Below are 57,671 nucleotides of genomic sequence, written 5' to 3'. Positions count from 1 at the left end.
TCGACCAGGGAACGGCGGCATTTGGTGCGGCTGCGCTCTCGCTACCCAGCGGTGCGGAAGTCTTGGTCCAACCGCTGTGGGGTTCCATCGGCTACGCGCTCCCGGCGGCATTTGGCGCGCAAACAGCCTGCCCGGACCGCCGGGTGATCCTGATTATTGGCGATGGCGCAGCGCAGCTCACTATCCAGGAACTGGGCTCTATGCTCAGAGACGGGCAATCACCGGTGATTTTACTGCTTAACAATGACGGCTATACCGTGGAGAGGGCTATTCACGGGGCAAATCAGCGCTATAACGACATCGCCGGATGGAACTGGACGCAGGTGCCGCAGGCGTTAAGTCATGAATGTCAGGCGGAATGCTGGCGAGTGAAGCAGGTGGTCCAACTGGAGGAAGTGCTGGCCCGGCTGTCCCGTCCGCAACGGTTGTCATTAATTGAAGTGGTGCTACCGAAAGCCGATCTTCCTGAGTTATTGCGCACGGTGACCCGTGCGCTGGAATCTCGCAACGGAGGATAGCTACTCCTCGGGACGGCTGGCGATCATCATTGGTTTTCCGGCCAATAAAAGCCAGGCGGGGAGCATAACGACGCAAAGCAGCGGCAGCAAAGTGGTGTCTGGCACCACGACTGCCGCCATAAACAGGCTCAGCCACGCGTCGCGGGTAACGACCAGCACCAGCCCGAGAATCGCGCAGGAGACCGTGATGGCTGCCGGAACGGCTTCAACATGGGCGTGCAGCATCAGACCCAGCGCGACACCCACGAAGACCGCCGGAAAAATTCGCCCGCCGCGAAAACCGCTCGCTGCGGCGACCACCAATGCCGCCAGTTTGATCACGGCAAGCAGCAAATAATCCGTTGTCCCCAGCGTCTGGCTAAACGCCATTTGCTGCATTTCATCCAGTCCCTTAAATAAGGTAAGCGGTCCGCCAATTACACCCAAAATACCGAGAATAAAACCACCAACCCCAAGGATCAGTACCGGGTGTTTAAGCCGATGTATTAAATGATGCAAGCGCGGTAGACACCAGACGGCCACCATGCCCGCGGCAATGGCGATAGCAGCAACGACCGCACCGCTGAGGATATCGATCAGATGCATTTGCGTATAGTGCGCGATGGGCAATGAAAAATGGGGATGAAAGAACAGGCTGGTGGTCAGTGAACCTGCGGCGGCGGCCATTAACGGCGCAAACAGGCGATCCCATAAAGGAACATCGTTCGAGCTATTCAGCGTTTGCGAAAACACCAACGCGGCGGCCACGGGAGTACCAAATAACGCCCCGATGGTGCCGGCAGAGGCGAGAATGGTCCAGTCCAGCTTAGCAATGCGCGGAAAGAGGCGGCTGCCAAGCGCCACTGCGAGGGCGATATTCACGGTCATGATGGGATGTTCCGGCCCTAAACTGACGCCGCCCGCCAGACCGAGGATTAGCGCCGCCAGCAGGCCTGGCAGCGCCGAAACGGCCACCGGCATTCCGATTAACGGTTCACAAGCCGGATCCGGACCAGCGTGGCCCTGGCTGTAGCGGATGACAAGCCCGACCATCAGTCCGGTTAACGTGAGCATACCGATGATCCACAGTGGAGAGTCCTGGGCAATTCCGATGCTAATCGGCAGACGCTCCCATAAAAATTGCTGTAAAACGGAAGCGACTTTCATCACAACGATCAACACCAGGCTGGACGCTATGCCAATGATTATCGCGGGAGTTGATAGCAAGAGCATCGTTCTGGCTCGCGGATGGAGCATTTTCAATTCCTTCAAACAGAGTCATAGATATAGTTTGCACAGCCTGCGCGACCGCATCGCTGCAAATGGTGCTGAAACGATAAAGTAATTGTGTGATCTGGATCGATTTTCTACGGGCATCAGCCTTCAGGCCGTTGTTGTTATGCCCCCATGAATTTACAGTGTGGCAAAGATTTATTCTGACTTTAGCGGAGCAGTGGAAGAATGACAAAATATGCTTTAGTAGGTGATGTTGGCGGCACCAACGCACGTCTTGCTCTGTGCGACATTGCCAGTGGCGAGATTTCGCAGGCAAAAACCTATTCCGGGCTGGATTACCCCAGTCTGGAGGCTGTGGTGCGCGTGTACCTGGATGAGCATAGCGTCAGCGTCGAAGATGGTTGCATTGCCATTGCCTGTCCGATCACCGGCGACTGGGTGGCAATGACCAACCATACCTGGGCATTCTCTATTGCTGAGATGAAAAAAAATCTGGGCTTTAGCCATCTGGAAATTATTAATGATTTCACCGCCGTGTCGATGGCAATCCCTATGCTGAAAAAAGATCATTTGATCCAGTTTGGCGGCGCGGAACCTGTCGAAGGTAAACCGATTGCGGTGTATGGCGCGGGAACTGGCCTCGGCGTGGCGCATCTGGTGCACGTTGATAAACGCTGGGTAAGTCTGCCGGGTGAAGGCGGGCATGTGGATTTTGCGCCTAACAGCGAAGAAGAGGGGATTATCCTTGAGGTTCTGCGTGCGGAAATCGGTCATGTTTCTGCTGAACGTGTGCTCTCAGGACCCGGACTGGTGAACCTGTATCGCGCCATCGTCAAATCAGACGGCCGCCTGCCGGAAAATCTGCAGCCGAAGGATATCACCGCCCGTGCGCTGGAAGATTCCTGTATCGACTGCCGCCGCGCGCTGTCGCTGTTCTGTGTGATCATGGGCCGCTTTGGCGGCGATCTGGCGTTAACGCTGGGCACGTTTGGCGGCGTGTACATCGCTGGCGGGATCGTGCCGCGCTTCCTTGAATTCTTTAAAGCTTCCGGTTTCCGCGGTGGGTTTGAAGATAAAGGACGTTTTAAAGCCTACGTTCAGGATATTCCGGTGTATCTGATTGTGCATGATAATCCGGGTCTGCTTGGCTCCGGCGCACATCTGCGCCAGACGCTGGGGCATATTCTTTAATTCCTCAATCACTCCCCCGCAAAACCGCGTAAATCACGCGGTTTTTTTATGCCTGCCGCCCAGCTTTCCGACCTTCGTCACACTTCCTGATTGCTGGATTATATGTCCAGTAAAAGCATTATTTGTCTGATAACGGTCGCTACTTGCCTCGGACCATAATTTCTCTCGTTAACTATTACGAGGAAATGAATATGAGCAAAAAATTAATTGCTGTCTGTGCGTGTCCGATGGGGCTGGCTCACACCTTTATGGCGGCGCAGGCTCTGGAAGAAGCGGCGGTTGAAGCCGGTTATGAAGTGAAAATCGAAACTCAGGGCGCTGACGGAATTCAAAATCGTCTGACGGCGCAGGATATTGCTGAGGCGACGTTAATCATCCATTCAGTTGCCGTAACTCCGGAAGATAACGAGCGTTTTGAGTCGCGTGATGTCTACGAAATTACGCTACAGGACGCGATAAAAAATGCGGCCGGCATCATTAAAGAGATCGAAGAGATGGTTGCCGCTGAACAACAATAATCATCGACAGGGAACTACGTATGGCCATTAAAAAACGCAGTGCAACCGTTGTGCCTGGCGCATCTGGTGCGGCAGCGGCAATAAAAAATCCACCGGCCTCCCGCAACAGCTTCTGGGGCGAACTTCCGCAACATGTGATGTCGGGTATTTCACGCATGGTGCCGACGTTAATTATGGGCGGGGTAATTCTCGCCTTCTCGCAACTGATCGCTTATAGCTGGCTCGATATTCCTGCTGACACTGGCATCATGGATGCGCTGAACAGCGGAAAATTTACCGGTTTTAATCTCTCATTATTGAAGTTTGCCTGGCTGTCGCAATCTTTTGGCGGCGTGCTGTTTGGTTTTGCTATTCCGATGTTTGCCGCGTTCGTTGCCAACTCCATCGGCGGCAAGCTGGCGTTTCCGGCGGGGTTCATCGGTGGGCTGATGTCTACTCAGCCTACGCAGCTGCTGAATTTTGACCCATCAACGCTGCAATGGGTAACCAGTGCACCCGTACCCTCTACCTTTATTGGCGCGCTAATTATCTCGATTGTTGCCGGGTATCTGGTGAAATGGATGAACCAAAAAATCCAGCTCCCTGATTTCCTGCTGGCGTTCAAGACCACCTTTTTGCTGCCCATTCTCTCTGCCATTTTTGTCATGCTGGCGATGTATTACGTGATCACGCCGTTTGGCGGCTGGATCAACGGCGGCATCCGTACTCTGCTGACTGCAGCAGGAGAGAAAGGCACGCTGATGTATGCGATGGGGATTTCCGCGGCCACAGCGATTGACCTCGGCGGGCCGATTAATAAAGCCGCTGGATTTGTCGCCTTCAGCTTTACCACCGATCACGTTCTGCCGGTCACCGCGCGCTCTATTGCGATTGTTATTCCGCCGATTGGCCTCGGGCTGGCAACGCTGCTTGACCGCCGCTTAACGGGTAAGCGTCTGTTCAGCGCCCAGCTCTACCCGCAGGGAAAAACGGCAATGTTCCTCGCATTTATGGGCATCAGCGAAGGGGCTATCCCGTTTGCGCTGGAAAGCCCCATCACGGCAATTCCCTCCTACATGGTTGGCGCCATTGTCGGATCGACGGCTGCCGTCTGGCTGGGTGCGGTGCAATGGTTCCCTGAGTCGGCGATCTGGGCATGGCCGCTGGTGACCAATCTCGGTGTCTATATGGCAGGGATCCTGTTAGGTGCGGTGATTACCGCGCTGATGGTGGTGTTCCTGCGTCATCTGATGTACCGCAAAGGCAAATTGCTGATCGAAAGCCTCTGATCAAAAGGATTGTAACCATGAGCTTACTTGCCTCGCTGCGTGACTGGCTGACGGCGCAACATCTCGATGCGATGCTGCTGTCATCGCGACAGAATAAACAGCCGCATATGGGGATCTCCAGCAGTTCAGGGTTTGTGTTTATCAGCCATGAAAGCGCGCATATCCTGGTCGATGCCCGTTACTACACCGATGTCGACACGCGTACCCAGGGCTACCAGATCCATCTCCTTGATGGAACACAGACGCTGTATTCACGGGTGAATCACATCATTGCTGACGAAAAGCTGCAGACGGTGGGGTTCGAAGGCGAGCAGGTAAGCTGGGAAACGGCAAAGACATGGGCAGACAAACTGCATGGAAGACTGGTGAGCGCCGTGCCGGACGTGCTTCGGCAGGTGAAAACGGCCCAGGAAATAGCCTGTATCCGTGAAGCCTGTCGGATTGCCGACCTCAGCGCTGAACACATACGGCGTTTTATTAAACCAGGTCTGCGTGAGCGCGAGATTGCCGCCGAACTGGAGTGGTACATGCGTACGCTCGGCGCAGATAAAGCCTCTTTTGACACCATTGTCGCCAGCGGCTGGCGCGGGGCGCTGCCGCACGGCAAAGCCAGCGACAAGCGTGTCGAGGCGGGTGAGTTCATTACGCTGGATTTTGGCGCACAGTATCAGGGGTATTGTTCAGATATGACGCGAACGTTTCGCCTACCCGACGCCAACCAACCTGCAGAAGAAAGCGCGCTATTTTCGATTTATCAGGTTGTACTGGAAGCGCAACTGGCGGCGGTGGCGGCAATCCGACCCGGCGCGCGTTGCAATGAGGTGGACGCCGCAGCCAGGCAAGTTATTACGCAGGCGGGCTATGGTAATGAGTTTGGTCACAATACCGGACACGCTATCGGCATTGAGGTCCATGAAAATCCACGTTTTTCACCCACCGATGCGACGCCTCTGGCGGCGGGAATGCTGCTCACCGTTGAGCCAGGTATTTATCTGCCGGGGCAGGGCGGAGTACGTATTGAGGACGTGGTACTGGTTACGCCAGACGGCGGCGAGGTGCTCTACACCATGGCGAAAACATTGTTACACACGGGAGAGGCGTGATGGACTTATCGCTACTGAAGGCGCTGAGCGAGGCTGATGCGATCGCCTCCTCAGAACAGGAGGTGCGACAGATCTTGCTCGAAGAAGCAGATCGTCTGCACAAAGAAGTGCGCTTCGATGGGTTAGGATCGGTGTTGATCCGCCTGAATGAATCAACCGGTCCGAAGGTAATGATCTGTGCGCATATGGATGAAGTGGGATTTATTGTGCGCAGTATTTCCAGCGAAGGAGCGATCGATGTCTTGCCAGTGGGAAATGTGCGTATGGCGGCCAGACAGTTGCAGCCGGTGCGGATTACCACCCGCGAAGAGAGCAAAATCCCGGGGCTGCTCGACGGAGAGCGCAGTGGTAATGAGGTGAATGCGCTACGGGTGGATATTGGCGCACGGTCTTATGACGAAGTACTTCAGGCCGGCGTGCACCCAGGCGATCGCGTTACCTTTGACACGACTTTTCAGGTTTTGCCGCACCAACGCGTCATGGGCAAAGCCTTTGATGACCGGCTTGGATGTTATTTGCTGGTCGCGCTGCTGCGCGAATGGCATGGCGCCGATCTCCCTTGCGAGGTGTGGCTGGTAGCCAGTTCCAGTGAGGAAGTTGGACTGCGCGGAGGGCAAACGGCCGCGCGTGCAGTTGCCCCCGATGTGGCGATCGTGCTGGACACCGCCTGCTGGGCGAAAAATTTTGATTGTGGCGCGGCCAACCACCGACAGCTCGGCAAAGGCCCGATGCTGGTGTTGAGCGATAAATCGCTGATTGCGCCGCCAAAGCTGACGGCATGGATTGAAAGTGTGGCCGCTGACGCGGGTATACCGTTACAGCTCGATATGTTCAGTAATGGCGGCACCGATGGCGGGGCTGTACACGTCAGCGGAACGGGGATCCCGACGGTTGTTATGGGGCCAGCCACACGGCATGGGCACTGTGCGGCATCGATTGCCGACTGTCGTGACATCATCCAGACGCAGCAGTTGCTGTCGGCGCTTATTTCACATCTTACGTGCGAAACCGTGGCTCATCTGACGGATTTCAGGTGCTGATTTCGCGCTAATCAGGAGTTGTTATGCTAACGATTCAATTTCTTTGCCCGTTACCCAATGGCCTGCATGCGCGTCCAGCATGGGAGCTGAAAGAGCAGTGTAGCCAGTGGCAAAGTGAGGTGATGTTTTTCAACCATCGTCAAAACGCCAAAGCGGATGCGAAAAGCTCGCTGGCGCTGATTGGCACCGGGACGCTGTTTAACGACAGCTGTAGCTTAACCATCACCGGTCATGATGAAGAACAGGCCAGACGGGCGCTGGAGGAGTACATTCAGCAGCGGTTTATCGACAGCGACAGCGTTCAGCCTGGGGCGGCGGAACTGGCGGCGCATCCGTTGCCGCGTTCGCTGATTCGGCTCAACCCGGATTTGCTGTATGGCACCGTGCTGGCAGGCGGCGTGGGGGCAGGTCAGCTCACGCTGTGGCAGAGTGATAATCTGGAGAGCTATCGCGCGATTGCGGCGAGTGCGGAAGACAACGCCAGGCTGGAGCACAGTCTGGCGACGCTGGCGGAGCTGCTCAATCAGCAACTCCGCCAGCGCGATGGTGAGAGTAAAACCATTCTCAGCGCGCATCTGTCTCTGATTCAGGACGATGAGTTCGCCGGGAATATTCGCCGATTAATGCTCGAGCAGCATCTGGGGTTAGGGGCGGCGATTATCACCAATATGGAACAAGTATGCGATAAGCTGTCGGCTTCCGGCAGCGATTATTTGCGCGAACGCGTCAGCGACATCCGTGATATCAGCGAACAATTGTTGCACATTACCTGGCCTGAAAAGCGGCCACGCCATGCGCTGGTGCTGGAAAAACCAACGATTCTGGTTGCTGAAGATCTGACGCCCAGTCAGTTTTTGAGCCTCGATTTGCAGCATCTGTCAGGCATGATCCTTGAGAAAACAGGGCGCACCTCGCATACGCTGATCCTCGCTCGGGCGTCGGCAATTCCGGTGCTTAGCGGCTTGCCGCTGGACGCGATTAGCCGCTATGCCGGGCAACCCGCGGTACTGGATGCCCGATGTGGCGTCCTGGCCATTAATCCAAACGAGGCGGTTCGCGGCTACTACGCGATTGCGCAGAAGCTGGCTGATGAATGCCAGCGTCGGCAAGCCCTTGACGCCGCCCAGCCCGCGTTAACCAAAGATAATCAACGAATTGACGTCGCAGCGAATATTGGCACCGCGCTGGAAGCGCCGGGGGCGTTTGCCAATGGCGCGGAAGGGATTGGGTTGTTTCGCACAGAAATGCTGTTTATGGATCGCGACAGTGCTCCCGACGAGCAGGAACAGTTTGAAGCCTACCAACAGGTGTTGTTGGCTGCGGGCGACAAGCCGGTTATCTTTCGCACGATGGACATTGGCGGCGATAAGAACATCCGTTATCTCAATATTCCGCAAGAAGAAAATCCGTTCCTGGGTTATCGCGCGGTGCGGATTTATCCCGAATTTGCTGGGCTGTTTCGCACGCAGTTGCGCGCCATTTTACGCGCGGCCACCTTCGGTAATGCGCAGTTGATGATCCCGATGGTGCACAGCCTCGACCAGATTTTATGGGTAAAAAGCGAATTGCAAAAAGCGCTGGTGGAGCTGAAAGCGGAGGGTTTACGTCATGCTCCGACAATTTCATTGGGGATTATGGTTGAAGTACCGTCGGTGTGTTACATCATCGACCACTTCTGTGACGAGGTGGATTTCTTCAGCATTGGTTCAAATGACATGACCCAGTATCTGTACGCTGTCGATCGTAATAATCCTCGCGTGTCGCCGCTATATAACCCGATTACGCCCTCGTTCTTGCGGATGTTGCAGCAGATTGTCCTCGTGGCGCACGAACGCGGTAAATGGGTAGGCATTTGCGGTGAACTGGGCGGGGAAAGTCGTTACCTACCGCTGCTGTTGGGCTTAGGGCTTGACGAGTTAAGTATGAGCAGCCCACGGATCCCGGCGGTGAAAAGTCAGCTTCGTCAACTGGACGGCCAGGCGTGTCGCGAACTCGCTATGCAGGCCTGCGAGTGTCGCAGTGCTCAGGAGATAGAAGATTTGCTGAAGCAGTTTGCACCGCAGAAAGACGTGCGCCCGCTACTGGCGCTGGAGAATATTTTTGTTGGCGAGCCTCTTGCCAACAAAGAGCAGGTGATCCAGTTCTTATGTGGTAATCTTGGGGTAAATGGACGCACCGAACATCCGTTTGAGCTGGAGGAAGATGTCTGGCAGCGCGAAGAGATAGTGACTACTGCCGTTGGTTTCGGGGTTGCTATCCCACATACTAAATCCCAGTGGATCAACCATTCCAGTATCAGCATTGCCCGGCTTGCTCAGCCGATAGACTGGCAGTCCGAAATGGGCGATGTTGAGCTGGTGATCATGCTAACGCTGGGGGCTGATGAAGGCATTAACCACGTGAAGGTCTTCTCGCAGCTGGCGCGTAAGCTGGTGAACAAGCAGTTCCGCCAGTCGTTGTTTGCCGCGACCGATGCCGAAAGCATTCTGGCGTTGCTGCAGGCGGAACTGACGTTTTAAACGCCACTGTGAGGAGTGTTTTCCAGCCTACGGTAATGGGATTGCAGGCTGGGCAAAACGGTTTTACAAGAGGAATTATTAATCTGCGGTGTGTTGAATCGGCAGTTTCCCGGCCCTTAACAGTATCATCTCTTGTTTGCAGAGCAGTACTACCGCCTGGCGACCTTTTACGCGTCGGGCGGTGAGCGCTCTTTTTACGGTCCGACGATCCGCACCTGATTCCAGCATCTGAAGACACATCAGGGAAAGTGCACTTCTGTTTTTCATCGAATATTCACTTTGTTGAGTAAGCCTGCACGTTATGCGCGAAAGGGCATTATTTTACAACGATACAAGTGGATATGACTAACTCGTTGGTATTGCCTCAATCAACGTGCTGACTGAAAACGGGTGCCGTACTCGCCCGGCGTCAGGCCAAACTGACGGCGGAACAGGCGGCAAAAATAATCACTGTCCTGATACCCGCAACGCTGTGCGACTTCGCTAATCGACAAATGATATTTCTGTAAGATAATGCGCGCCTTCGCCATTCTCACCCACCGCAAATACTCAACAAATCCCATGGTGCCATGCTGGGTAAATACTTTTGATAAGTGATTCGGTGTGATATTGAAAAAATGCGCTACGTTTTCCCGGTTCAGCGGCTGGGCATAGTTGTCCTGGACCCAATTACATATGCTGTGATAGAGAAATTCAGAGCGCGGGCGCGCTATATCAGGCCGGGTGTTTACCACGCTGCGGCACAGGTGCAGCAGGCTCAGCACCAGCGGCTGAATAATATCCTGGGCCTGTGGTGAGCGGCTTAAATGGGTTAATGCGGTAAGCATCGCCTCGCCTTCACCGCGCTGCGGATGCGGTAACTCAATGCGACGTACGGGACGTAGCAGCGATGCGGTTCGGTTGTCATAAAAAGAGAGGCCCAGCCAGGCCGGTGAAAATACCAGGCTCAAGAGCATCACCGGTTTATCGCTGCCTGGTAAATTCGCCGCTTTCGCCGGGATGAACAACATGTCGCCTTCCGCCAGGCTGTGCTGCTGTTTTTCCAGTTGGTTGCTGTACTCTCCGCGCAACACGATATCCAGGCGGGGCAGGTCAATACATAAACTGCCGGTCGGTAATGTGGCTAGTTGCCTGGCGAACCATACGCGCCCCAGACGCTGCGGGTTTAACACCAGGCCGCTGAACAGATCGGCAAAAAACTGTTGGTCGGCGGGCAGGCCTGGCTCTTTCATTGCTCTTTCTCTGCGCTATAAGTGCATTAACTGTCTGAACTCTTTCACTTTACTCCGACTCACCGGGATTTCAAATTCCAGGTCTTTTAAGCGCAAAATGTAGGTGTTGTTAAACCAGGGTTCGATCTCGCGAATTTTATTCAAATTCACACAGAATGAGCGGTGGCAGCGGAAGAAATGCGCAGCAGGCAGTTTGCTGCAAAACTCGGTGATGTTCATTGGCATCACATACGACTCGCGCCGGGTATAGACGAACGTCATCTTTTCATGGGCTTCAGCGTAGTAGATGTCGTTGATCGGGGTTACGATGATCCGCTCATCTTTGATCAGGTTGATCGTATCGTTTTCACGGGGCGCTGGGCCAGATGGTGAGGTTCCCGCTTGCTGCTGTTGCCAGGCGGCCTCCAGCTTTTGCAGCATGCCGACAATGCGTGATTCCTGATACGGTTTCAAAATATAGTCAAAGGCCTCCAGTTCGAAAGCTTCTACAGCGTGCTCTTTCCATGCGGTAATAAACACAATAAAGGGCTTATGCGCGAACTGGCTGATGTTTTGCGCCAACAGTACACCATCCAGCGAGGGAATATTGATATCCAGAAAAATAGCGTCAACGCGGTTGTGCTGGAGATATTTCAGCACGTCAAGACCGTCGTCAAATGTACCGACAATCTCCATCTGGCTGTGCTCTTTTATCAGCCAGCTTAGTTCCTGTTGGGCCAGGAATTCATCTTCGACAATGATGACTTTCACGACTTCACTCCTGGTTAAAGCAATAATGTGGCCGGTGCGGCTGCGGGCGAGTGCTGATTAGGCACATAAAAGGCAATCTCTGTGCCTGGCTCCAGACGGCGGATCAGTAATCCTTCACCGTAGAGCAGCTTAACGCGATGATGCACATTCAACAGGCCAATTTTATTACCCGGCATTTCATTGGACTCGACCCGTTCAATCACTTTCGGATCGATACCATGACCGGTATCCCGCACGGCAATCCGTACCCGGTTCCCGCACTCTGCAACGCTGATGGTGACCACGCCTTTCCCTTTGCAGGGTTGAATACCATGGACGATGGCGTTCTCAACAAGCGGCTGAATCAGCAGGCTGGGAATATAACAGCTTACCTCTTCATCAATATCATAAATAACCGTCAGCTTGTCGCCAAAACGGGCCTGTTCGATGGCGATGTAATCTTTGATTTGATACAGCTCTTTCTTGATGTCGATCTGCTCATCATCTTTTAATTCAATATTATAGCGAAGATAGCGAGACAAATTAAAAATGAGCTGACGCGCAGTGTCCGGGTTAAGCCGCACCGACGAGGAAATAGCGTTCAGGGCGTTAAACAGGAAATGGGGATTTATTTTACTCTGCAGTGCTCTTAGCTCTGCCTTATTTGCCATTTCGCGTAACTGTTCCGCCCGAGAAACCTCAAGCTGAGTCGAGATAATCTGCGACAGGCCGATGGCCATTTCCTGCAATGAGGAGGTGATCTGGTGAGCGTGACAGTAGTAGATTTTTAGCGTGCCGGTAACAACGCCTTTCTCCCACAGCGGGATCACCAGCATGGAGTGTATTTCCGGTGTCCGATGCGCTTCATCATTGTTTTTTATGATAATTTTACCGTAATTGATCGCCTGTCGCGTGGTAGGGCTGACGAAATCATCGTTATCGCGGTAATTCAGTTCACCCACGCCAACGTAGGCCAGAACGTGCTGAGTATTGGTAATAGCGACGGCATCAGCATGAATATCATGGCGAATAATCTCGCATACCTGGCGGAGCGACTCGCTGTTGACGTGACGGAAAAGCGGCAGGGTTTTGTTGGCGATATCCAGCGCCAGCTTGGCCTGCTTCGCGGCGCTGGCTTCTTTCTCACCTTCCACGCTTTGAACCAGCATAACGATAAAGCCAATACAGACGCTGCCCAGGATCATTGGGATACCGATTTTCGAGACGATATCCAGCCCCAGCGCGGTCGTAGGCGCCCAGGCAACGACGAGGATCATGGTCAGAGATTCGCATAGCATTCCGCCTAAAATACCTGCGCGCCAGTGTTGCGCTTTGGGGATCTTACGGTTGATCCACCCGGCAATGCAGCCTGCCAGAATACTGGTAATAAAGCAGGGTAGGGCGGTGACGCCGCCAATATCAATCAGGTAGCGGTGGGTGCCGGCGATGAGCCCCGTAATGATGCCGACCCACGGACCGAACAGAATTCCCCCTGACATGACCGCGATAATACGTACGTTAACCAGTGAGCCTTCAACCGGTACGCCGGACCAGGTACTGAACAGGGCAAACATCGAGAAAATCGCGGTGACGGCGAGCAACTCTTTCGGGGAGTGAGCTGACTTGTGCAACAGTTCGCGAAACAGGCGGATACGAATCAGGAAAAACAGACAAAACAGCATCAGCGCTGCCCGGTCAAATACCGCCAGCAGCATATTAAATATTTCGTGCACGGGTGACTCTTGCGCAGGGGTTAAACCTCTATGATAGGCAACCTGAGTCTGGATGACCAGCGCCCGCTCAGCCTGCGGCTAATGAGGAAAAACCTTAATATTAAAAGGGGATTGTTGCATTGTTGTTGTATTTACAATACCTGTCTTCTAAGCGCAAAGATCAAGGTAATGTTTTTCACAACAAAATGTTAAATGATGGTAATTTTTAGCTGTGTGTGAAATTGAATATTTCCTCATTTTGTTTGCCTGTTCCTCATTTGTGTCGAAAAAAATATTTTGTATTGCCTCTCGACAGAAGGAAATTATTCAGGCTATTTTCTAAACGTGCCACCATCGTGGCAGCGTCGCTCGGACGGTCCGGGCGCTAACGTTAATCTGAGGATATTATGGCTGACTCCCGCCCTGAACGTCGCTTTACGCGTATTGATCGCCTTCCCCCTTACGTTTTTAACATTACCGCTGAACTGAAGATGGCTGCGCGTCGGCGCGGCGAAGATATTATCGATTTCAGTATGGGGAACCCGGATGGGGCCACACCTCCTCACATTGTTGAAAAACTGTGTACCGTGGCGCAGCGCCCGGACACGCATGGCTATTCCACGTCTCGCGGCATCCCGCGTCTGCGTCGGGCGATTTCCCGCTGGTATCAGGAACGCTATGACGTTGAAATTGATCCCGAATCCGAAGCGATTGTGACTATTGGTTCCAAAGAGGGACTGGCGCACCTGATGCTGGCAACGCTCGATCATGGTGATACGGTTCTCGTACCCAACCCGAGCTATCCGATCCATATTTATGGCGCGGTGATTGCCGGGGCGCAGGTACGGTCAGTGCCGCTGGTGGAAGGTGTCGATTTCTTTAATGAGCTGGAGCGCGCGATCCGTGAAAGCTACCCGAAACCGAAGATGATGATCTTAGGTTTCCCGTCCAACCCGACAGCACAGTGCGTCGAGCTGGAATTTTTCGAAAAAGTCGTCGCGCTGGCTAAACGCTATGACGTGCTGGTGGTTCACGATCTCGCCTATGCCGATATCGTTTACGATGGTTGGAAAGCGCCATCGATTATGCAGGTACCAGGCGCTCGTGATGTCGCGGTTGAATTTTTCACCCTGTCTAAAAGCTACAACATGGCGGGCTGGCGTATCGGTTTTATGGTTGGCAATAAAACGCTGGTCAATGCGCTGGCGCGCATCAAGAGTTATCACGATTACGGGACGTTTACACCGTTGCAGGTTGCGGCAATCGCGGCGCTGGAAGGCGATCAGCAATGCGTACGGGATATTGCCGAGCAGTATAAACGCCGTCGCGATGTGCTGGTTAAAGGGCTGCATGAGGCCGGTTGGATGGTTGAGATGCCAAAGGCCTCAATGTACGTTTGGGCGAAAATTCCTGAGCAATATGCCGCGATGGGGTCACTTGAGTTTGCCAAAAAATTGCTGAACGAAGCAAAAGTATGCGTTTCGCCGGGGATTGGCTTTGGTGATTATGGCGATACACACGTGCGTTTTGCCTTAATTGAAAACCGTGACCGTACCCGCCAGGCGATCCGCGGCATCAAAGCGATGTTCCGCGCAGATGGCTTACTGCCTGCCAGTGCGAAATCGGCTATTGAAAGTACCGACTAACCAATCGTGAGATCCCCAAAAGCAAACAGGAGCCTGATGGCTCCTGTTTTTTTGCTGCGTCTTTTATTTAGATCATCAGGGCGAACGTACCGGCCCAAACGATGACCATAAAAGAAATGCCCATAAAGAAATATTTCACTTTTCATCTCTCCGCGTACCTGGGTACGTCTGAATGAACATATGCTTACCTGACAGAGAGCTGATGCACGCGCAAACGAAATGGAGAATATCCCTCGTTTGCCTGGCGGCATCACCTCAGAATTCTGAGCTTTAGTGCTCCAGACGGCGCTAATGTACGCCTAAAAATGAGGTGAGACAAGAGGCATTTTTCTATTTAATTTTAATAACTTACAAGTGTCGTGATTCGGCGACAGTTTAATTTCTGCCGGTAATAAATTGCTATTGAGCGACGTAATGATTAGTCGGAGAATTCTCATATCACCATAGTATGAATACGGTTAATTTTTCGCGGAATTCAATAATGAAAAGGTTAAAAATGACCAGATTAATGATGTTAGCACTCGTTCTTACGCCAGTGACGTCGATGGCGGCCTCTCCGTTGGCGTTTAATTTCAGCTGCGCAAATATTGGTGGTGTGAATAGTGATGGTAAAGGCAACGTTTGGATTGATGGCTCAAAGGCAACCGTAAAGAGCTTCAATGACAACTACTGGGAAGCCAAAAGCGGGAAAAATACGCTTTCCATCTCCCGTAAAGATGACGGCAACCCGGAAGTTTCATGGACAGGACCTAATCGTAAGCACGGAATTTGTCAGCCTGAAGACAATATTGACTACGCTCCGGGGGAAAAATCGACCTACAGCGGTCCTTCTTTCTCTTGCTCAGCGGTGGCAAAGGGAAGTATTGAAGAGGTTATTTGCCAGAGTCCATCACTCTCCGCGCTGGATGTTAAGTTGAACGGGGTCTACAAACAGGCGTTGGTTAAATCGAAAAATAACCCAACGCTGAAAGCTGAGCAGCGCGGCTGGGTTAAAGGACGAAACGAGTGCTGGAAAGAGCAGGATAAACCAGCCTGTATTGCTCGTAACTACAATGAGCGCATGGCTGAACTACAGAACGAATGGGGCGTTAAGTAATTCAGCCACAGACAAAAAGAAAGGCCGTAAGGCCTTTCTTTTTAGATATATAACGAGGCTTCACCCATGGGGCGGGTTTTGAAGCGACGGTGGATCCAGAGATACTGCTCGGGCGCGCGCATGATCTCTTTTTCGATAATTTTATTCATATAAGCCGCAGCCTGGCTTTCATCTGCTGGGTAACCTTCCATTTGTGGTGTGATAAACAGGCGGTAACCTGAGTTATCTGCTTTTCTCACCATGGTTACGGTCAGCATCGCTGCGCCCGATAGGCGTGACAGCACGTAAGTACCATTGGTGGTTGCCACGTTTTTAACGGCGAAGAAGGGCGCGAACGAGCTTCCTTTACGGCCGTAGTCCTGATCGGGAGCGAACCATACCGCTTCCCCTTTTTTCAGGGCGCCGACAATGCCACGCAGATTATTTCTGCCGATCATGGCTTTGTTGGAACGCATACGACCGCGGGTTTGGATCCACTCCATCAACTTATTGTTGTGCGGGCGATAGGTTGCCATCATCGGCTGGCAAAGCCCCATTACGCGGCCACCTAATTCCAGCGACATAAAATGTACGCCTACAACCATCACGCCACGGCCTTCCATCTGGGCGCGTTTAAGGTTGTCTAACCCTTCTACATCAAACCATTTGCGAACCCGGTGATCCGGCCAGAACCAGGCCATGCCTGTTTCAAGCAGTCCCATACCGAGTGAACGGAAGTTCTCATCGACCAGTTTGTCTCTTTCTTCCTGCGACAGATTGGGGAAACAGAGTTCGAGGTTTTTACGTGCAATAGATTCACGGCGCTTTAAAAATGGGCGAGCCAGTGTTCCTGTACGGGTACCAAGAAAACATAATACGGGATAGGGAAGTTGTACCAGTAACCAGAGCACACCGACGCCAAACCACGTGAGCCAATAGCGCGGATGCAAAAACGCGCGTGAAAATTTACATTGGGGAAACATAAGCACCTGTTGTTGATACGAAATAGATGTATCGCGAAGACGCTGGGTCTGGCGCGTTACACTCTGCACAGATCGTTAGGCCGCCATAAACGACATTGGTTCCTGCAAAGAGTGTAAAACTGAGTCAGGACAAAACCACGAGGGGCATGAATGATCGGACGCACAATGTACACCCGAAGATTAATGTCAGCCAGAAATAATTACTCAAGTTTCGTAAATATTTTTGGGGCGATTAAGAACAAAAAAAGCCTATATATAATCCATTGTTTTTATGATGAATAAATAAAATCCAGGTGAATATATAAATAGTAAGCAGATGAGTGATTTTTGTAACGTAAATGTTGCTTAAATTGCGAACTAATGGGAATTGTCTTAGAATATAAAATCAAGGGAGTGTAAGGACTTACGTAAAGTTTTACGGCAAACAGGAGGTATCGCAATGCTCTATTTTTGGATCTTTCTCGCATTGAGCATTCTGAGCGTCAGTTGCTACATCTGGCAGGTAATGGGCGCGGCGGCGTCAATAAGCGCTTTTATCGGCATGGGCATACTCACGGCTTTAATTTACGTTTTCACTATGCGGTTGACTAATGGTAACGAAATGGTAACCGGATTATTCCTTTTTCTTGCCCCGACATGCGGTTTGATCATTCGCTTTATGGTGGGGGACGGTAGGCAATAACCTGGCACGTTACGATTGGAAATGAATTATCACGGTTAGAGATTTATTTAGCTGAGCGTAGGGAAGTGCCAGCGGTGCTGGCACTTTTTGCGAGACTGGAATCGATTAACGGGCGTCAGCCAACTGGAGTGATGCTTCTTCTTGCTGAGCATTTTTCCGCTGTTGCTCAAGTTCCAGCGCCCCGCGATGAGAGAGGTAGCAGAACAGGATGCAACAGACAATTCCCCCCATCAGCAGATAGAAACCGCCATGCCATCCCATTTTGTCGACCATTACGCCAAACAGGCTGGTACCCAATGATGCGCCAAAAATGTAGCTCATAAATCCGCGTAATCCTACTGCGGAACCCACTGCGAAGCTGGGTACGATTTCCATGGTCTGAACGGAGGCCAGGAACTGAGGAACATAAATCAGGCAGCCAACGATGGCGGCAAAAATAGTCACCATCAACAGCGATTCGCTTTTCCAGTAGCCGATCAGACAGACGAAAATCAGCGCCATACAAATCATTGCCAATGGCATGCGGCGGCCTTTAAACAGTTTATCGGTAAGCCAACCCGCCAGTAATGTGGAAGGAATTGCCGCCCATTCGAAAAACAAAAACGCGACGCTCATTTCCTCTTTCGAGAAATGTTTTTCGGTTAACAGATAAATTGGCAACCAGCTAATCATGCCAAAACGCACCATATAGACAAAGACATCTACCAGTGAAACATACCAGGCATTTTTATTACGCAGGACATAGGTGCAGAAAATCTGGAAGGCGCTCATATTTTCTGGCGCCTGGACAGCGTGTCGGGCATTTAATACAACTTTCTCTTCCGGCATCATTTGTTCCAGAGCCGGTAAACCTTCCTGGCGTGGTGAGCCTTTCCCCAGCATCAGCACGATAACTGCAAACAGTACGGCAACGCCGGCCGGAACAATATAGCTGGCGCTTTGCCAGTGTTCACTTCCCAAAATGGCAAAGGCGGCACCAACGATCGGGGCAACAATACCACCACCGACATTATGTGAGATATTCCAGAACGCGCCAACGCGTCCACGTTCTTTACGCGGGAACCAGTTAGCGATAGTAATAAATGAAGGGCCGACGCCCATCCCCTGGAACAAGCCGTTGAAGACAACCAGCGCGGCAAAAATCCAGAATCCGGTACTGAACCCTAAACCTACGTTGACGATGGCGCACAGAATCAAACCGCATGCCATAAATACTTTGGGGCTGGCTTTGTCTGCCAGGCTGCTCATAATGCCTTTACTGATGCCATAGGCGATAAGCATACAACTGCTGAGTAAACCGATCTGCGTGGCGCTGAGATCCAGATGCTCTTTCAGATATGGAGTTGAGAGCGTGAAGTTATTGCGCACAATATAGTACGCAAGATAGCCCAGGAATACGCTGAGTAATGCCTGAATGCGGTAGCGGCCATAAGTTTCCTGGACTTTCTCTGCCGGGATTTTATTTGCCGCTGGCCCTGCCTTAAATATTGATAACATATCATCACCTAAATTTATATTGATGTGAATATCAGGAATTTTCGTGGTGAAGAGTGAAATAGGCAGGAGAGAAACTCAAGTCGATGAAATGGGTCACTATTGACTCATTTTATAGATGGTGCGGCAGATTTTGACTCTTTTTAAATAATGGCATTTTATTTCTGTTCTTTTGCGCGAAGTTTTATTGCTGGCATGTGCGGATATTAACAAATTCAGACTGTGTTTTCGGGTATTCTTAGCTGATGTAGTCACTTTTCGTATGGTTATTATTGCGAAAAACCTTATTCTTCTCTCCTGTAGGGATAAACGGGTAAGTTTTGTCTCAATATTATTTTTTGCATATGTTGGTATTTATGAACGGGATCACAAACAGACTTTACTGTTGGCGGCGTTTTTGGGCAATCTCGCTCTGTTTCATGTCGCTGTCGGCGAGCTGCCAGGCTTTGGGTAAAGAGCTGGTGATGGCAACAACCTTCTCACCCGGAGCCACGGCCTGGATTATTCAGCGCTGGCAGACGGAGCCGGGGTCGGTGATGATTCGCACGTTAAACCGGACCAGCAGCTCGCTGGAACAACTGCTTGATACCGCGAACGCGGAAAACGTTGATCTCATTTTGACCTCATCGCCCATGCTGTTACAGCATCTTCAGGAGCATCAGAAGCTGGCGCTCTTTGATAATGCGTTGCCGGAAAGCCAGAGGCTGGTGCCTGAGTCTATTCGTTCTACCTCCGTGGCCGTGGCGATATCCGGTTTTGGCCTGCTAATTAACCGTTCTGCGCTGGCGGCGCGACACCTTTCTCCTCCTGCTGACTGGGCGGATTTAACGCAGCCTAAATATCAGAATGCGTTGTTGATGAGTAGCCCGTCTCGTTCCGATACCAACCATTTGATGGTTGAGTCGCTGTTGCAGCAAAAAGGGTGGGAAGAGGGCTGGGCGACGCTGTTAGCGAGCGCCGGTAATCTGGTGACGATTTCATCACGCAGTTTTGGCGTAGCCGACAAAATTAAGAGCGGTCTTGGCGTTGCCGGGCCGGTCATTGATAACTATGCCAACCTGTTGCTCAACGATCCGCATCTGGCTTTTAGCTATTTTCCACGCTCGGCAGTGTCGCCAACCTATGTCGCCGTGCTCAAGAACAGCCAGCACGCCAGTGAAGCGCGTCGTTTTATCCGCTACTTATTAAGTCCGGAAGGACAGCGGATCCTTGCGGATGCGAATACGGGAAAATATCCGGTTACCCAGCTCGCGCCAGATAACCCACGGGCCGCTCAACAGGCGATGTTGATGAACCAGCCTGCGCTTAATTATCGGCTGATCCTTAAGCGGCAGCGGCTGGTGCAGCGAATGTTTGATACCGCCATCAGTTTTCGTCTCGCACAGCTGAAAGATGCCTGGCGGGCGCTATACAGTGCGGAAGCGCGCCTGAAACGCCCGTTACCCGAAATCAGAGCCTTACTGACCAGCGTCCCGATAGATGCCAGGCGTAGTGAAGATGAGGCCTGGCTTGCTCAATTCGATAACAAAAGCTTTGCCGAACAGCAGATGATGGAGTGGCAGCTGTGGTTTCTTAAAAATCAACGTCAGGCGATAGCAAAACTGGAAGAGTTAAAATGAAAGGTGGATCGATACTGCAACGCCTGCGGCAGCTCAACATCAGCAGCAGCCTGCGGGGAGCCTTTCTGACGGGCGCACTACTGACGTTGAGCGTGAGCTGCGTCAGTTTGTACTCATGGCACGAGCAGAGCTCGCAAATACGCTATTCGCTTGATGATTACTTCCCGCGCGTGCATTCCGCTTTTTTGATTGAAGGCAATCTTAACCTGGTTGTGGATCAGCTTAATGAATTCCTGCTGGCCCCCAATACGACGGTGAGGCTGCAACTGCGCAATCAGATAATCTCGCATCTGGATAAAATTGAGGCACTGAGCCGGGGGCTACAACCCGCAGAACAACAGCAGCTGGCGGTGATTTTGCAGGACAGCCGGGCGCTGATGGCGGAACTGGACCGGGTGCTCTACAACATGTTCCTCGTGCGTGAAAAAGTGAGTGAACTCTCCGCACGCATCGACTGGCTACATGATGATTTTAACACCGAGCTGAATTCACTGGTGCAGGATTTCACCTGGCAGCAGGGGACGTTGTTGGATCAAATCGAGGCAAAAAGTGGCGATGCGGCGCTGTATCTCAAACGTGCGCGAGAGGTGCAAAACGAGCAGCAGCAGGTGTACACCCTGGCAAGAATTGAAAACCAGATCGTGGATGATTTACGCGACCGGCTTAATGAACTGAAGTCGGGCAGCGACGACGGGATGCTGGTGGAGAACCATATCCGCTACCTGGAGAATCTGAAGAAAACCGCCGATGAAAACATCCGTACCCTCGATGACTGGCCCAGTACAATCACCCTGCGGCAAACCATTGATGAACTGCTGGAAATCGGGATGATGAAAAATAAAATGCCCGATACGATGCGCGATTATGTCGCTGCGCAAAAGGCGCTCATTGATGCCAACCATGCCAGAGAGGCAACGCTCGGGCGCTTTCGAACACTGCTTGAAGCGCAATTGGGAAGTAGCCATCAGCAAATGCAGATGTTTAACCAGCGGCTGGAACAAATTGTTCGCGTCAGTGGCGGACTTATTCTGTTGGCGACGCTGCTGGCGCTCCTTCTCGCCTGGGGACTTAACCATTATTTCATTCGTTCCCGGCTGGTGAAGCGTTTTACCGCGCTCAACCAGGCCGTGGTGCAAATTGGTCTTGGCCGAACGGATGCCACTATCCCGGTTTATGGGCGCGATGAATTGGGGCGTATCGCGGGCTTGCTGCGCCATACCCTGGGCCAGTTGAATGCGCAAAAAAATCAGCTGGAGCAGGAAGTGGCGGAGCGTAAGGAGATTGAGTCCGATCTCCGGGCGACGCAGGATGAGCTGATCCAGACGGCTAAACTGGCGGTCGTCGGCCAGACTATGACCACTCTGGCACACGAAATTAATCAACCGCTGAATGCGCTGTCGATGTACCTGTTTACGGCTGGAAGGGCAATTGAGCTGGGGCAATCCGCTCAGGCCAGAAGCACGTTAACCAAAGCGGAGGGGTTGATTACCCGCATCGATGCCATTATCCGTTCGCTACGTCAGTTTGCGCGTCGGGCTGAGCCGGGCGCGCCTTTACATCCGGTCGATCTGCGACAAACGTTTGCGGCTGCCTGGGAACTGCTGGCTATGCGCCATAAGCAGCAGGGCACGCTGACGCTTCCTGCTCACAGCGTGTGGGTGGCAGGTGATGAAGTGCGTATTCAGCAGGTACTGGTAAACATACTGGCAAATGCGCTGGATGCCTGTCCGGCTGCCGCGGGAATAGAGGTTCACTGGCAGACCGAGGGCCGCCGATTGTGCGTCTTAGTCTGTGATAACGGCCCCGGCTGGCCAGGCGCGTTGTTGCCATCACTATTAAAGCCGTTTACCACCAGTAAGGATGTGGGTCTCGGTATTGGTTTATCGATTTGTGTATCGTTAATGACGCAAATGAACGGCGAGCTGCGCTTGGCCTCGACGCCGGGGCGGAATGCCTGCGTCGTGCTGGAATTTAATCTGACGGATGTAAACGATGTTGTGTGAAGAATATGCTGTTTTGCTGATTGATGACGATGCTGATGTTCTCGACGCTTACACGCTGTTGCTTGAACAAGAGGGTTATCGTGTATACGCATGCAGTAACCCTTTTGACGCCCGAAATTGGCTCCAGGCCGACTGGCCGGGGATTGTCCTGAGCGACGTGTGTATGCCTGGCTGCAATGGAATCGATCTAATGACATTGTTTCATCAGGATGATAATCAGCTGCCGATCCTGTTGATCACCGGGCATGGCGACGTCCCGATGGCCGTGGAAGCGGTGAAGAAAGGGGCATGGGATTTTCTGCAAAAACCGGTCGACCCCGGCAAACTGCTGTTGTTGGTAGAAGATGCGTTGCGTCAGCGAAAATCTGTGATTGCGCGTCGCCACTATTGTCAGCAAAAGCTGCAGGTTGAGCTGATCGGTTACAGTGACTGGGTCAATCAGTACCGTCAGCGTCTGCAGCAACTGGCGGAAACGGATATCGCCGTCTGGTTTTATGGCGAGGCGGGAACGGGGCGTATGACGGGAGCCCGTTATTTGCATCAGCTTGGGCGCAGCACCGAGGGACCGTTTATCCGCGGTGAGCTGACGCCCGCGAATGCGGGACAAATCAATGATCTTATTGCCCAGGCGCAAGGCGGTACGCTGGTCCTGAGCCATATTGAATGCCTGACGCGCGAACAGCAGCACCAACTTGTGCACCTGCAAAGCCAGGAGAGGCGTCCGTTTCGCTTGATCGGTATTGGCGCCACATCGCTGGTGGAACTGGCGGCAACTAACCAAATTGTGGCCGAACTCTATTACTGTTTCGCGATGACGCAAATCGCTTGTCAGTCGTTGTCGCAGCGTCCCGATGATATTGAGCCACTGTTTCGCCATTATCTGCAGAAAGCCTGTCTGCGCCTGAATCATCCTGTACCTGACGTTGAAGGGGAACTCCTGAAAGGCATGCGGCGCCGCGTGTGGCTAAGTAATGTTCGGGAACTGGCAAACGCCGCTGAGCTTTTTGCCGTTGGGCTACTTCCGCTGGCTGAAACCGCAAATCCGCAGCTGCATATGCCTGAACCGACGCCGCTCGATCGCCGGGTGGAGGAGTACGAACGGCAGATTATTACCGAGGCGTTAAATATTCATCAGGGGCGCATTAATGAAGTGGCGGAGTATTTACAAATCCCGCGTAAAAAACTGTATTTACGCATGAGAAAATACGGGCTGAGCAAAGAACATTATAAGTTTTAGCTGACAGGATTGGGCAGAGGTGACGTCAACGGTATTTCGGTGGTAGCGTTGGCGTTCACCGAAATACGCGACGGAAGTCTGAATTATCTGCTTGTTTTCTTACCACATTAAATCATCAGGGATGACAAAATCAGCATACGGATCGTCTTCGTCCTTCGCTTCCTGGCTCAGCTCGCAATTTAATACGATATAGCTTGCATCGCGCTGGGCAATTTTATCGGCGACGACAGCCGGAATGATAGCATATTCGCTATCGCTACTGCTTTCAGCCGTCAGACGCGCAATGGCCAGGCGGCCCTTGATCAACTGTGATTGGGTCACTTTATCAACATAGACTTTTTTGATCAGATTATTATCAGTGAAGTTGTAACCAATATCGCCACGAGTAATGGTGATTTTGTTCATTTCAATAAGTTGCTTGATCTGTGCTTTATACTCTTTAGACAGCGCAGCCTGCTTTTGCTGCTCGCTGAGCAGCTTATCACGTTCGACCTGTGCTTTTTTATTCTCTTCCACCGCCTCTCTGGCTTCACGAGCCTGAACGCGCGATTTTTTCGCCGTTCTCTGCACTTTTGCCATTTTTTTACTGCTGACCAGACCTGCCTTAAGCATCTGTTCTTGTAGGGTAAGTTTTGTCATCGTCGCTTCTAATCCAATAAAATCGTTGTAGGGATTATAACCTTAACGTTCGGTGGGAAGCCAGAATGCGGAGCTTTTCTCAAGCCCCTAACATTCATCCCGCTGGTCGTTTTATTTGAAGGAAGATAGATAGTCCCCGGGTGCAGTTCCCATAACGCGTTTGAATGCCTGATAGAATCCAGACAATGACTCATACCCGACGCGGCTGTAAATATCCTCTATTTTAATTCCCCTTCTGAGCATGTTTAATGACACATAAATTCTTAGCTTGCTTAATACCAGATTCGGTGTATAGCTTGTCGTTTTTAATATGCGGCGAATGAATGTTGAGCGAGACATGTAAGTGAAGCGAGCCATATCGTCCAGTGTCCATGAATGCTCAGGATTGTCTATTATAGCAATAATTAATTTTGCTAACGGTTCATCATTAGCGGTATTCAGTATATTTATATCAATGTCATATAAGGAGGTAGATTCACTAACCACATAGTACAAAATAGCGTCAGTTAAGTGAGCAATAATGCAATTATTTTCATCGGCAGAAGCATTAACTTCTGTCATTAATAACTCAAATAGAGAGTGTATTTTGTTACTGACGTCATCTTTTTTCTTAATAAGGTATATATCCGGTAGTAAGGCAAACAGCAATTGGCTGGCGATAGAGTTAGGTTGGATGAAACCACACAGCAGATCGGTGGAGTTAGAAAAGGAATCTTCAATTTTAACCATTTGTCTGCGGGGTAAGTCATCAATATTTGTATCTGGTGAGGAGGTGAGAAAAAATGGGAAGTTATTAAAAAAAAAGAGAATATCTCCTTGTTCCAGCATAATGCGCGGTTGTTGGTTTAACAAATCCAGCCAACATTCTCCACCCAGAACGATATGAAAGCTCGGTTCTCCGTAGGAGTATGTTGATGCTTTCCATTCACTACAATATCTGCCGAGATGGAAGACGGATGTTTTTGCTTCACCTCTTTTAAGTAGCCAGCCTGAAGTATTCATATATTCCCCAATATTGTCAGTAATGGAATGATTTTGAAACGATGTTGTATAGATAGTTTCGCAAAGTAACTATAAGATTTGTTAATAAAATTATGCATTGCAGGAGAGGGTAGTGTTTCTGGTATTTACTAAAGATATTATGTTGCTACAGGCTATTTATCACCTTATCAAAACAGACGTTATTGTCCATATTCAGCATGCTGAAGACTTTTGCAATATAGAAGAGCGTAAAGTAAAAGTGATAATTGATACGTTTAACAACAACATTTTCTATACCAGTATAGATTATCAACTGGAGAGGATTCAACCAGCTAAGGTTTTCATACTTTCGCCATTCAAAATCAAAAGATGCTTCGGAGATACCCCTGTTGTTTTTATCAATCGAAACGTTTCGCTGCATGCTTTTATTACTTTGCTGAATTGCGATGAAAATTGTGATATTTCTCCAGAACTATCCTTTTCTCGTCGCCAGCATCAAATTCTTACCTACATTTTGCAGCAAAAATCATGTTACTCAATTGCTCAGGAAATGCATATCTCATTAAAGACCTACTATTGTCATAAGTATAATATAATGTTGTTGCTGAAACTCAGGAAAATGAGTGATTTAGTACGACATCAAATATCCTGTTATCTGTAGTAACCAGATACAGGATGTCGTGTTTCGAGATTAGGATTAAATTGTTAAAGTGCAGAATTGGCAAGTATTGTATAGCACAGGTTTCCACGCCTGTATCTTTTAAAATAATAGTTTAATCCTATTCTTAAAAATAAACACTACATACAATAATAAAGCAAGTTATTATTGTATGTAGCATAATATTTATATTTATAACATTACTCCACAGAGACCTCTTTAATAGCAGGGTTTTTATTCAGCAAAGAAATCACCTGAAACACATCGATTTCTTTTGTGCACTCTAAATTTGCCGTAAGCACATAACATTCAACCGTATCTTTAGCCAGTGAACGCACTTGTATGCGATAACCCTGGTCAGTAATCCAGGCCAGAACAGATTGTGCTGCACCGTCTGCAATACGTATCCGTAGTTGCAAGTGATGATTTAAAAAGCGGTAGGTAAGTTGACGGAAGAACTCCAGCACGATGAGTGCCATAATCGTACCCACGATGCCGACTTCGTACATTCCGCTGCCGATGACCAGACCTATTGCTGCAGTGACCCACACATCCGCGGCTGTCGTTAAACCTCTAATGGTTTGTTTTTGTACCAAAATATTTCCCGCGCCCAGAAAACCAACACCTGTGACAACCTGGGCTGCGATTCTGCTGGGGTCTAATCCAATATGTTCATGCCCAATAACATCATAGAAACCGTATTTAGAAACAATCATGAACATGGCACTGCCGATACCAATCAGTATATGAGTCCGTACTCCTGCTTCTTTGGCACGTATTTGACGTTCCAGACCAATTATACCACCTAAGAAACTGGCTAATATGAGTCGTAAAAGAAACTCTTCAGTCATAATGATTCTCTCTGTACTACAGTTATAACGGAAGTCATACATGCAGAAATAATTAAAATATGGTTACCTTAACCGTATTATTTAATTAATGACGATGTTCTGGCATTAATTCTTTATTTGGAACCAGAAATAACCATGATGAAATAACAAACGGCATGGTTAAGGTCGGCAGGCCAAAAGGCATTAAAAGCACATTCATTGCTGCCTGAATAAAAACCGTAAAGATAATTCCTGAAACAGTGTAAATAAAGACTTGCCAGCCAGGGTGATTGAAGACTGTGCCCAGTGCTACTGACGTGAGAACGGCGCTAAAGGCATACAATCCTGCCGCAATGTCGTGAGGATTGGCTCCCAGATAACAAGCAAGGAGTGTCGCAATAAAAGAACCAATGATGGCGTAACAGGCACATACGACAGATTCTACCGCCAGACCAGCAATGAAGAACAAACTAGCAAAGATCCCTGGGAATAAAAAAACTTGCGAGATCCCATGTAGTGTACCGTCTATAAAAAAGCTAATTGAGTAATGGTTTTGAGACGCTGCTATGTAATGTTGTGACAATTCAGGGGCAGGAAGGCCTGAGCCATAGATATTATGAAAAGCATAGCTGGCAAGTAGAATTACCCAGGTTGTCAGCACGAATGGGGCCGTTAGCGCAGCGACTTTCCATGTTTTTAGTATATCGGCAATGCATACCGTAGCAATAACTGATACAACACTACCAACGACCAGGCATAGCCACATTATTGGCGTCGCAGTTATAAATACAGGAATAGCGATGCCGACCAGACAGCCATTATAACTATAGAGACCATCCCGCCAACTTTTAACATCATGGGCTATTGCCCCTGTTATCGAAGCCAGGACAGTTCCGATTATACACCCCCATGCCGCTAAAGGGTTGTTGTTGTTATAAGCAGCAATAAATATAGCAATAAAAAAAAGTAATCCTGTGATGGGATTATTTTGGAACATTACCTGAGCACAACCACGTAATGATATATCAATAATTTTGAGTGAATAATGCTTATCCGCATTGTTCTTCCAGAATAACGAGATGGGGTGTGTTGTCATCATTATTTACCAGTAGAGATTGTAAAGGATATCATTTTTTCCAGATAAACGGTGGCGGTAATTCTGCATTCAGAACGATTTTTCTTACCATAGCCCAAACCTTGCGAAGATGTTCTTTTACAATGGCACTGTCATTAGCGAGTATCTTAAATACCAGACCAGATTCTGCTGGTAGTGTTGACATACCATAGCAACAATCCTTGCCATAATAGGGAGGGAAAGCTGTCAGAATGGATGATATGTTTTCTATTGGAGTTAATATAAAAATGGTGCCGAGAACCTGAAAATCTCCCATAACTCCGATATCTGTCATTGGATGCTCTCTGGGTTTTAGCGCAATTTGCTCCTTAAAAACAACGTGTCCGGACTCATCTTTTGCAGTTACAGTTGATGAATAATAGTCAAAACCGTTCAGCTCATTTTCATGGTGATAACGACGGCCAGGTATAATGATTTCTGAATAAATAAGGGTTGCGCTTCTTTTATAATCAATCACGGTATCATTAATAAATCTTGCGTTGCGGTGCAGAATTAAAGGGTCGGGTAGATATTCCAGATAAGCATTTTCGTTCAGCTGGATAATTTGAAGCTGAGCCCCATAATTTTTATCCATGGAATGCACTTTGGTGGCTGATTGGGTACTGACGCTGGCGAAAGCATTTTCACCCACATTAATAGATAACACCATGCGATCCCCTTGTAGCACACAGCCTGAAGTTGAGATCACGGTCACGCAGGGAAGAACGGGCAGCGCTTCGTCATGATACAAGGCCTTTTGTGCAAACAACGGTGTTCGTTTTTCCATACGATGAAGAATGCTTTTTCTCCCGGAACGGGTAAAGCTGAGATATAAAAAACCATCCTTCCCGATCGCTCCGCTGGGCATTTGCTCGGGCTGCTGACGATATTCTACAGGGATCTGCTTCTCCCAACACATCCGGGCCTTTTCCACCAGATTATTCAAATTCTGTGGGTGAGTCATCCAGCTTTCCTTTAATCGTGTGGCCAAATAAAAAATCACGCTCAATCATGTCGACAAGCTGCTCAATACCTTCACCCGTTTTACAGTTAGTTAAAACATAAGGGCGACTATTTCTGACATGACGGGTATCCGATTCCATTACCTCTAGACTGGCACCGACATATGGTGCTAAATCAATTTTATTGATGACCAAAATATCCGCCTGTACCAGGCCTGGACCATTTTTACGTGGGATTTTTTCCCCTTCAGCCACGTCAATGACATAAATATAAAAGTCGGCCAATGCGGGGCTGAAAGTGAGGGTGAGATTATCACCACCGCTTTCTATCATTATTAAATCGCTATTTGGAAATTTGTCTTCCATTTCTTCAACGGCAGCAATATTCATACTGGGATCTTCACGTACAGCTGTATGTGGGCATGCTCCTGTTTCAACGCCAATGATTTTTTCTTCTTCTAATATTCCTTTTAATGTTCTTTTGACCTGCTTTGCATCTTCTGTTGTAACAACGTCATTGGTTACGATCAAGGGTTTATATCCCCGATGAATAAGAACAGGAGTAATAACTTCAATAATAGCCGTTTTTCCTGAACCTACGGGACCGCCAATACCTATCCGGGTAATTTTCTTCATTACAAACCTCAGTTAATTCATAAATAGACGTACATGGGCATCGACGTGGATAGCCGCCAGAATATCGACTACCGGAGAAAATGAAGACATTTCTTCCGGACGGGTGTTAAGCGCCATTTCAGCATAATCAGGAAAAAGTAGCGTGGCTTCAGCCATGATTTTTTGGCTATCCAGATGCGTAATCCTCATCAATCTTTGCGCCGCACTCAGAATAGTCATCGCTACACCATAAAAATGCATGACCAGCATAACTTCTTCATTAAGCTTTAAATGATGCATCAACAAGGCATGAGAGACAGGATAAGTGCCATTAACTCGGCCCTGACGAATTTGCTCAAGCCACCAGTTAAATACCCGATCATGGTAAATAGCCGCTGCAAGCTCAGTTAGTTTTTTACCCATTCTTTGGGTCATCAACCGGGATTCTGGCGATAGTTTTCTACTGATCACATCATTATCAATAGAGATAAGCTCACTTAACTTGTTATTGTGGCAGGCACGCATGCTTTGTATTTGCGCGACTGCATCACATTTTGCAGATTGCAATAGTGCTGTACAGACATATTGTTTGAGGGTCTTGTGGTCATAGACAATTCCGCATGAAATAGCAGACTCAACCCCGCAGGAAAAAGTAAATGCCCCGACAGGAAGGACTGAATCTCCAAACTGCAGTATTCGTGCAATGTTCAGTAATCTATGTGAACTATCTGGCATGTTCGGCAACCCTATTACGTTAGTGATCAATGTGTACATGTGTATGCGCTTCTTCAGTACCGCCAAACAGAAGTCTGGATTCAGATGGGGTTAAGAGTGGAATGACTTTTTCACCTTCAGTGAAGTAATACTGACCCTCGGTGTAACCATGAGATTTCATTACTGAAGCCAACATCTTGTCGGCCACTACAATGGGAATAAAAACGCAGTATCCTTTTATGACGGCCTTCCAGTGCTGATTCCCTAGAGCATGACCTAATTCAAAAGCACGGGTGAGAAGGTCGGTAATTTTCTCTACGCCAAATAATCCAAGGTCAACAATCATCACGCGTCGGAGCTGTATTTTTACAGTAAGTAAATAACGGTTATTTTTGTCATATAAAAGAATGTCGCCATCATTAAGACGGAGATGACGGTCCAGAGATAAACCGATATCGTAGCCGAATTGACTTTTTTTACGGCAACGACTTTTTTGTGCTTCCCATTGCTCGAGTACCAGCACATCATGTTTAATACCCTCAGCAGAGAGGTCAAGCTCGCCACGAGAATTGATATTCCCGAGAGTTTTTTCAATTAAGTACATAGCTATTTTCCTATTAACCAAAGAAATATTTTTGATTCATTACCGCAGTTTGAATGGGTTGGCAGGTTGCATGCACACCATCAACTTTGACGGCGAATGTCTCTGGGTTGACGTCAATTTTTGGGGTCGCATTATTTCTTATAAGGTCGTGTTTACTGATACTTCGACAGTTTTGGACTGCGACAACCTGTCTTTCAAGGCCCGCTTTTTCTTTAACGTCATCATCAAAGGCTGCCTGTGATACGAAGGTAAGGCAGGTATCCTGTAGGGTTTTTCCCATTGCACCAAACATAGGGCGATAAAATACTGGCTGAGGAGTAGGCAGCGAAGCGTTAGGGTCACCCATTAAAGACCAGTTAATCATTCCCCCTTTAATAATGAGTTTTGGTTTGGCCCCAAAAAATTGTGGTTCCCAGAGTACCAGATCAGCCATTTTACCCACTTCAACAGAACCGATAATATGGCTGACGCCTTGCGTAATGGCCGGGTTAATCGTAATTTTTGCGACGTATCGGAGAACGCGGAAATTGTCATTATTTGGACTATCTTCCGGTAATTTTCCGCGAGCTACTTTCATGGCATGCGCGGTTTGAACCAGGCGAAGCCAGTTCTCGCCCACGCGTCCCATAGCTTGGGAATCGCTGGAGAACATCGATATTACACCCATATCATGCAGGATATTTTCTGCTGCAATGGTCTCAGGACGAACACGGCTTTCTGCAAATGAAACATCGGCAGCCACGTTAGGATTGAGGTTGTGGCACACCATAATCATATCGAACAGTTCTGCCTGGCTGTTGATCCCAAAAGGTAGCGTTGGATTGGTGGAACTTGGCAGAACATTTGGTTGGCTGGCGACCTTAATAATATCCGGGGCATGACCACCGCCAGCGCCTTCTGTATGAAAAGTGTGAATTGTCCTTCCTTCAAAGGCGGCAATCGTATTCTCGACATATCCTGCTTCGTTGAGACTGTCAGTGTGTACAGAGACCTGAATATCCATAGCATCGGCGGTGCGAAGCGCATGTCGAAGCGCATTTGGTGTAGCGCCCCAGTCTTCATGTACTTTTAGCCCAACAGCACCGGCAATGATTTGCTCTTCGAGAGGCGCTTTATTGTATGCATTGCCTTTGCCCAGGAGACCAATATTGACCGGAATTCCTTCCCATGCGCGTAACATAGCGCGCATATTCTTAGGACCGGCAGTCACTGTGGTTCCATTCGTACCATCAGTGGGTCCTATACCTCCACCGAAGAAGGTGGTAACGCCGTTAGATAATGCCGCATAAGCTTGCTGAGGTGAGATGAGATGAATGTGGGAGTCGATGCCTGCCGCAGTCAGAATTAAATGCTCGCCTGAAATAGCATCCGTGCTAAGTCCAACCGTCATCCCCGGCGTTACACCAGACATAATTGCGGGATTACCACTTTTACCAATACCCGAGATCAGCCCATCCTTGATGCCTACATCCGCTTTAACTACACCAAGTTTTGCATCAACTATCGTGACATTTGTAATAACCAGATCGAGGACACCCAGGTCACGTGAATACTGATTATTCGCGCCCATTCCATCACGTAGAGATTTTCCTCCGCCATAGACTGATTCGTCACCATAACCACGTAAATCTTGTTCGATTTCAATATATAAATCAGTTTCGCCTAAACGAATTTTATCACCGGTCGTAGGACCAAACAGACTGGAATATTCCTTTCTGGATATAGTTGGCATAAGAGCTCCTTAGCTGGGATTGTTTGGCATTTTGAAGCCGGCTTGCCGGGCATTATCAATAAGTGATTTCAGTTTTATTGGATCATTTATGACGTCAGCGAGCTGTTGACCGGTCATATCGACAAGATTATTAAAGCCAAAAATATCGTTATTACCACTATAGGGGATGAGTTCTACCTCTATTTCATCACCCGGTTCAAAACGTATTGCGGTCGTGGCCGTAATATTTAAACGTTTACCCAGTGCACTTTCACGATCAAACTCTAGTTCTTTGTTAACCTCAAAAAAATGAAAATGTGAGCCTACCTGAACAGGGCGATCTCCCGTATTCTTGACACGTACTTTTGTTACAGGTTTCTCTGTATTAAATGAAACAGGAGTATCGTTTAAAACGTAGCCACCATAGGGTACAGGTATTGCGTTTTTATCTTCAGGCATAGTTCGTTTCTCCTGCCATTAACGAATAGGATCGTGCACAGTTATCAGTCTGCTGCCATCGGTAAAAATAGCTTCAACCTGTATTTGTGGGATAAGAGCTGCGACACCTTCCATGACATCATCTTTACTCAGAATATCTCTTGATTTATTCATAACGGTTTCCAGATCATTTCCTTCTCTGGCACTCTCCATGGCTGTTGACGCAATAATAGCAACGGCTTCTGGATAATTTAGTTTTATTCCTTTTTCTTTTCTGCTTTGAGCCACACTGGCAAGTGAATAAATCATTATTTTCTCTATTTCTCTGGGGCTAAGTTTCATTAATTACTCCTTACCTGAAGGGGCATATGCATCTTCGCCAAATGCTGAATAATCAGGAGATTGGCGCGCGTCATTGATTGAAATCCGCACCGGGGTAACTTTGTTAATTATCCATAAAATGAGCAGAGTAAAGATAAAAGACCATATGCTGGTAATCAGTACTGCGGCGAGTTGTTTCGCCACCTGTAATATTCCACCACCTTCCAGCAATCCTGATGGCCCTTTGCTGTTCCAGGCCTGAGAAGCAAAAACACCGAGTAAAATAGAACCAGTAATGCCACCCATACCATGTACGCCAAAAACGTCCAGTGCATCGTCGACATATTTTTTAACGAGCAGTGCGCAGTAATAGCAGATAAAACCAGCAATAATGCCAATAAATGCGGCAGATTCAATTGAAACATATCCTGCTGCAGGTGTTATGGTGGCTAGACCTGCGACGGCCCCGGTCAGGAAACCTACGAACTTAGGTTTGCTGGTGTGCATTTTCTCAATTAATAGCCATGTTGCTCCCGCAAAAGCAGCAGCAATATCGGTGGTGACAAAAGCGGAAACGGTAATAGTGTTAACCTGCAATTCTGATCCAGCGTTAAAACCATACCAGCCAAACCAGAGCAATCCTGCACCCAGAGCGATATAAGGAATGTTATGGCTACCATCGGGTTGAATCACTCGTCGCCCAACGTATAAAGCGGAAGCCAGTGCCGCGAATCCGGCTGTTGCATGGACGACAATACCACCGGCAAAATCAACCACACCCCATTTAGCCATTACGCCTTGTGGGCTCCAGACCATATGCACAAACGGACAGTAAACGAATAATGTCCATAGAGTAATAAATATCAGATATGCCTTGAATTTTACTCTACCAACAAAAGCGCCAGTAATCAGGGCTGGGGTGATAATAGCGAACATCATTTGGTAAACAAAATGGACCAGAAGGGGGATCCCTGCATTATTACCGGTAAACAGCGTGTTGGCATTGATATTATGTAAAAAAGCATAGTGAAGTGGATCGCCGATAATACCATTAAGACTAGGGCCGAAGGCTAAAGAATAACCGACAGAAAACCACAGTATTGCTACCCAGCTCATCGATACAAAACTTTGGAACATAATGGTGAGTATGCCTTTACGCTGGACTAAACCACCGTAAAAAAAAGCAAGCCCCGGTGTCATTAACATGACCAGACTAGTGCACAACAGCATAAATGCTGTATTAGCTGGATCCAGTATCTGAAACTGTACAGGTAATATTCCCATATACCCTGTGCCCCTTGCTTAAGGTTTAGAAAGATGATGTGCTTTAGCTATTCTGAGTACGAAGGGCTAATCACTACTTGTTGTTTTGACAGATAATTATCTATCTTTGAATGAATACAATTTTAATTGCGGGTTATGTTTGCAATATTCAATAACTTGTGGAATGCTGGTAAGATCTGTTTCATTCAAAGAGACAGAGTCTCCTCCTTTATAAACCGTTTCTTCATTAAGCATCCACCATGCGACAGGAAGCATTGCTTTGGGATTCAGATTGATAAACTCCTGACAGGTCATTTTGTCAGGACTGTTTTCTGCCGAATGCGCCAATGGGATACTTAACATTAATAATGATAATAGAGGAGTTAATGTGATGAGTACGCGTTTCATATATAACCTCGCGGTGTATTGAATCAGATTTATTTACTGAAGCGGGAACTGCTGGGGACAGCCCTCGCTTCAGGGATATCAATAAATAAAGTTATTGGTGTTGGCTTTACTACAGATCCTTTTTGATTTTGTCCCACTCACTGTCGGCTTTTTTCTTAAAATTGGCTTTTTTATCCTGCATACATGCCTGAACTAGCGCAGGAGTAACAGTTTCAACGCCTTTAACATCCAGTACCGCATCTTCCGGTTTGTCTTTCTTATTCAGGGCCTCAGCAAAGCCAACTACGGTGGGTTGGAAGGTGGCGTCTGTGGCAAGAAAATCTTCACATGTCCACTGGCTGACTGGTTTGTGACTATCAGCCGCCTGACTTAGCGCAGGGATAATGAGTAGAGAGCCAATGACAATGCTTAATGTTTTATTCATCTAAGGTACCTCTTGTTGTATCAATTAATATCGACGGGTGGAAAGTCTCATTGCGACTATTAATATATATCCTGGAACCGCATAAATGTCATATTTTGAATAAAACCGATTTTTTTATATGCCCAGTATTTTCTTTTTATTTTAAAGGGTTGCGCTTTGTTTAGGATGAAGTTATCAGACTATATTATTAACGATGTGTTATTTATTAATGATATTTAGCATAAATTAATGTTGTCAGTAGAAATCTGGCTAACAGGAGAAGCAAATGTTAAATGTGACACGAGATATTTTATCTAAGCTTGACGATGACGTGCTGGTTAAACAGCGGAGATTTCTTAAGTTTCTGGCATGCCTGATGTTCTTAGGTGGTATACTTTTTATTCTTTTTCCGTATGTATCCGGAGGTGTACTGAGTATTATTGTCGGCGTAATTTTGATGTGTAGCGGTGTGGCATTGGCGATAGGTATGTTTAAGAACAGAGTGCATAACTTTTGGCCCGTTGTTTCTGGGGTAGTCATCAGTATTGCATATTTTTTGATGGGCTATTTTTTCATTACGGCACCCGAGTTGGGAATTTTTGCTATTGCAACCTTTTTAGCATGTCTGTTTTGTCTGGGAGGCGTTATTCGACTGACCACATTTTTTAAGTGGCGTAAAGATAAAAAAGTATGGTTGCAAGGGGTGATCGGTATTTTGGATCTTTTTATTGCATGGTGTTTTATTACTGCTGCACCGCAGGCATCGATTTATATGGTGTCAATGGTAACGGGTATTGAACTAATGTTGAGTGGGATTAGCTGTGTATTTATTGCCAATCAGTTTCGTAAGCCATAGCATTACAGCCTCAGATAATGTTATCACCAGGCCCCGGTAACGGGGTCATTAAGATATAAAAAAACTGCCCTTGCGGGCAGTAAAAATGGAAGCATAGCTAAATGTGTTCTCAGGGGGCAGTATGTGCTGATGCCTATATAATCATAAATAATCTCGTGATATATTTCAAAAACTATCGTAATTACATTTTATAAATATATCCTAATCATTATTCCTGGCTCCTGTGGTTGTGGCTATTTTAGCGAATAAACGATGTATAACAATAAAGAATACGGGAACAAAAAATATCGCCAGGATGGTTGCTGCTATCATCCCGCCCATAACTCCTGTTCCTACCGCATTTTGCGCACCCGAGCCCGCACCATGGCTGATAACCAATGGAAGCACGCCAAGAATGAATGCCAGAGAGGTCATCAGGATCGGCCTTAGGCGCATACGTGCTGCATCCAATGTTGCTTCGATATCGCTTTTCCCCTGTTTTTGCATAATCTCAACGGCAAATTCCACAATCAAAATTGCATTTTTGGCGGATAACCCAATCGTGGTCAAAAGACCTACCTGAAAATAAACATCATTGGTTAATCCGCGTAGCCAGGTCGCTAGCAAGGCTCCAACAATACCAAGTGGAACAACCAGCATTACGGCAAATGGAATTGACCAGCTTTCATAGAGTGCAGCCAGACACAGAAAAACAACAATGATTGAAATAAAGTACAGCATAGGGGCCTGGTCGGTGGATAAGCGCTCCTGATAAGACATTCCTGTCCAGTCATATCCAATACCAGCAGGTAGCTTTTCGATGAGCGAGACCATAAATGCCATGGCATCACCGGTACTTTTACCTGGCGCGGCTTCGCCAAGAATCTCCATCGAAGGAGAACCGTTATAGCGTTCAAGACGCGGTGATCCATAGGTCCATTCTGTATAGGCAAAAGCGCTAAACGGAACCATATCACCTGATGCGTTACGAACATACCAACTATTAATATTTTCCGGCAACATGCGGTAGGGGATGGCGGCCTGCACAAAGACCTTTTTGACGCGTCCGTTATCCAGAAAGTCGTTGACGTAGCTGCTACCAAAAGCGGTTGAGATCGTTTGATTAATATCGCTAAGAGAGACTCCCATCGATTCTGCTTTTGCTGCATTGACCTGTACCCTGAACATGGGGGTATCCTCCAGTCCATTGGGGCGAACGCCGACTACCTGTTCGGGATGCTGTTTTGCCATTCCGAGGAGCTGATTTCTTGCCTGAGTGAGTTTTTGATGACCCAGACTGGCTTTATCAATAAGTTCCAGATCAAACCCTGAGGCCGTTCCTAGTTCGGGTACGGCGGGTAGATTGAAAGGATAGACGATAGCCTGATTGATTGTACTTAGTGCTTTAGCCGCACGTTGAATAATTGCATTAATACCGTCAGTACTGGCTGTGCGCTCAGACCAGGGCTTCAGGCTGACAAAAGCCAGACCGTTGTTCTGACCTTGTCCACTGAATCCAAAACCGCTAACCGTAAAGACAGATTCCACATTCTTTTTTTCCTGTTCCAGGTAGTAGCGGTTTATATCTGCAAGTACCTGATTGGTTTTTACCAGCGTCGCGCCAGGCGGCAACTGGGCCATGGTTAGCAAAACGCCCTGATCTTCCTCAGGTAAAAACGAGGTCGGAATGCGCAGAAAAAGCACTATCATGGTAATAATAATCAGCAAATACAGAAAGATATATCGAGACGTTACTCGCACTATTTTGCGTGTACTGTCGCTGTAATGTTGAGTAAAACGCTCAAAATACTGGTTAAACAACGCGAAAAAACGTGGTGGAGAGTGGGGGGAATCTGGATGAACCGGCTTGATCAATGTGGCGCACAGTGCGGGTGTTAATGACAATGCGGTTAATAAGGAAAGCGCCATGGCGGCAACAATAGTCACTGAGAAATGCCGGTATATTTCTCCGGTGGAACCACCCAGTAACGCCATTGGTATGAATACAGCCGAGAGGACAAGAACAATTCCCACCAGTGCCCCCTGAATTTGCAACATCGATTTATGTGTGGCTTCTTTTGGCGAAAGGTGTTCTTCGGCCATCACACGTTCAACATTTTCGACAACCACAATAGCATCATCAACAAGCAGGCCAATAGCCAGAACAAGGCCAAACATGGTCAGAGTATTGATGGTAAAGCCGGCTACAGCGAGCACTGCAAATGTGCCTAATATCACAACAGGGACTGCAATTGTTGGAATAAGTGTTGCCCGAAAATTTTGTAAGAATAGATACATAACGATGAAAACTAAAACAATGGCTTCAACCAGCGTTTTAACTACTTCTTGTATCGATATCTGAATAAAAGGGGTTGTGTCATAGGGATAAACTGTTTTGAGCCCAGAGGGAAACCAGGGTGAAAGTCGGGATATTTCCTCTTTTACTAATTTGGCGGTATCAAGGGCATTCGCGCCAGTCGCTAATTTAATCGCAATTCCTGCTGCGGGGTTCCCATTATACTTCGCAACCGTGCCGTAACTTTCAGCGCCCAGCTCAATATGGGCAACGTCGTTCAGGGTGACTCGTGATCCATCCTGTTGAACTTTCAGAAGAATATTTCCAAACTCCTCAGCATTTTGCAGTCGGGTCTGAACGATAATGGAGGCATTCAGTTGCTGATTCTTCGCCTGAGGCGCACCACCTAATTGCCCTCCGGATATTTGGTTATTTTGTACTTTGACTTTTTGAATGATGTCCTGAGGGACAAGCTGGTATTGATTCAGTTTTACTGGATCGAGCCAAATACGCATGGCATGCTGTGAACCAAATAACTGAATGCTACCCACTCCTGCGATTCTACTGAGAGGATCTTTGATATTTGACGCGACATAATCGGCAATATCGTATTGGTTAAGCGAACCATCATCTGAAATAAATGCGGCAACAAGTAAAATGTTGCTACTTGCTTTATCAACACTGATACCTTGTTGTTGTACTTGCTGTGGAAGTGACGGCATCGCCAACTGGAGCTTATTTTGTACCTGGACCTGAGCGATATCTGGATTGGTTCCCGATTCGAACGTGAGGGTCATGACCGCATTACCGGAGGCATCGCTGGTAGAGGACATATACATTAATCCATCCAGGCCATTCATATTCTGTTCAATAATCTGCGTCACCGAGTTTTGCACGGTCTGTGCATCCGCGCCTGGGTAAGTCGCGGTGATGGTTATCGCAGGTGGAGCAATGCTGGGGTATTGGGCGATGGGCAATTGAGTGATGGCAATAATGCCGCTTAACATCATGATAATAGCAAGAACCCAGGCGAAGACTGGGCGCTCAATAAAAAAATTCGCCATAGGGAAGACTCCTGTTACCCGGCCTTACTGAGGTAAAGGGGGATTTGATTCAAGAGGGGAGGGAAGGGCGTGAGCTTTAATGCCTGGACGAATATGCTGGAGACCAGAGACAATTACTCTGTCGCCAGGGCGTAATCCTGACGTCACCAGCCATTTATCTCCTATCGCTTTTGCGGCCGTGATTTCACGCAACTGGACGATGTTCTCGGCATCGAGAATGAGCGTTGTCGCTTTGCCGCTGGCGTTGCGGGTGACCGCTTCTTGCGGAACCAACAATACATGGTGCTGGATGCCTTCATTAAGTACAGCAGTAACATACATGCCGGGTAAAAGAGTATTATCAGGATTTGGGAATATAGCTCTGAGCGTAACTGATCCCGTTGTTTCATCTACTGTGAGGTCAGAGAATTGCAACTTACCCGTGTGGGCATACCGCTTACCGTTATCAAACTCCAGTAAGGCCGTCACCTGCCCTTGGCTTTGTTCAATTACGCCTTGTTCCATGTCAGTTTTTAGCTTAAGAAAATCATTAGCGGACTGGGTAACATCGACATAAACCGGATCAAGTCGTTGAATCGTGACCAGTGCTTGTGCCTGGTTGGCGGTGACTAACGCGCCGATGGTGACTGCGGGTTTTCCGCTTAACCCGCTCAGTGGTGAAGTGACGCTGGCATAGTTCAGGTTGATTCTGGCACTTTGTACTGCCGCTTTTGCCACTACGAGGTTTGCCTGCGCTTCCTTTGCGTTAGCTTGAGCCGTGTCATAGTCCTGTTGGCTGACATAATTTGATTTTAGTAATGTTCTATAACGATCTAACGTTAAACGGCTGTTATCCGCAGCGGATTGAGCCTTCGCCAGATTACCCTTCGCTCGATCCAGTTCTGCCAGCAAGGGGGCAGAATCAATCTGAAACAACTGCTCTCCTGCATTGACCTTACTGCCTTCTTTAAACTGACGACTGAGTATGATTCCACCAACTTGAGGGCGTATCTCGGCAATTTCGAAAGGAACAATGCGCCCTGGTAATTTGCTGGTGATATTTATTGATTCAGCCTGCAGAGTAATAACACCCACATCCGGTACTGCGGGTTGTGGAAGCGTATTTTTACTGTCGTCACATCCGCCGATGAAGAGAAGATTAAGCAGGCCAATTACCGCGAATTTTCGTTTTATCTGCATCATATCGCTCACATAAATTTCACGAGAGTTTGCGGTTTATTGACACCAATAGGCAATAAACGACGCAACTAAGAAGCCGATATAAACGGCGAGCAAGGAAAACAGTACATGAACGACAATTTCTGTACTGGCCCAGATATAATCTTCGTTTTGCAAATGTGAAAAAACCTCCTCTGAAAAGGTTGAAAAGGTCGACAGACCACCACATAACCCAGTTGTGATCATCAGTTTAACTGCCGGTGAGAATGATGTAAGTCGTGTAAAAAATACCGTAGCAAAGCCAATAATGAACCCAGCAATTATGTTTGAGATGAGAGTACCTGGCGGCAATAAAGGAAAAAAAGCATTTAATCGCTGAGAGATACCCCAACGTAAAGCACTTCCTATACCGCCACCAATCATAATGGCAACTAATGATGTTAGCATATATTCTCAATTTCCTAATTAGAGTAAAAATATTACTCATTTGCATGCTAAAAGTAAGGTGATATTTTTAGAGTGACAAGATCGCTTATTCGCCTAAGCTTTAGCTTAAGCATAATGTTGAATTTTTGAATACGCAGCGTCTGCTCAGAGATGTTAAGTGATTGGGTGATGTCATTCATGTTTTGCTGATTGATGATCGAATTAACAAGTTTCAGCTGATTATGCGAAAGTGCCACATTCGGTTTCTGATATGAAATTTTTTCATCTATGATGAGTGAGAGCAAGTTCACAAGTGGCTCTTTTCTATTTACAAACAGTAAAGGCGATGCGCTTTTCAATTTACTAATTTGAAAAGGGGCAAGGATGATGATTCTTTGCACAGCAATGTGATTAAGCAGTCTGACCGTAACTTCATCTATAATATTATTGTGATAAGTATCAATAACTACTCTTACAGTGTGACCGATGTCATTAAAATTAATATCTGAAAGTTGATTGATCTTGATGATTTTTTCCTTTTCCTGTAGGTGAATAATACCCTGGAAAAGGAAAAAATCCTTTGTGATGATGAAAATCATAACAATGCTCCTTTGGTGCATATATCTAGTTATAATGTTTGTAAAAATAGGGTTTTACATTAGCGATTGAGGTTGAAGATGCAGGAGATAGTTATTCCATACTATGTTTATTTAATGTTATAAACATAATCTATTTTTCTGATTAATCCAGATGTAAATCTATATAATAATCCTAAGTAAAATTCTCAGTGCTATGAAATAATTGGTTTTTATATTTTGGTATAAGAAAATTCCTGGCGAAAATACCAATTAGATATTGGTATGAAATATTATGTTTTATGTTATCCAGGATTAATTTATATAAAGCTAACTTGTAGAATATCTTCTGGAACATTAGGATAAATATGTCACTTGTATTGGTGACGAACTTGAGACTCCTATACAGACTTTTGCTGGCGATAACTTCGCCAGCTTTTTTTATTTATATTCAACAAGATAAAAGGTGAGCGATATATGCGGTAATGCCTGGGAACGTAGATTTCCAGGCATTGAAGAGTATGGACAGAAGAAAATTATCGAATGTTAAGGAGACAGTGTTTTCTCTACTTCTAGTGGTGGATCGTACCATCCCCAACCGGGATACATCATACCATTCCAGTCGGCTGGCCAAACTGGCCCAATACCGTAGTCAAAACCTGGTGCCGGCATAATACGCGTTTCTTCTTGCCACACCTGATAACCAACAATATTCATTGTAACAAAAGGATAGATGGAATTACCAACCCGGCCAGTACGACTCCCCGTCAGGTTGCCCAGTACGGTAACATAGTGATTGCGAAAGTTAACCGGATCGAGAAACATTAAGCTTTTGGCCAGTATCCGTCCCTGATATTGTGCCCCAATTTCTGGCTGCGCATTATAATTAAGCGGCAGTACAGCTATTTCGAGCAACGTTTCTTGAGGCTGATTAACGACATTAATAACGAGGCCTCCTAGTCGAACCTGTTGTCCAACATAGAGGCCAGGGGTTTGCTTCAGTTTTAGAAAATCTTTTTGCAAGTCTGGTTGATTATTACCTTTAATCGATGCAGGAATAGTGCTACAACCAGAGAGAAAAAGTGTAATCGCGGTGAGCGCGATATATGATAATTTCCCAGAGGTATAAACCTTTAACATATCACCTCCTTAAATAGATTAAATGTAGGTTAAATAGAACAGGCTTATAATAAAATTACACGACTCTCCCTTATCAGGAGAATCGAGTTTTCAGGTAGGAATAATTTATAAATGACTTATTTGTATCATGGCATTTAGTTGTAAATGTCCGCATTGATAGTTTTGTGTTCAGCATGTCCTTCAGTTGATGTAATTACGTAGTATTTGCCACCTTTTTCATCTACTTTTTTGCTGAGCCCATCGTCAGTCATTGTGAATCCATCTTCAGTTACGCTAATCTCTCCTATTTTGGTATATTTGCTTGCCTGTTCTGGTGTAATTTGCTCTGCGGCATATGCTGAAAATGCGATTACCGAACCTAACAATACAATGATACTAATTTTTTTCATAAGTTGATTCTCTTATAGAGTAATGGTGAACATTAATTATGTTAGATAACTTATTTTTTTATTCAATGTAAAAGTGAGCTTATTACCGATGCCACGTTTCTAGAGGTGATTAATTAGTTGATCTAAATATGTTTTTTGATGAATTGTTGTTTAATATAATAATCCTAACGCTGGATTCCAGTTACGATCTGCAAAGAATATCGATTGTTTTCTCTATGAACTAATTATACCCGCAGGGGCAATTAAGATTTCAGCTGATTACTGAGGCTTTCCCGTTAGCGGTCCTGGACAGGAACAATAATTACGTTATTTGGATGAAAAGAACAATATTCTATAAATTATTAAATCGCAAAATATAGATCTGAAATTATTGATAGGATAGGTTTTTGTTCTGTGTCGCGTAATCAAATAGAGGTATTCTTTCTGATATTAAACCTAAAAATACCCATCCTTCTTTTTAAAAATTTTAAAGTGCAGCTATGTCACGCCGATAACCATGACGAAAATATGGATAAGGGAGGTAAGTGGCATGTGGTGGGTTTATCGAATGCCGATGAAAATGAAGTTAATAATCGCGCTGCAACCACTATTATTGGCGTTATGTTGGTTTGCTGGTTCAGGAATATGGACGCGCATCGAAACAGAACGACAGATGGAGAATATTGCCCAACTGACAGCCCTCGCACGCAGTGCCGGAAATGTGGTGCATGAACTGCAAAAAGAGCGTGGAATGAGTGTCGGATTTCTTGGGGCCGAAGGGAAGACGTTCAAAGATGAACTAAATGCGCAACGGGCGTTAACCGATCGCGAGATCGAGATATTTGTGCGTTCGCTGTCCGATACTGCCTTACAGGCAGGGGATGTGACCAACTCTGTCGCCGCGTTTAAGAAAAATATTCTGTCGCTGGCGACAATTCGGGAAAAGGTGACGCAATTGGGTCTGCCAGCCTCTGAGGTGGTTAAGTTTTATACTAGCGTTATTGCTGATGTACTGCATTTTGTTGGCCGGTTGGGGACGTTGACGGATTCCGGCGAGATGGCGAATTCATTTGCAGCCTACTACAACTTGCTGAATTTGAAGGAGCAAGCGGGCATTGAGCGAGCGCTGCTGTCAAATATCTTTTCCTCTGGTCATTTCGCCGACGGACAATTACATCAGCTTAGCGATGTGGTCAGTAAACAGAATGTCTGGCTGGCACAATCATTGCGCCTGAGTTCACCTGAACAGGCCGCCATGCTGAAAAGTCGCTTACAATCCACCGAAGCTACACAAGCGCTTTCATTACGCGAAGCCGCGTTTAGCCATGCGGCGAACGGTGGATTTGACGTCGATCCTACTGTCTGGTTTAAGGTACAAACCCAGCGTATTGAAGTGATGCGACAGATAGAAAATGTGGCGGCGAATCTTCTATGGGAGAGTGCGATAAAACTCGCGCAGGATGCACGTAAGAACTGGCAGATATATATGGCCGTGAGCCTGCTGGCGCTACTGGCATCATTGGCGTTCGCCGGGGCCATCGCACTCAATATGCACCGTCAGTTCAGCGACACGCTAAGCAAGATTGCGGGTATGAACGGCGATCTGACTCAACGTCTGGCGACGCCAGGGAAAGACGAGCTTTCTTCACTCAATCGCGCCTATAACACGATGCTGGAAAATATTCAGCACATCGTACAGGAGATAAAACAAGGCTCTCTGGTGCTGTACGATGCCAGCAGCAGTATCACGGCGGGAAATCAGGATCTGGCCCAGCGCACCGATGAACAGGCCGCATCGATTGTAGAAGCCGTGGCCAGTATGGAACAGCTCTCGACGACGATTACGCAAACGGCGGACAATGCCCGCGAAGCGGAGCTCCTGACAATAAGATTGGAAAAAGAGGTTCGCCAGGCAAGTAACGTCGCCAGCGCGGCAAACCAGAGTATGGGAGAGATTCGCTCCTCCAGTGAGAAAATCTCAAATATCGTTACTTCAATTGATGATATTTCCTTTCAGACGAATTTGCTGGCGCTGAATGCAGCTGTTGAAGCGGCACGCGCCGGAGAGATGGGCAGGGGGTTTGCGGTAGTTGCCAGTGAAGTGCGTAACCTTTCACAGCGCTGTGCTAAAGAAGCGAATCAGATCCGTGAGCTGGTGGCGCAGAATATGGTAAAAATCAGCGAGGGCGTTGAGCGGGTTACAGCGTCAGCTACCGCGCTAAAAGCGGCGGCGGATAATACCACCAGTATGAAGCAATATATCGGCGATATCGCCCGGGTGGCGACGGAACAATCGCTGGGTGTTTCCCAGATAAACCAGGCGTTGAGACCCATGGAGCAGGTCACGCAGCAAAACGCGGCGTTGGTTTCTCAGGCCGCGAATGACAGCCAGCGGCTGGATAATCTCTCCGTAACCATGAGGGATCTGGTTAATCGTTTTGTTGTCTGACATAAAACCGCTATCCCGATCCGGCAAAGGTGTCGGATCGGGAGGGCTCATTACCTCAGGATGAGCCTTATTCTATTAACGTAGCGCCAAAACCACCCTTCGCCGGGCATACAACGTTATCGCAGACAAGTGAAAATCGACATTTGCTGTCCGTAACGTTCGGGATTTGAGTTCTTTCATGGTGATACCACGAATATGACCTTCATCTATCAGTTTCTTAATCTCCGCTGTGCTGAGTAAAAGCTGGCGCTTTAATATCGATAGCGCACTGATCTGAAAAGCACAGGTAAGCCTGATGCTGACGGCGAAGTGCTGGTCAATGTTGATGCTGGCCTGCCATTGCTCCTGAACACAAAAATCAGGCTTACCCGCAAGCTCAGCGTTGTTTCGGCTCAGAGTGGCTTTATCATGAGAATAATAGTGAACCGTACTGGCATCGTTCGTGATAAACCGATGGTACAGCTCTCGATTAATTTTGCTGATGTGAAACCGTGAGAACAGCGAGATATTCCACGTATATTCACAATGCGTGCATTTATAAATGCTCCAGATATCGAGCACTTTTTTTTGTGAATTAACCCTGAAGGCACCGGAAGGTGCAAACTCGCGTTTTATATTGCATGCGGGACAGCGTTTGGTAATACGCTGGTACCCGGCAGGAGTGACAGTCCATGTGACTTTCATACCGTACCTTTTTTAACCCAAATAAATTCGGATCCGTATTGAACGAACCATCGTTTTTATATGAGAAAAATATTTGTTAGATATTTTTCAGTGGGTTAAGAAAAGATTTCTAACACGGTGACCCTGTCCGCCAGCCAATGAATTCCGTGAGATTAGCAGTGTGATAACAATTAAGTATATGAGTTGAGTCAATATTCGTTATGTTGCCGGGCTTTCGGTAGTCGTCTGTCGCTGGTAAAGTGAGCAGCAAATACCGAATGTGGCCAGAAGGGAATGCCGTGTGAGCGGACGTATTGATTATCAGGCTGAAAAGTACAGCTTTACAGAGGCTGCTGAAAGTTCTCGTCTTACCGGCCAATGGGCTGACGTCATTGCGGAATGTCGGGAAATGAAGGCCGGCCCGGAAGAGCGTTTGCGTATTGCCTTACTGAACGTGGACTATGTGACCAGCTTTGAGCTGCCTTTTCGGTTGTTATTACTTCGCACCCCGCAATTGATTGCCAGCGTGCGTGACGCGCTACAGCTTAGCCAGAAAAACGTCATCTTCAATGGTAAACGCTTTGGGTGTGTATATACCCTGAAAGCGAGCCTTGACGGTATACCGGATGAATTTCAGTACCGGCTGTCGCATCGTATCCGGCGCATAGATCCAGAAGGGTTGACCGAAGCCCCTTACCAGCAGATCGCAAAAGCGGTGAAATCTCCACGGGAACGCCTGAAGATGGCGCTCGAATCAGGACTGGATGTCACGGCGTTGGACGGACTTTTCTGGTTTGGCAGCCAGCGTATAGCGGCTGACGTACTGAGGTTGCGAAAATCAGGGATGCGGGTAGCGACGGGCCAGACATTGGTGTCTGATAATCTCACTGCAACAGTGAGAAATGTTCCGTTTTATCGCCTGGCACAGGGTTAAGCTGAAGAGACATTTTTCTGCCGTTTTGGGTCACAAGATAAAGGGTTTTTAGCAGAGGATATGAGCGTTCAGAGTGTCCCCTGCAGGAATCGAACCTGCAACTAGCCCTTAGGAGGGGCTCGTTATATCCATTTAACTAAGGGGACAAAGCGGCACGAGTATAGCGTTTTTTACCCTCAACGGTAAGTCTCAAGCCGCCTGACTGCTCAAACAGTCACCATTCAAGCCTGTTTTTTCTGGTTTTTCTGCTTTTGCTCGTCGCGTTTGGCTTGCTGCCTGGCTTCTTCCTTGCGTTTGTTGCTCATATCATTGCGAATCTGCGCGTGGCTCATCAGCGCAAAGATAAACGTACCGCCGCAGATATTTCCGGCGAGTGTCGGTAACGCAAAGGGCCAGAAGAAATCACCCCAGTGCAGCGTACCATTAAAGACCAGATAGAGAATTTCCACTGAGCCGACGACGATATGTGTAGTATCGCCTAGCGCAATTAGCCAGGTCATCAGAATAATGACCACAATCTTCGCCGCACCGGCCGCAGGAAACATCCAGACCATTGTGGCAATCAGCCAGCCAGAAATAATCGCGTTAGAAAACATCTCTGTTGGGCTGTTTTTCATCACGTCCATGCCGATTTTGACAAAGGCGTCGCGGGTCTGTTCATCAAAAATCGGCATATATTCAAAGGCCCATGCCGCAATGCCGGTACCGATAATATTGCCCAGTAAAACCACTCCCCACAGGCGCATTAACAGGCCAAAATTGCCGAGGGTGGGGTTTTGCATAACCGGTAGTACGGCAGTGACGGTATTTTCGGTAAAAAGCTGCTGGCGGGCCATGATGACGATGATAAACCCGAAGGTATAACCAAGATTCTCGAGTAAAAAACCTCCAGGCACGCCTTCTAATTGCACGTGAAAAATCCCTTTTGCCAGTAACGAGGCACCCATCGATAGCCCGGCAGCGATGGCCGACCACAGCAGCGCCATCGCATCACGTTCCATCTCTTTCTCCCCATCCTGGCGGATATGTTCATGGATCGCCATCGCCCGGGAGGGGAGTCTGTCCTCATCGACCTCTATCTTTTTACCTTCTAGCTTTTCATCACTTTCGACCTGGATTTCGTCGCTGTGCCGATCGATTTTTTCTTTCTCAATATCATTCATAGCCGAATCCTGAATAAGCATGTATTGCTAAAGCGTAGCGGTTTTTATCCGAAAATCAGCGGGACAAAGTCTGAGATAGCAAAAATGGTAACGTTTGTTTTTATCGGGTTAGCTAAAATAGAACCGCCGCGTAGTGTGCATTACCAGGCTATGATCAAATCAGTAAGACCGGGTATATAGACATCGTTTGACGTGCTGTTACAATCGCTCACATCTTAACAGGCGGATACGTCATCGTTCCGTCATGGATGGCAATCAGCGATAGCCATATTACACAGGGAGACACTTATGAAGCTTCGCCTGTCGGCGCTTGCGCTGGGAACCACACTTTTGGTGGGGTGTGCGAGCTCCGGTACTGAACAGCAGGGGCGTTCGGATCCATTTGAAGGGTTCAACCGCACTATGTACAACTTTAACTTTAATGTTTTAGATCCCTATATTGTTCGACCGGTAGCAGTAGCCTGGCGTGATTATGTCCCGCAGCCGGCGCGTAATGGTTTAAGCAACTTTACGGGCAACCTTGAAGAGCCGGCCGTCATGGTCAACTATTTCCTGCAAGGCGATCCTTATCAGGGGATGGTGCATTTTACCCGTTTCTTCCTGAACACCTTGTTGGGTATGGGCGGCTTTATCGATGTGGCGGGTATGGCGAATCCGAAGCTACAGCGCGTTGAACCACACCGCTTTGGCAGTACGTTAGGCCACTATGACGTGGGTTACGGACCGTATATGCAGCTTCCGTTCTACGGTAGCTTCACGTTGCGCGATGATGGTGGCGATATGGTGGATACGCTGTATCCGGTATTGTCCTGGCTGACCTGGCCGTTGTCGATAGGTAAATGGACCGTTGAAGGGATTGAAACCCGCGCACAGCTGCTTGATTCCGACGGTCTGCTGCGTCAGTCTTCCGACCCTTACATCATGGTACGTGAAGCCTACTTCCAGCGTCATGACTTCATCGCGAACGGCGGGAAACTTAAACCAGAAGAAAACCCGAACGCGAAAGCCATTCAGGATGATTTAAAAGATATCGATTCCGAGTAAGGAATTGGTGCAAATAAAAAGGTGAGCTAAAAAAGCTCACCTTTTTTACGTCGGAAGAAAATCAGAATGCGTAGTTGAAGTTGGTACCGAACAGCCAGGCTTTACCTTCAGAGTCGAAAGTATACGGGCCTTCTTTGACGGTCACTTTCTGTCCGTGCATATAAGAAACACCAACATCAATAGATGCGTCATCATTGAATGCGTAAGTCGTACCCGCACTCAGCCACAGGCGGTCCTGGTCTGGAATGGAGATGGAACGCTTGCTCGCAGGAACTGGGCTGTCGTCATAGGCGATACCCGTACGGAAGGTCCAGCTTTTATCCATATAGTAGGTTGTGCCCAGCGCGATGCGGTAAGAATCCTTGAAGCCTTCTTCTTTATAGAACAGTGTCTGGCCGTTGGTGCCGGTGGCTTTCAGCTCCTGGAACTGGCTCCAACTGGTGTAAGCCATGCTGTAGTGAATAGCCCATTGCGGAGCGATGCGGTTATAGCCCGACAGTTCCCACATTTCCGGCAGGTTCAGCGTCAAAGAACCTGGGACGGTGGCATTGGTTGTTCCCCATGGGAACGCGGTGCCTGCGCCAGGTAACCCATTGACCTGGGTGCGAATACCGCTTTTGTAATCGCCATCGAAGTCGATTTTAACTTCAGAGCGGTACGTCAAGCCGTAACGGTTATTTTTATCCAGCTCGTACAAAATACCGGCGTTCCAGCCGTAGCCCCATTCGTCACCCTTCAGGCTGGCAATTTTGTTGCTGACTTTCGGTAATCCCGCAGTCATTTCACCGGAATAACGTTCAATTTTTGCATCGGCGTAGACGGCATTAAAACCAACACCAAAGCTCCAGCTGTCATTCAGGCGGTAGGCACCGCTCAGGTTAAGGTTGACTGTTTTAAGGTCAGTCTTCCCACCGTATTCACCGACGATATAGCTGTCATTAAACTCGGTCGCCAGACCATAGTTAGAGGTGACAGATGCCCCCCAACCAAACTGTTCGTTGATAGGCATCACGAAGTGAGCGTTGGGAACCCACGCCGTCGGGGCGATGTTATCTGCGTCGGTGCTACGTCCGGTGAATGGCGATTTACCGGAAATATTAACGTCTGGATCGATATACACTGCACCCGCAGAAAAAGTGGGGCGATCAAACATCATAATCAGTGCCGGGTTACGACTGGCGTTACCTGCATCATCTGCAATAGCGCCTTCACCCGAATATGCCCGGCCAAGGCCAGAGGAAGAAAATTCGTTTAACTGAAAGCCTGCAGACCAGGCCTGTGTGGAGATAATTGCCACTGCGACTGCGAGAGCAGACTTTGTAAACAGGGTTTTCTGGCTCATGACCATAACCTCATAGATTTATTTTTATACAAACAATGTTACATACCGTAACAGGAGCGCGAAGTGTAGGGTCTGAGGTACGACATAGAAATCAGACCAGTGCCGAGAGTATAGGTCTGACCAGCTGAAATGTTGCAAGTATGTTTATAAATATTTTCAATTCTGATCTCGGAAACGCGATCCAGCTGGCAAAATTGCGGGTATGCGCACTCACCTGTTTGGGTGATTTTTGTTTTAGATCATTTTTAAGTGTGATTTCGGTCACTTATCGCATTTCATACAATTAACGACTGGAGAGGCGAAAGAGGGGAGCGTAAAATATCCCCATCGTTTATCTGGCACCTCAGGTGCGAATACAGAGGAAATCTACAATGAGTAAATGCAGTGCTGATGAAACCCCGGTTTGCTGCTGTATGGATGTTGGCACCATCATGGACAACTCCGATTGCACCGCGTCATACAGCCGTGTGTTCGCGAATCGCGCAGAGGCAGAAGAAACGCTGGCCGCTCTGACTGAAAAGGCGCGTGGCGTGGAATCTGAGCCTTGCCAAATCACCTCTACTTTTACTGAGGAGTCAGATGGTGTGCGTCTGGACATTGACTTTGTTTTTGCTTGTGAAGCAGAAACGCTGATTTTCCAGCTGGGCCTGCGTTAATCCCTTCTATTTATGCCCTTGCTACCTGGTGGCAAGGGCATTTTCGTAACAGTCAGTGATTATTCACTGTGTCTTAGCTCCCACTTTCTTTTCTCTCCGCTTGGCTAAATGTAAAAAATTGGTTAAGACTGTGATCAGGTCAGACCACTTATTTTTATTTTTTACAGGGGAGTGTTATGAGTCAGGCTTTACCGCTGGTTACCCGCCAGGGCGATCGCATCGCCATTGTAAGCGGATTGCGTACGCCATTTGCCCGTCAGGCAACCGCATTTCATGGCATTCCCGCCGTAGATCTGGGGAAAATGGTTGTTGGCGAACTGCTGGCGCGTAGCGAAATACCCGCTGATGTGATCGAGCAACTGGTCTTTGGCCAGGTTGTACAAATGCCTGAAGCCCCCAATATTGCTCGTGAAATCGTGCTGGGAACCGGTATGAATGTGCACACGGATGCCTACAGCGTAAGCCGAGCCTGCGCCACCAGCTTCCAGGCAGTGGCGAATGTCGCGGAAAGCCTGATGGCGGGAACGATTCGCGCCGGAATTGCCGGCGGGGCGGACTCGTCGTCAGTCCTGCCGATTGGCGTCAGCAAAAAGCTGGCGCGTGTGCTGGTGGATGTCAATAAAGCCCGCACGACAGGGCAACGCCTGAAACTGTTTTCCCGGCTGCGTTTACGTGACCTGATGCCTGTGCCGCCAGCCGTCGCTGAATATTCCACCGGCTTGCGCATGGGGGATACGGCCGAGCAGATGGCGAAAACCTATGGCATTACTCGCGAGCAGCAGGATGCCCTGGCGCATCGTTCGCACCAACGTGCCGCTCAGGCATGGGCTGAAGGAAAGCTCGCCGATGAGGTGATGACCACCTACGCGCCACCGTTTAAAGATCCTCTTTCCGAAGATAACAACATTCGCGGCAACTCTACGCTGGCCGATTACGCCAAACTGCGTCCGGCATTTGACCGAAAGCACGGTACCGTGACTGCGGCGAACAGTACCCCGCTGACGGACGGCGCAGCCGCCGTGATATTGATGACAGAGTCGCGTGCGAAAGAGCTGGGGCTGGTGCCGCTGGGGTATTTACGCAGCTATGCTTTCACCGCAATTGATGTCTGGCAGGACATGCTGCTGGGGCCGGCGTGGTCAACGCCGCTTGCGCTGGAGCGAGCTGGACTGACGATGGCGGATTTAACCTTGATCGATATGCATGAAGCCTTTGCCGCACAAACGCTGGCGAATCTTCAGTTGCTGGGCAGCGAACGTTTTGCCCGCGAAGTGTTGGGGAGGGCACATGCCACTGGCGAGGTTGATGACAGTAAATTTAACGTGCTGGGCGGATCGATTGCCTATGGACACCCCTTCGCCGCTACTGGTGCGCGAATGATTACGCAAACCCTCAATGAATTACGCCGCCGTGGCGGCGGTTTTGGCTTAGTGACCGCCTGTGCGGCAGGTGGTCTGGGTGCGGCAATGGTTCTGGAGGCGGAATAATGGAAATGACATCGGCTTTTACGCTTAATGTGCGTTTGGATAACGTCGCTGTTGTCACCATTGATGTGCCCGGAGAGAAAATGAATACCCTGAAAGCGGAGTTTGCTTCTCAGGTTCGGGCCATCCTGAAACAAATTCGCGACAACAAAGCGCTGCGCGGTGTGGTGTTCATTTCAGCGAAACCCGATAACTTCATCGCCGGAGCTGATATCAACATGATTGGTAGCTGTCGCAGCGCGCAGGAAGCCGAAACGCTGGCCCGCCAGGGCCAGCAGATTATGGCAGAAATTCACGCGTTACCGATCCCGGTTATCGCCGCTATTCACGGCGCTTGTCTGGGCGGTGGCCTGGAGATGGCGTTGGCCTGCCATAACCGTATTTGTACGGATGATGCTAAAACCGTACTGGGTTTGCCGGAAGTCCAGCTTGGCCTGTTGCCCGGCTCCGGCGGCACGCAACGCTTACCACGCCTTATTGGCGTCAGTACTGCGCTGGATATGATCCTCACAGGGAAACAATTGCGCGCAAAACAGGCACTTAAAGTGGGTCTGGTGGATGAGGTCGTGCCGCAGTCTATTTTACTGGAAGCTGCCGTTGAACTGGCTAAAAAAGACAGTTCTTCACACCGGGGCCTGCCCGTACGTGAGCGGGTGTTAGCGGGACCGCTGGGACGAGCACTGCTATTCCGTATGGCCAGTAAAAAGACGGCGCAAAAAACGCAGGGAAATTATCCCGCGACGGAACGTATTCTTGAGGTCATTGAAACCGGCCTTGCGCAAGGAAGCAGTAGCGGTTATGACGCAGAAGCCCGCGCATTTGGGGAGCTGGCGATGACCCCCCAGTCTCAGGCGCTGCGGCACATCTTTTTTGCCAATACAGACGTGAAAAAGGATCCTGGTAGTGATGCAAAGGCGGGGCCGCTAAGCAGCGTCGGTATTCTGGGTGGCGGTCTGATGGGCGGTGGTATCGCCTATGTGACGGCCTGTAAAGGTGTCTTGCCAGTCCGTATCAAAGATATTAATGCTAAGGGAATCAACCACGCGCTGAAGTACAGTTGGGATCAGCTTGAAACGAAGGTTCGTCGCCGTCATATCAAAGCCAGCGAGCGCGATAAACAGCTGGCGTTAATCTCGGGATCTACCGATTATCGTGGTTTTGCGCATCGCGATCTGGTTATTGAAGCCGTGTTCGAAGATCTGGCGTTAAAACAACAGATGGTGGCAGAAGTTGAACAAAATTGCGCACCTCACACTATTTTTGCTTCCAACACCTCATCTTTACCGATTAGTGATATTGCGGCTAAGGCTGCCAGACCTGAACAAGTGATTGGTTTGCACTTTTTTAGCCCGGTTGAAAAAATGCCGCTGGTTGAGGTCATTCCGCATGCTACGACCTCTGAGCAAACTATTGCAACAACCGTCAAGTTGGCGAAAAAACAGGGTAAAACACCGATAGTCGTCAGAGATAAGGCCGGGTTTTACGTTAACCGCATTTTAGCGCCTTACATCAATGAAGCTATACGCCTGTTAACCGAAGGCGAGCGGGTTGAAGCCATTGACGCCGCGCTGGTTAAGTTTGGTTTTCCGGTTGGGCCAATCCAACTTTTGGATGAGGTCGGAATTGATACGGGCACTAAAATTATACCTGTGCTTGAGGCCGCGTATGGAGAACGTTTTAGCGCGCCTGCAAATGTTGTTGCTTCAATTTTGAATGACGATCGCAAAGGTAGAAAAAATGGTCGTGGTTTCTATCTTTATGGGGCGAAAGGGCGTAAAAGCAAAAAACAGGTCGACCCTGCAATTTATACGCTTATTGGCGCTCAGGGCCAGGCCCGACTCCCCGCCACGCAAATTGCTGAGCGGTGCGTCATGTTAATGCTCAATGAAGCAGCACGCTGCTTCGACGAGAAAGTCGTCCGCAGCGCGCGTGATGGCGACATCGGTGCTGTATTTGGTATTGGTTTTCCGCCATTCCTCGGCGGCCCGTTCCGGTATATGGATTCGCTCGGCGCGGGTGAAGTAGTTGCGGCTCTGCAACGGCTATCAACACAATATGGCTCGCGGTTTACACCGTGTGAGCAATTATTGCTGATGGCGGAACGTGGTGAAAGATTCTGGAATAGTAGGGAAACTGACCTGAATTCATGAGGTCAAAGGTAGGATGAATCCGCACTGAATGTATGGCCCATGCTCAAAATGTAAACAGAGATTGACTATACTTACGCCGTTGAGGTAAAAAACAGCGTTTCATTCGGTGAATGGATAAGGCACAATGCCGGCCACCATATCGTTACCACGGTCAATAGGGGCTGTGACTAACTGGTGTTGGTGATTCTGGTTAACAAAAGCGGTGCAATATGCAAGTTTTTATCATGCGTCACGGCGACGCGGCCCTCGATGCCGCCAGTGATTCGGTTCGTCCTTTAACCTCTTGTGGTTGTGACGAATCTCGCCTGATGGCGAACTGGCTGAAAGGTCAAAAAGTGGATATCGAACGCGTTCTGGTGAGCCCGTTCCTGCGAGCCGAACAAACGCTGGATGTGGTGGGGGAATGCATGAACCTGCCAACCGGCGTGGATGTTTTGCCGGAGCTGACTCCCTGCGGCGATGTCGGTCTGGTCAGCGCCTATTTACAGGCTCTGGCCAATGAAGGTATCGCCACGGCGCTGGTGATCTCTCACTTGCCTTTAGTGGGGTATCTGGTGTCTGAGCTTTGCCCAGGCGAAACTCCGCCGATGTTTACCACGTCTGCGATTGCCAGCGTAACGCTTGATGAAAGCGGAAAAGGGGTTTTCAACTGGCAGATGAGCCCGTGTAACCTCAAAATGGCGAAAGCGATATAAGTAGGCCGGATAAGGCACAACCACCATCCGGAAAATAAAAGAGCCGCAAACGCGGCTCTTTCTGTTTTTCTGCATCAGGGAAGTTCTGGCGGCAGCCACTCTTCCACTTCAATCAGCACCAGCAGCGCGGCGTCGCCCCCATACTCTTTCGGCGCCTGATGAAAGGCCATCACGTGCGGATGCTGTGCCAGCCAGAGAGGCGTTTGCTGTTTAAGAATATGCTTTCCGTGGCCATGCATAACGCAGGCGCAAAATACGTGCTCACGACGACAGGCGGCGATTAGCGCGCCTAATTCCTGTTTGGCCTGTTGCTGGGTCAGTCCGTGCAAATCGAGAAATAGCTCCGGGGAGTAGTCGCCACGACGCATTTTCTTCAGTTCGAAATGGCTGACGTCAGCACGCAGATATCTCACCGGGCCGTCCGTGTTCAGCAACGGCTGAAATTCGTCAGAAAAATAGTGGCTGGCATCAGCCTGTTCCTGCAACAGCCTTTTAACCGGGACCTCGGTGATTTTTTTACGTAGCGGTCGGTGAACAATAGTGTCTTGCTTAATTTTACGCGTGCCGGTCATCAGCTGGCGAAACAGCGTCTGATCCTCCTCGCTGAGCGATGTTTTCTTTTTCATTCGAGAGTCTCATCTTTTATTTTCCGTTAGTTTAACCCGACTCGACGGGCATCCGATCGCTTAAAACGCAATTTTCGCGTTCAGGCTCGGTGTGAATGCTGATTTATCGCCGTCTTCGTGGCAAACTAGCCGCCGAAATTAATACGAGCATGCCCTGGAGGAATACGTGGATAAAATTTTCGTCGATGAAGCAGTGAGTGAACTGCATACCATTCAGGACATGTTGCGTTGGGCGGTCAGCCGTTTTAGCGCGGCGAACATCTGGTATGGCCATGGCACGGATAACCCATGGGACGAGGCCGTACAGCTGGTGCTGCCGTCGCTCTATTTACCGCTGGATATACCTGAAGATATGCGCACTGCGCGTCTGACCTCCAGCGAGCGCCATCGTATTGTTGAACGCGTGATTCGCCGCGTCAACGAGCGTATCCCGGTTGCTTATCTGACCAATAAAGCCTGGTTCTGCGGGCATGAGTTTTATGTTGATGAACGCGTGCTGGTTCCACGCTCACCGATTGGCGAACTGATCAATAATCGTTTTGCGGGCCTCATCAATGAGCAGCCGCAGCATATCCTTGATATGTGTACCGGCAGCGGCTGCATCGCTATTGCCTGCGCGTATGCTTTCCCGGAAGCCGAAGTGGATGCGGTGGATATTTCCACTGACGCGCTGGCGGTGACCGAACACAATATTGAGGAACATGGTCTGATCCATCACGTGACGCCGATCCGCTCCGATCTGTTCCGCGATCTGCTGAAAGTGCAGTATGACCTGATTGTGACCAACCCGCCGTATGTCGATGCGGAAGATATGTCCGATCTGCCAAACGAATATCGTCATGAACCTGAGCTGGGTCTGGCGTCAGGTAGCGATGGGCTGAAACTGACTCGCCGCATTCTGGGGAACGCTCCAGATTACCTGGCAGATAACGGTATTCTGATTTGTGAAGTCGGAAACAGCATGGTACATCTGATAGAGCAATACCCGGATGTACCGTTCACCTGGCTGGAGTTTGACAACGGCGGTGACGGTGTATTCATGCTGACCAAAGAACAGTTAGTTGCTGCTCGCGAGCATTTCAGCATTTATAAAGACTAAATACACGCGCACAAACACAACACTCATAACGGAGCCGTGATGGCAGGAAACACAATTGG

The 57,671-nt window shown here is 48.5% G+C and carries 55 protein-coding genes and 1 tRNA gene (2 of these 56 running past the window's edge); 24 read left to right on the top strand and 32 right to left on the bottom strand.

Annotated features, from left to right (window positions below):
• Nucleotides 1-518: the 3' end of a thiamine pyrophosphate-binding protein gene (locus FDW92_RS06810; protein WP_042306969.1), read on the top strand. The gene continues 1,135 nt to the left of window position 1, outside the view; the window shows 518 of its 1,653 coding nt (coding positions 1,136-1,653); its start codon lies beyond the left edge, outside the window; it ends in the stop codon at nucleotides 516-518.
• On the opposite strand, the gene FDW92_RS06805 is transcribed toward FDW92_RS06810, so the two are convergent.
• The gene (locus FDW92_RS06805) at nucleotides 519-1,754 is read right to left on the bottom strand and encodes an ion channel protein (protein ID WP_042306970.1); all 1,236 of its coding nucleotides are present in this window, start codon (nucleotides 1,752-1,754) and stop codon (nucleotides 519-521) included.
• 204 nt (nucleotides 1,755-1,958) lie between these two features.
• Here FDW92_RS06805 and glk point away from each other — a divergent pair, with 204 nt between their 5' ends.
• The 6 genes from glk (at nucleotide 1,959) to ptsP (ending at nucleotide 9,372) form a co-directional block, all read left to right on the top strand.
• The gene (gene glk, locus FDW92_RS06800) at nucleotides 1,959-2,924 is read left to right on the top strand and encodes a glucokinase (RefSeq protein ID WP_042306971.1); all 966 of its coding nucleotides are present in this window, start codon (nucleotides 1,959-1,961) and stop codon (nucleotides 2,922-2,924) included.
• 191 nt (nucleotides 2,925-3,115) lie between these two features.
• A complete protein-coding gene (locus FDW92_RS06795; protein WP_003028254.1) occupies nucleotides 3,116-3,442 on the top strand; it encodes a fructose PTS transporter subunit IIB in 327 nt (108 codons plus the stop codon).
• A gap of 20 nt (nucleotides 3,443-3,462) precedes the next feature.
• Nucleotides 3,463-4,710, top strand: a complete 1,248-nt coding sequence (locus FDW92_RS06790) for a PTS fructose transporter subunit IIC (protein ID WP_042306972.1) — start codon at nucleotides 3,463-3,465, stop codon at nucleotides 4,708-4,710.
• A 17-nt stretch (nucleotides 4,711-4,727) separates the two neighbouring features.
• Nucleotides 4,728-5,813, top strand: a complete 1,086-nt coding sequence (gene ypdF / locus FDW92_RS06785) for an aminopeptidase (RefSeq protein ID WP_042306973.1) — start codon at nucleotides 4,728-4,730, stop codon at nucleotides 5,811-5,813.
• Nucleotides 5,813-6,853 carry an aminopeptidase gene (gene ypdE / locus FDW92_RS06780; protein WP_042306974.1) on the top strand — a complete coding sequence of 347 codons (1,041 nt, stop codon included), beginning with the start codon at nucleotides 5,813-5,815 and terminating at the stop codon, nucleotides 6,851-6,853. Before ypdF ends, ypdE begins: the two co-directional genes overlap by 1 nt.
• A gap of 23 nt (nucleotides 6,854-6,876) precedes the next feature.
• Nucleotides 6,877-9,372, top strand: a complete 2,496-nt coding sequence (ptsP, locus tag FDW92_RS06775) for a phosphoenolpyruvate--protein phosphotransferase (RefSeq protein WP_042306976.1) — start codon at nucleotides 6,877-6,879, stop codon at nucleotides 9,370-9,372.
• 368 nt (nucleotides 9,373-9,740) lie between these two features.
• Here ptsP and FDW92_RS06765 read toward each other — a convergent pair whose 3' ends face one another.
• From FDW92_RS06765 to FDW92_RS06755, 3 genes are read right to left on the bottom strand one after another with little or no spacing between them, the layout of a single operon-like run.
• On the bottom strand, nucleotides 9,741-10,604 hold the full coding sequence (locus tag FDW92_RS06765; RefSeq protein ID WP_042306981.1) for a helix-turn-helix domain-containing protein: 864 nt from the start codon (nucleotides 10,602-10,604) through the stop codon (nucleotides 9,741-9,743).
• A 15-nt stretch (nucleotides 10,605-10,619) separates the two neighbouring features.
• Nucleotides 10,620-11,354 carry a LytTR family DNA-binding domain-containing protein gene (locus FDW92_RS06760; RefSeq protein ID WP_042306983.1) on the bottom strand — a complete coding sequence of 245 codons (735 nt, stop codon included), beginning with the start codon at nucleotides 11,352-11,354 and terminating at the stop codon, nucleotides 10,620-10,622.
• A 14-nt stretch (nucleotides 11,355-11,368) separates the two neighbouring features.
• The gene (locus tag FDW92_RS06755; protein WP_071888159.1) at nucleotides 11,369-13,066 is read right to left on the bottom strand and encodes a sensor histidine kinase; all 1,698 of its coding nucleotides are present in this window, start codon (nucleotides 13,064-13,066) and stop codon (nucleotides 11,369-11,371) included.
• A gap of 386 nt (nucleotides 13,067-13,452) precedes the next feature.
• On the opposite strand from FDW92_RS06755, the gene alaC reads away from it, so the two are divergent.
• Nucleotides 13,453-14,691, top strand: coding sequence for an alanine transaminase (gene alaC, locus FDW92_RS06750; RefSeq protein ID WP_042306985.1), 1,239 nt, complete (start codon nucleotides 13,453-13,455; stop codon nucleotides 14,689-14,691).
• A 67-nt stretch (nucleotides 14,692-14,758) separates the two neighbouring features.
• Here alaC and ypdK read toward each other — a convergent pair whose 3' ends face one another.
• Nucleotides 14,759-14,830, bottom strand: coding sequence for a membrane protein YpdK (gene ypdK, locus FDW92_RS06745; protein ID WP_010723117.1), 72 nt, complete (start codon nucleotides 14,828-14,830; stop codon nucleotides 14,759-14,761).
• 342 nt (nucleotides 14,831-15,172) lie between these two features.
• Here ypdK and FDW92_RS06740 point away from each other — a divergent pair, with 342 nt between their 5' ends.
• A complete protein-coding gene (locus tag FDW92_RS06740) occupies nucleotides 15,173-15,787 on the top strand; it encodes a lysozyme inhibitor LprI family protein (RefSeq protein WP_042306987.1) in 615 nt (204 codons plus the stop codon).
• Between the two features lie 41 nt (nucleotides 15,788-15,828).
• On the opposite strand, the gene lpxP is transcribed toward FDW92_RS06740, so the two are convergent.
• Nucleotides 15,829-16,749, bottom strand: coding sequence for a kdo(2)-lipid IV(A) palmitoleoyltransferase (gene lpxP / locus FDW92_RS06735; RefSeq protein ID WP_042306988.1), 921 nt, complete (start codon nucleotides 16,747-16,749; stop codon nucleotides 15,829-15,831).
• Nucleotides 16,750-17,188: 439 nt separating this feature from the next.
• On the opposite strand from lpxP, the gene FDW92_RS06730 reads away from it, so the two are divergent.
• Nucleotides 17,189-17,431, top strand: a complete 243-nt coding sequence (locus FDW92_RS06730; protein ID WP_042306990.1) for a DUF2545 family protein — start codon at nucleotides 17,189-17,191, stop codon at nucleotides 17,429-17,431.
• 105 nt (nucleotides 17,432-17,536) lie between these two features.
• Here FDW92_RS06730 and pgtP read toward each other — a convergent pair whose 3' ends face one another.
• On the bottom strand, nucleotides 17,537-18,928 hold the full coding sequence (gene pgtP / locus FDW92_RS06725; RefSeq protein WP_042306992.1) for a phosphoglycerate transporter PgtP: 1,392 nt from the start codon (nucleotides 18,926-18,928) through the stop codon (nucleotides 17,537-17,539).
• Nucleotides 18,929-19,350: 422 nt separating this feature from the next.
• Between pgtP and pgtC the strand changes: the two genes are divergently transcribed.
• The 3 genes from pgtC to pgtA are packed head-to-tail and all read left to right on the top strand — an operon-like array spanning nucleotide 19,351 to nucleotide 23,784.
• The gene (pgtC, locus tag FDW92_RS06720; RefSeq protein ID WP_137350012.1) at nucleotides 19,351-20,544 is read left to right on the top strand and encodes a phosphoglycerate transport regulator PgtC; all 1,194 of its coding nucleotides are present in this window, start codon (nucleotides 19,351-19,353) and stop codon (nucleotides 20,542-20,544) included.
• A gap of 11 nt (nucleotides 20,545-20,555) precedes the next feature.
• A complete protein-coding gene (gene pgtB, locus FDW92_RS06715) occupies nucleotides 20,556-22,547 on the top strand; it encodes a two-component system sensor histidine kinase PgtB (protein ID WP_169742005.1) in 1,992 nt (663 codons plus the stop codon).
• A complete protein-coding gene (gene pgtA / locus FDW92_RS06710) occupies nucleotides 22,537-23,784 on the top strand; it encodes a two-component system response regulator PgtA (RefSeq protein ID WP_042306996.1) in 1,248 nt (415 codons plus the stop codon). Before pgtB ends, pgtA begins: the two co-directional genes overlap by 11 nt.
• 99 nt (nucleotides 23,785-23,883) lie before the next feature.
• On the opposite strand, the gene FDW92_RS06705 is transcribed toward pgtA, so the two are convergent.
• Nucleotides 23,884-24,423, bottom strand: coding sequence for a DUF2058 domain-containing protein (locus tag FDW92_RS06705; protein ID WP_042306998.1), 540 nt, complete (start codon nucleotides 24,421-24,423; stop codon nucleotides 23,884-23,886).
• A 111-nt stretch (nucleotides 24,424-24,534) separates the two neighbouring features.
• On the bottom strand, nucleotides 24,535-25,425 hold the full coding sequence (locus FDW92_RS06700) for an AraC family transcriptional regulator (RefSeq protein WP_072014718.1): 891 nt from the start codon (nucleotides 25,423-25,425) through the stop codon (nucleotides 24,535-24,537).
• Nucleotides 25,426-25,537: 112 nt separating this feature from the next.
• Here FDW92_RS06700 and FDW92_RS06695 point away from each other — a divergent pair, with 112 nt between their 5' ends.
• Entirely contained in the window at nucleotides 25,538-26,065 is a 528-nt protein-coding gene (locus FDW92_RS06695; protein ID WP_042307000.1) for a helix-turn-helix transcriptional regulator, read from the top strand.
• A gap of 197 nt (nucleotides 26,066-26,262) precedes the next feature.
• On the opposite strand, the gene FDW92_RS06690 is transcribed toward FDW92_RS06695, so the two are convergent.
• The 12 genes from FDW92_RS06690 to hdeA all read right to left on the bottom strand — a co-directional run bounded on the left by FDW92_RS06690 (nucleotide 26,263) and on the right by hdeA (nucleotide 35,466).
• Nucleotides 26,263-26,913, bottom strand: a complete 651-nt coding sequence (locus tag FDW92_RS06690; protein ID WP_042307003.1) for an MgtC/SapB family protein — start codon at nucleotides 26,911-26,913, stop codon at nucleotides 26,263-26,265.
• A gap of 85 nt (nucleotides 26,914-26,998) precedes the next feature.
• Nucleotides 26,999-27,988, bottom strand: a complete 990-nt coding sequence (gene yut, locus FDW92_RS06685; protein ID WP_042307004.1) for an urea transporter — start codon at nucleotides 27,986-27,988, stop codon at nucleotides 26,999-27,001.
• Nucleotides 27,989-28,019: 31 nt separating this feature from the next.
• Nucleotides 28,020-28,970, bottom strand: coding sequence for an urease accessory protein UreD (locus tag FDW92_RS06680; RefSeq protein WP_052511166.1), 951 nt, complete (start codon nucleotides 28,968-28,970; stop codon nucleotides 28,020-28,022).
• Nucleotides 28,945-29,604: an urease accessory protein UreG gene (gene ureG, locus FDW92_RS06675; RefSeq protein ID WP_042307006.1), complete on the bottom strand. Its 660-nt coding sequence runs from the start codon at nucleotides 29,602-29,604 to the stop codon at nucleotides 28,945-28,947. Before ureG ends, FDW92_RS06680 begins: the two co-directional genes overlap by 26 nt.
• A 12-nt stretch (nucleotides 29,605-29,616) precedes the next feature.
• Nucleotides 29,617-30,318, bottom strand: a complete 702-nt coding sequence (locus FDW92_RS06670; protein WP_042307211.1) for an urease accessory protein UreF — start codon at nucleotides 30,316-30,318, stop codon at nucleotides 29,617-29,619.
• 19 nt (nucleotides 30,319-30,337) lie between these two features.
• Nucleotides 30,338-30,901, bottom strand: a complete 564-nt coding sequence (ureE, locus tag FDW92_RS06665; protein ID WP_042307008.1) for an urease accessory protein UreE — start codon at nucleotides 30,899-30,901, stop codon at nucleotides 30,338-30,340.
• Nucleotides 30,902-30,914: 13 nt separating this feature from the next.
• Nucleotides 30,915-32,633, bottom strand: a complete 1,719-nt coding sequence (locus tag FDW92_RS06660) for an urease subunit alpha (protein ID WP_042307010.1) — start codon at nucleotides 32,631-32,633, stop codon at nucleotides 30,915-30,917.
• Between the two features lie 9 nt (nucleotides 32,634-32,642).
• A complete protein-coding gene (locus FDW92_RS06655; RefSeq protein WP_042307012.1) occupies nucleotides 32,643-33,071 on the bottom strand; it encodes an urease subunit beta in 429 nt (142 codons plus the stop codon).
• A gap of 18 nt (nucleotides 33,072-33,089) precedes the next feature.
• Complete coding sequence (locus FDW92_RS06650) at nucleotides 33,090-33,392, bottom strand: urease subunit gamma (RefSeq protein ID WP_042307014.1); 303 nt, start codon at nucleotides 33,390-33,392, stop codon at nucleotides 33,090-33,092.
• Nucleotides 33,393-33,395: 3 nt separating this feature from the next.
• Nucleotides 33,396-34,655, bottom strand: a complete 1,260-nt coding sequence (locus FDW92_RS06645; protein ID WP_137400588.1) for an ammonium transporter — start codon at nucleotides 34,653-34,655, stop codon at nucleotides 33,396-33,398.
• A 96-nt stretch (nucleotides 34,656-34,751) separates the two neighbouring features.
• Nucleotides 34,752-35,042 (bottom strand): acid-activated periplasmic chaperone HdeB, encoded by a 291-nt coding sequence (gene hdeB, locus FDW92_RS06640; RefSeq protein WP_042307018.1) that lies wholly within the window; start codon nucleotides 35,040-35,042, stop codon nucleotides 34,752-34,754.
• Between the two features lie 109 nt (nucleotides 35,043-35,151).
• Nucleotides 35,152-35,466 carry an acid-activated periplasmic chaperone HdeA gene (gene hdeA / locus FDW92_RS06635; protein ID WP_042307020.1) on the bottom strand — a complete coding sequence of 105 codons (315 nt, stop codon included), beginning with the start codon at nucleotides 35,464-35,466 and terminating at the stop codon, nucleotides 35,152-35,154.
• Between the two features lie 265 nt (nucleotides 35,467-35,731).
• Here hdeA and FDW92_RS06630 point away from each other — a divergent pair, with 265 nt between their 5' ends.
• Nucleotides 35,732-36,301 (top strand): HdeD family acid-resistance protein, encoded by a 570-nt coding sequence (locus tag FDW92_RS06630; protein WP_042307022.1) that lies wholly within the window; start codon nucleotides 35,732-35,734, stop codon nucleotides 36,299-36,301.
• A 201-nt stretch (nucleotides 36,302-36,502) separates the two neighbouring features.
• Here FDW92_RS06630 and FDW92_RS06625 read toward each other — a convergent pair whose 3' ends face one another.
• The 6 genes from FDW92_RS06625 to FDW92_RS06600 all read right to left on the bottom strand — a co-directional run bounded on the left by FDW92_RS06625 (nucleotide 36,503) and on the right by FDW92_RS06600 (nucleotide 43,328).
• On the bottom strand, nucleotides 36,503-39,640 hold the full coding sequence (locus tag FDW92_RS06625) for an efflux RND transporter permease subunit (protein WP_042307024.1): 3,138 nt from the start codon (nucleotides 39,638-39,640) through the stop codon (nucleotides 36,503-36,505).
• Between the two features lie 24 nt (nucleotides 39,641-39,664).
• Nucleotides 39,665-40,822 carry an efflux RND transporter periplasmic adaptor subunit gene (locus tag FDW92_RS06620; protein ID WP_318782912.1) on the bottom strand — a complete coding sequence of 386 codons (1,158 nt, stop codon included), beginning with the start codon at nucleotides 40,820-40,822 and terminating at the stop codon, nucleotides 39,665-39,667.
• A gap of 33 nt (nucleotides 40,823-40,855) precedes the next feature.
• Entirely contained in the window at nucleotides 40,856-41,245 is a 390-nt protein-coding gene (gene crcB, locus FDW92_RS06615; RefSeq protein WP_072014719.1) for a fluoride efflux transporter CrcB, read from the bottom strand.
• Between the two features lie 47 nt (nucleotides 41,246-41,292).
• Entirely contained in the window at nucleotides 41,293-41,823 is a 531-nt protein-coding gene (locus FDW92_RS06610; protein WP_042307025.1) for a LuxR C-terminal-related transcriptional regulator, read from the bottom strand.
• 522 nt (nucleotides 41,824-42,345) lie between these two features.
• On the bottom strand, nucleotides 42,346-42,939 hold the full coding sequence (locus tag FDW92_RS06605; RefSeq protein ID WP_042307027.1) for a Slp family lipoprotein: 594 nt from the start codon (nucleotides 42,937-42,939) through the stop codon (nucleotides 42,346-42,348).
• Nucleotides 42,940-43,073: 134 nt separating this feature from the next.
• Nucleotides 43,074-43,328, bottom strand: coding sequence for a DUF1471 domain-containing protein (locus tag FDW92_RS06600; protein WP_042307030.1), 255 nt, complete (start codon nucleotides 43,326-43,328; stop codon nucleotides 43,074-43,076).
• Between the two features lie 529 nt (nucleotides 43,329-43,857).
• Between FDW92_RS06600 and FDW92_RS06595 the strand changes: the two genes are divergently transcribed.
• Nucleotides 43,858-45,756, top strand: coding sequence for a methyl-accepting chemotaxis protein (locus FDW92_RS06595; protein WP_042307032.1), 1,899 nt, complete (start codon nucleotides 43,858-43,860; stop codon nucleotides 45,754-45,756).
• Nucleotides 45,757-45,831: 75 nt separating this feature from the next.
• Here the strand turns inward: FDW92_RS06595 and FDW92_RS06590 are convergent, their stop codons facing one another.
• Nucleotides 45,832-46,440, bottom strand: coding sequence for a DUF1062 domain-containing protein (locus tag FDW92_RS06590; RefSeq protein ID WP_042307034.1), 609 nt, complete (start codon nucleotides 46,438-46,440; stop codon nucleotides 45,832-45,834).
• Between the two features lie 280 nt (nucleotides 46,441-46,720).
• Here FDW92_RS06590 and FDW92_RS06585 point away from each other — a divergent pair, with 280 nt between their 5' ends.
• A complete protein-coding gene (locus tag FDW92_RS06585; protein WP_042307036.1) occupies nucleotides 46,721-47,353 on the top strand; it encodes a hypothetical protein in 633 nt (210 codons plus the stop codon).
• Nucleotides 47,354-47,427: 74 nt separating this feature from the next.
• Here the strand turns inward: FDW92_RS06585 and FDW92_RS06580 are convergent.
• Both FDW92_RS06580 and FDW92_RS06575 read right to left on the bottom strand, forming a co-directional pair.
• A tRNA-Arg gene (locus FDW92_RS06580) sits at nucleotides 47,428-47,499 on the bottom strand.
• 75 nt (nucleotides 47,500-47,574) lie between these two features.
• Complete coding sequence (locus tag FDW92_RS06575) at nucleotides 47,575-48,507, bottom strand: formate/nitrite transporter family protein (RefSeq protein WP_167371263.1); 933 nt, start codon at nucleotides 48,505-48,507, stop codon at nucleotides 47,575-47,577.
• Between the two features lie 297 nt (nucleotides 48,508-48,804).
• Between FDW92_RS06575 and mlaA the strand changes: the two genes are divergently transcribed.
• Nucleotides 48,805-49,560 (top strand): phospholipid-binding lipoprotein MlaA, encoded by a 756-nt coding sequence (gene mlaA / locus FDW92_RS06570; protein ID WP_042307040.1) that lies wholly within the window; start codon nucleotides 48,805-48,807, stop codon nucleotides 49,558-49,560.
• A 61-nt stretch (nucleotides 49,561-49,621) separates the two neighbouring features.
• Here mlaA and fadL read toward each other — a convergent pair whose 3' ends face one another.
• Nucleotides 49,622-50,902 (bottom strand): long-chain fatty acid transporter FadL, encoded by a 1,281-nt coding sequence (gene fadL / locus FDW92_RS06565; RefSeq protein WP_042307042.1) that lies wholly within the window; start codon nucleotides 50,900-50,902, stop codon nucleotides 49,622-49,624.
• A gap of 371 nt (nucleotides 50,903-51,273) precedes the next feature.
• Between fadL and FDW92_RS06560 the strand changes: the two genes are divergently transcribed.
• From FDW92_RS06560 to sixA, 4 genes are all read left to right on the top strand, one after another.
• Complete coding sequence (locus FDW92_RS06560) at nucleotides 51,274-51,558, top strand: YfcZ/YiiS family protein (RefSeq protein WP_038642389.1); 285 nt, start codon at nucleotides 51,274-51,276, stop codon at nucleotides 51,556-51,558.
• A 176-nt stretch (nucleotides 51,559-51,734) separates the two neighbouring features.
• Entirely contained in the window at nucleotides 51,735-53,045 is a 1,311-nt protein-coding gene (gene fadI / locus FDW92_RS06555) for an acetyl-CoA C-acyltransferase FadI (protein WP_038642387.1), read from the top strand.
• Complete coding sequence (gene fadJ / locus FDW92_RS06550) at nucleotides 53,045-55,192, top strand: fatty acid oxidation complex subunit alpha FadJ (protein WP_042307044.1); 2,148 nt, start codon at nucleotides 53,045-53,047, stop codon at nucleotides 55,190-55,192. The genes fadI and fadJ overlap by 1 nt, the downstream gene beginning before the upstream one ends.
• A gap of 209 nt (nucleotides 55,193-55,401) precedes the next feature.
• Nucleotides 55,402-55,887: a phosphohistidine phosphatase SixA gene (gene sixA / locus FDW92_RS06545; RefSeq protein WP_006683612.1), complete on the top strand. Its 486-nt coding sequence runs from the start codon at nucleotides 55,402-55,404 to the stop codon at nucleotides 55,885-55,887.
• Between the two features lie 74 nt (nucleotides 55,888-55,961).
• On the opposite strand, the gene smrB is transcribed toward sixA, so the two are convergent.
• Nucleotides 55,962-56,513: an endonuclease SmrB gene (gene smrB, locus FDW92_RS06540; RefSeq protein WP_006683613.1), complete on the bottom strand. Its 552-nt coding sequence runs from the start codon at nucleotides 56,511-56,513 to the stop codon at nucleotides 55,962-55,964.
• A 166-nt stretch (nucleotides 56,514-56,679) separates the two neighbouring features.
• On the opposite strand from smrB, the gene prmB reads away from it, so the two are divergent.
• Together prmB and aroC are read left to right on the top strand one after the other, a co-directional pair.
• Complete coding sequence (gene prmB / locus FDW92_RS06535) at nucleotides 56,680-57,612, top strand: 50S ribosomal protein L3 N(5)-glutamine methyltransferase (RefSeq protein WP_038642381.1); 933 nt, start codon at nucleotides 56,680-56,682, stop codon at nucleotides 57,610-57,612.
• 39 nt (nucleotides 57,613-57,651) lie between these two features.
• Nucleotides 57,652-57,671: the beginning of a chorismate synthase gene (aroC, locus tag FDW92_RS06530; RefSeq protein ID WP_042307046.1), read on the top strand. Its footprint extends 1,066 nt past the window's final position; 20 of the gene's 1,086 nt are visible here — the first part of the coding sequence; its start codon is at nucleotides 57,652-57,654; its stop codon lies beyond the right edge, outside the window.

Source organism: Citrobacter sp. wls706 (assembly GCF_005281305.1).
GTDB classification, from domain to species: domain Bacteria; phylum Pseudomonadota; class Gammaproteobacteria; order Enterobacterales; family Enterobacteriaceae; genus Citrobacter; species Citrobacter werkmanii.
This window is presented reverse-complemented; position numbering and strand designations above follow the sequence as displayed.

Excerpts from the sequence above, each read along its gene's own strand:
- FDW92_RS06600 (WP_042307030.1), bottom strand. The coding sequence starts at position 43,328 with ATGAAAAAAATTAGTATCATTGTATTGTTAGGTTCGGTAATCGCATTT.
- FDW92_RS06590 (WP_042307034.1), bottom strand. The coding sequence starts at position 46,440 with ATGAAAGTCACATGGACTGTCACTCCTGCCGGGTACCAGCGTATTACC.
- FDW92_RS06630 (WP_042307022.1), top strand. The coding sequence starts at position 35,732 with ATGTTAAATGTGACACGAGATATTTTATCTAAGCTTGACGATGACGTG.
- FDW92_RS06700 (WP_072014718.1), bottom strand. The coding sequence starts at position 25,425 with ATGAATACTTCAGGCTGGCTACTTAAAAGAGGTGAAGCAAAAACATCC.
- fadJ (WP_042307044.1), top strand. The coding sequence starts at position 53,045 with ATGGAAATGACATCGGCTTTTACGCTTAATGTGCGTTTGGATAACGTC.
- fadL (WP_042307042.1), bottom strand. The coding sequence starts at position 50,902 with ATGAGCCAGAAAACCCTGTTTACAAAGTCTGCTCTCGCAGTCGCAGTG.
- hdeA (WP_042307020.1), bottom strand. The coding sequence starts at position 35,466 with ATGAATAAAACATTAAGCATTGTCATTGGCTCTCTACTCATTATCCCT.
- FDW92_RS06790 (WP_042306972.1), top strand. The coding sequence starts at position 3,463 with ATGGCCATTAAAAAACGCAGTGCAACCGTTGTGCCTGGCGCATCTGGT.
- FDW92_RS06705 (WP_042306998.1), bottom strand. The coding sequence starts at position 24,423 with ATGACAAAACTTACCCTACAAGAACAGATGCTTAAGGCAGGTCTGGTC.
- ptsP (WP_042306976.1), top strand. The coding sequence starts at position 6,877 with ATGCTAACGATTCAATTTCTTTGCCCGTTACCCAATGGCCTGCATGCG.
- pgtP (WP_042306992.1), bottom strand. The coding sequence starts at position 18,928 with ATGTTATCAATATTTAAGGCAGGGCCAGCGGCAAATAAAATCCCGGCA.
- fadI (WP_038642387.1), top strand. The coding sequence starts at position 51,735 with ATGAGTCAGGCTTTACCGCTGGTTACCCGCCAGGGCGATCGCATCGCC.
- FDW92_RS06625 (WP_042307024.1), bottom strand. The coding sequence starts at position 39,640 with ATGGCGAATTTTTTTATTGAGCGCCCAGTCTTCGCCTGGGTTCTTGCT.
- crcB (WP_072014719.1), bottom strand. The coding sequence starts at position 41,245 with ATGCTAACATCATTAGTTGCCATTATGATTGGTGGCGGTATAGGAAGT.
- FDW92_RS06690 (WP_042307003.1), bottom strand. The coding sequence starts at position 26,913 with ATGACTGAAGAGTTTCTTTTACGACTCATATTAGCCAGTTTCTTAGGT.
- FDW92_RS06805 (WP_042306970.1), bottom strand. The coding sequence starts at position 1,754 with ATGCTCCATCCGCGAGCCAGAACGATGCTCTTGCTATCAACTCCCGCG.
- mlaA (WP_042307040.1), top strand. The coding sequence starts at position 48,805 with ATGAAGCTTCGCCTGTCGGCGCTTGCGCTGGGAACCACACTTTTGGTG.
- FDW92_RS06795 (WP_003028254.1), top strand. The coding sequence starts at position 3,116 with ATGAGCAAAAAATTAATTGCTGTCTGTGCGTGTCCGATGGGGCTGGCT.
- FDW92_RS06670 (WP_042307211.1), bottom strand. The coding sequence starts at position 30,318 with ATGCCAGATAGTTCACATAGATTACTGAACATTGCACGAATACTGCAG.
- ypdE (WP_042306974.1), top strand. The coding sequence starts at position 5,813 with ATGGACTTATCGCTACTGAAGGCGCTGAGCGAGGCTGATGCGATCGCC.
- ureE (WP_042307008.1), bottom strand. The coding sequence starts at position 30,901 with ATGTACTTAATTGAAAAAACTCTCGGGAATATCAATTCTCGTGGCGAG.
- glk (WP_042306971.1), top strand. The coding sequence starts at position 1,959 with ATGACAAAATATGCTTTAGTAGGTGATGTTGGCGGCACCAACGCACGT.
- FDW92_RS06560 (WP_038642389.1), top strand. The coding sequence starts at position 51,274 with ATGAGTAAATGCAGTGCTGATGAAACCCCGGTTTGCTGCTGTATGGAT.
- ureG (WP_042307006.1), bottom strand. The coding sequence starts at position 29,604 with ATGAAGAAAATTACCCGGATAGGTATTGGCGGTCCCGTAGGTTCAGGA.
- FDW92_RS06660 (WP_042307010.1), bottom strand. The coding sequence starts at position 32,633 with ATGCCAACTATATCCAGAAAGGAATATTCCAGTCTGTTTGGTCCTACG.
- FDW92_RS06680 (WP_052511166.1), bottom strand. The coding sequence starts at position 28,970 with ATGACTCACCCACAGAATTTGAATAATCTGGTGGAAAAGGCCCGGATG.
- FDW92_RS06650 (WP_042307014.1), bottom strand. The coding sequence starts at position 33,392 with ATGAAACTTAGCCCCAGAGAAATAGAGAAAATAATGATTTATTCACTT.
- FDW92_RS06765 (WP_042306981.1), bottom strand. The coding sequence starts at position 10,604 with ATGAAAGAGCCAGGCCTGCCCGCCGACCAACAGTTTTTTGCCGATCTG.
- FDW92_RS06655 (WP_042307012.1), bottom strand. The coding sequence starts at position 33,071 with ATGCCTGAAGATAAAAACGCAATACCTGTACCCTATGGTGGCTACGTT.
- smrB (WP_006683613.1), bottom strand. The coding sequence starts at position 56,513 with ATGAAAAAGAAAACATCGCTCAGCGAGGAGGATCAGACGCTGTTTCGC.
- alaC (WP_042306985.1), top strand. The coding sequence starts at position 13,453 with ATGGCTGACTCCCGCCCTGAACGTCGCTTTACGCGTATTGATCGCCTT.
- FDW92_RS06610 (WP_042307025.1), bottom strand. The coding sequence starts at position 41,823 with ATGATTTTCATCATCACAAAGGATTTTTTCCTTTTCCAGGGTATTATT.
- ypdF (WP_042306973.1), top strand. The coding sequence starts at position 4,728 with ATGAGCTTACTTGCCTCGCTGCGTGACTGGCTGACGGCGCAACATCTC.
- FDW92_RS06740 (WP_042306987.1), top strand. The coding sequence starts at position 15,173 with ATGAAAAGGTTAAAAATGACCAGATTAATGATGTTAGCACTCGTTCTT.
- FDW92_RS06595 (WP_042307032.1), top strand. The coding sequence starts at position 43,858 with ATGTGGTGGGTTTATCGAATGCCGATGAAAATGAAGTTAATAATCGCG.
- yut (WP_042307004.1), bottom strand. The coding sequence starts at position 27,988 with ATGACAACACACCCCATCTCGTTATTCTGGAAGAACAATGCGGATAAG.
- sixA (WP_006683612.1), top strand. The coding sequence starts at position 55,402 with ATGCAAGTTTTTATCATGCGTCACGGCGACGCGGCCCTCGATGCCGCC.
- FDW92_RS06605 (WP_042307027.1), bottom strand. The coding sequence starts at position 42,939 with ATGTTAAAGGTTTATACCTCTGGGAAATTATCATATATCGCGCTCACC.
- FDW92_RS06730 (WP_042306990.1), top strand. The coding sequence starts at position 17,189 with ATGCTCTATTTTTGGATCTTTCTCGCATTGAGCATTCTGAGCGTCAGT.
- FDW92_RS06620 (WP_318782912.1), bottom strand. The coding sequence starts at position 40,822 with ATGATGCAGATAAAACGAAAATTCGCGGTAATTGGCCTGCTTAATCTT.
- hdeB (WP_042307018.1), bottom strand. The coding sequence starts at position 35,042 with ATGAAACGCGTACTCATCACATTAACTCCTCTATTATCATTATTAATG.
- pgtA (WP_042306996.1), top strand. The coding sequence starts at position 22,537 with ATGTTGTGTGAAGAATATGCTGTTTTGCTGATTGATGACGATGCTGAT.
- lpxP (WP_042306988.1), bottom strand. The coding sequence starts at position 16,749 with ATGTTTCCCCAATGTAAATTTTCACGCGCGTTTTTGCATCCGCGCTAT.
- FDW92_RS06645 (WP_137400588.1), bottom strand. The coding sequence starts at position 34,655 with ATGGGAATATTACCTGTACAGTTTCAGATACTGGATCCAGCTAATACA.